The sequence below is a fragment of the Nitritalea halalkaliphila LW7 genome (genome assembly GCF_000265075.1).
Taxonomy (GTDB): Bacteria; Bacteroidota; Bacteroidia; order Cytophagales; family Cyclobacteriaceae; genus Nitritalea; species Nitritalea halalkaliphila.
In genome coordinates this window covers 1-56475 of sequence record NZ_AJYA01000018.1, presented here as the reverse complement: position 1 = coordinate 56475, position 56475 = coordinate 1, and the positions used below count along the sequence as shown (strand labels likewise).

The following is a 56475-nucleotide window of genomic DNA, read 5'->3' as shown; positions in this document are numbered from 1 at the left end:
CTCCGACGATGCTGGGGGTGAACGTAAAGGTAGAGAAATCCCCGGTGTTATTGCCATACATGTAAGAGCCCCCGATGCTGTAGGCCATGTGGTTACGGGTTTTCTGGGCCTGAAGCTGCTGGGTGCTTTGTACACCGATGAGTATCAAGGCGAAAAATAGTATTTTCTTCATGCTTTTGCTGATTACGCTTTAGGGGGTAAAAGTACGAAAAAAAATAAAAGTGGATGGCTTAAATGCTTTTTTCAATAAAAAAAACACGAGATCTGACAAGTGGCCAGCGGGCCATGGCGGGCGCCGAATGCGGAAATAGGCATTTAGGAGAGTCTGTGGGCATGGTGCTGGGAATTTTTCAAATATTTCCTTTCGTCCAGTACAAAAGACGGAAGATCCCTTACTTTGGAATAGGATCAATCAGCAACTCTCTATGCTAGCTAACGGGGGTTTACTGCCTATAAGTAGTCCGCGAGCTCAAAATTAGTTTTGAGCCTGCTTAAATAAAATTTACCATGAAGTTTAAAAATAGTAACGTAAAAGCATGGATTAATGTGAGTGTATTTCTGCTTGTCTTTTTGTTCCAATCCAGTCTTTCTGGTGCTTTGGGAAGTCAGGTGGTTCTCATTACTATTCCCTTAGCGTTTTCGATCGTCTTTTATCTTCTGAATTTGACCAATTCAGATTTTAAATTTAGTTCAAAGCTGATGTTTTTCTTTGTTTCATTTGGTCTCATTTATTATTTGTTCAATAGAAGTCAGCCTTCATTCGATCCGCTCTACTATTTAATCGCTTTACTCATAGCTTTGGTTTATGTGTACGTGCAAGAAAAGCTCGTTAGCACTTGATTCGAATTGGCAGTTGATTCGAAGCCCTTCACTTCTCTCTGCGTCGCATGTTTAAGGTTCCAAAACTAATGATTATCTAAAATCAGAGGAAAGAACAGTCTCCCATGGACGAGCGCTAAAGTAGAAGGCCAGCCGAGAAAAAGTAGTCCAAAACGCATAATTGCTGCTAAAATGAGTTGAAAAATACCGGAAACGCCTATATTTGAAATTGGCTTTTTTAGCGAACAACTCATCTTACCGTAAACCTATGTTACTTGAACCTATCGACCTGATCGTCTTTATCGGCTACTGCTGTTTGATCATCGGTCTGGGCATTTATGTCTCCCGCGAAAAAAAAGGACATGAAAAAAATTCCCAAGACTACTTCTTGCGTCAAAATCTCTGCCTTGGTGGGCCGTCGGGGCCTCTCTTATCGCTTCTAATATCTCGGCTGAACAGTTTATCGGCATGTCGGGCAGCGGTTTTGCCATGGGGCTGGCCATTGCGAGCTACGAGTGGATGGCCGCAGCGACCTTACTTGTGGTGGCAGTTTTTTTCTTACCTGTTTACATTAAAAAGGGCATCTACACCATGCCGGGCTTTTTGTTAGATCGCTACGATGCACGCGTGCGTACGACCATGGCCATCTTTTGGTTGTTGCTCTATGTTTTCGTAAATCTCACCTCCGTGCTCTATCTCGGAGCCTTGACCCTGAACACCATCTTAGATGTACCCTTACCCTATGGCATCCTTGGACTTGCCCTCTTTGCGATGCTCTACTCTATCTATGGAGGGCTGAAAGCAGTGGCCTGGACGGATGTAGTCCAAGTCTTCTTTCTGGTGGCGGGCGGTCTGGCCACCACCTATATTTCCCTCTCGCTCGTGGGTGAGGGGAGCGCGTGGGAAGGCCTGAGCCTTCTGCGTCAAGAGGTGCCTGGACACTTTTCCATGATCCTTTCCAAAGGAGAAATGCTCATTCCTGACGGCAAAGGGGGAATGAAAGACGCTACATGGACCTTCCTGGAATCTCCGTCCTAGTAGGCGGGATGTGGGTAGCTAATCTCAGCTACTGGGGATTTAACCAGTATATCACGCAGCGGGCCTTGGCGGCCAAAAGCCTCGATGAGGCCCAAAAAGGGATGGTCTTCGCCGGATTCCTTAAGCTACTGATGCCCCTCATCGTCGTGGTTCCTGGTATCGCAGCTTGGGTAATCGTTAAAAACGGAATCGATGCGCCCTTTATCGCTTCCATGCAAGACCCCATCACCGGGCTTACAAAAGCAGATCGTGCCTATCCTACACTGCTCCAGCTACTTCCCACGGGCTTAAAAGGCCTTTCCTTTGCGGCGCTCACCGCCGCGATCGTCTCTAGCCTCGCGTCTATGGCCAACAGTACCTCTACGATCTTCACCATGGACATCTACACGAAATATATCGATCAGAAAGCTTCTCAGACAAAGCAAGTGACCGTAGGACGTATCACCGCCGTCGTGGCTTTCCTTATTGCGGCCCTCATCGCCCCTCAGCTGGGGCAGCTGGACCAGGCTTTTCAGTTCATCCAAGAGTACACTGGATTCATTTCTCCAGGGATTTTTGCCATCTTCTTTTTAGGAGTCTTCTGGAAGAAAACCACTGCGAATGCGGCTCTCGTGGGTGCCGGGCTCAGCATCCCGCTTTCCGCACTGCTCCAATACCAGTTTAAAGCGCTCGCCTTCCTAGACCGCATGGGCGTCGTCTTCCTCGTAATCGTGACGCTGATGGTGCTCATCAGCCTCATAGAGGGCAAAGGCAAGGACCACCCCAAGTCCATCGAGGTGTCGCGCGACCTCTTTACCACAAGCTATGGATTTAAAATAGGTGCCTTCCTTATCACAGGCATCATCGCCGCCCTTTATTTGGTGTTCTGGTAAGCGTACACTAATTGAGGCCTTGCTCTAGGTCGCACCTCCTGTCGGATTCGTATGAATCGGATAGGAGGTTTTTTTGGCCCACGGGCCAAAGGAGGTTTCTCGTACCAGCAGTGTACTGCAAATTTACGAATGCTTCAAAAATATACCGCTTGCGTAAAAGTATCTGTAATAAAGTTGGGAATAGGTTGTTTTTATAACATATTTTAATCAGATTTACAGAAAAGAAACCAAAAGCAGTTTAAAAACAAACCACTATTCTCCTTTTTGATGCTTGAAAGCCTCAGTCAGGGTGGCCAGCAGCCAGAGAGGGGTAGCGGACAACCACAGCACAAAGATGAAAACACCATTAAGCAGAAGAGACTGGATGCGTTCTAGTCTATTAGCCGCAGGCGCGATGACCTTCGGGTTCAACCATTTCACCACGCAGCGGGCCACGGCCAAAACGCTGGTACGGGAGATTGTCCCGAATTTTAACATGGAGGAGCCACGGATTTTAGCCAAGTTAAACTCGAATGAAAATGCCTTCGGGCCAGCCCCAGAGGTGATTAAGGCGATCGTGGACTCGGCTTCCATGGGTAATCGCTACGGGCATGGAGATGCAGCTACCCTGATTAAAATGCTGGCTGAAAAGGAGGGAGTGGCACCTGAAAACATCCTTTTAGGGCCAGGTTCTACTGACCTGCTGGAAAAGACCGCTATCGTGCAGTTTATGGGTGGGGGCAATGTCGTTTCTGCGGATGTGTCCTATATGTCGCTAATGAATACGGCCCAGCGTATGGGAGGGGTTTGGAAACCGGTAGCGCTGACCTCGGACTATGCCCATGACCTGTCCGCCATGCAGGCGGCCATCGACTCGGAGACCAAGTTGGTTTACATCTGTAACCCCAATAATCCCACGGGTTCTATTACGGATGCGGCGGCACTGAAGACATTTTGTAAGCAGGCGGCTAAGAAAACCCCCGTTTTCGTGGATGAGGCTTATTTAGAATTTATGGTCGATCCTGAGGCACAGACGATGGCAGGGCTCGTGAAAGAGGGGCATGATGTGATGGTAGCCCGAACTTTTAGCAAGATCCACGGCATGGCGGGGCTGCGTATTGGGTACTTGGTGGCGACGCCTGAGCGTATCGAAAAAATCACCTCGATGGTGCGGGGTACGATGGGGCTTTGCTTGACTTCCCTGAAGGGAGCCATCGCCAGCGTGCAGCAAGAAAGCTTTTTAGCCAAATGTCGCGACTGGAACACAGAGTCTCGGGAGTTTACCACCGAGGCGGTGAAAGGGCTAGGCTATTCTTTTATTCCTTCGTACACTTCCTTCCTGATTTTTCCGATCGCGATGGAGAGTCAGCCATTTATGCGGGGCATGTACGGGAAAGGGGTGGCGGTGAAGACCTATAATTTATACGACAAGACCTGGTGCCGTGTAAGCATGGGCACTATGGACGAGATGAAGTTGTTTGTGGAATCCTTTAAGCAGGTTACGGCCTAAAAGGGGATGAGCATGGCTTTACAGAAAACCCTTTCGCTGCTCTTACTTATCGGCTTAGGCTTTTGCTGAAGCAAAAGTTTTTAAAGGAGGAGCAGAAAAACGGGTTGAAAATCATCATTTTGGACATCGCTTTACCGGCGATGATCTTTGTGGCCCTCTTAAAGATCGAGGTGCAGCCTGATTTATTGGTACTGCCGCTGGCGGCGCTGGTATTTAACGTTTTGCTGCTACTATTTACGCGCTTTGCCCTGCCCTTCTTCGGGGTGGCGGCGCGCTCAGCAGAGATGCGTACGCTGATGCTCTTGCTGCCTTCTCTGGCGCCCGGGCTCTCCTGTTTCCCCTTTTTAGCGGAGTATCTGGGGGATGAATACCTCGCTTGGGGGGCATTAGCGGATATTGGTAACAAGCTCTTCGTGCTGGTTATCGCCTATCTTTTGGCGATGAAATGGTACTATGGGACACATCAGTTGAAGGCCCAATCGAATGTAGAGAAGGTCAAGTCCCTGCTACTGGCGATGTTAAAGGAGCCGATTAATCTAGTGATTGTGACGGCGCTGATTTTACTGGGCTTTGGTTTGAACTTAGAGCGGCTGCCGTTGTATTTAGGCGATGCGGTGCTGATGATGAAGAACATGATGACGCCTTTGGTGCTGCTCTTTATCGGGGTGGCGGTTGTGTTCAAGTGGGCGCAGATCCGCATGATTGCGTCTTTGCTGACTCTTAGGGCGGGGGTGACGTTCATACTTAGTGGTTTGATTGTACTTTTTGTCCCCCTTCCCTCTGAGGCGGCGATCCTCTTTGTGGTGGTTTTTCCGCAGTCGGCCTGTAGTTTTTGGCCTTTTGCGCACATGTCTGCGGTTCGGGCCTTAGAGCGCGAGCAGCATCCGGACAGCAAGCGGCAGACCTTTGATTTAACCTTGGGGATTAATGTGCTGGCGGTTTCGCTTCCTTTCTCCACGCTGCTGATCATGGCGGTCTTCACTTCTGGAGGGCTTTTTATTCAGCCTTGGGTGCTGCTAGGAACAGGTGCGGCATTGCTGCTGTTGGCCTCCTTGCCGCTGCTGTTCAAGTGGCTGGGGCAGGTGGCTTGGTCTTCGGATGAGGTGGTAGCTGAAAAAGTCAAGTAAGAACGTTTTTCAAGAGATTGGAGGGGCTTCGGCCCTGCTATAAGTGTGTATAGGTGAAAAAAAGGTAGGCGGGTGCTTGCCTTTTTTTTGGTTCTCATACGGGGAGGTGGATGGTAGCAAAGGAAGGGGAGCGTTCGTGGGTTAGGGGTCTGTTTACAGTCTCGGTGTCTGTTTACAGGGATTGAGCATGCATTTTTTGCATTTTTTTAAAAAGAAAGGAAAAGAAAGCAAACGAACATGGTTTTTGATAAAAAAGAAAGAAAAAGAAAGCAAACGAACATGAATTTTGGTAAAAAAGAAAGGAAACGAAAGGAAACGAACATTGTGGGGGGAGACGTGCTATTTTTGAAAATAAGTAGCTCTATCTATTTTGGGCTTCGCCCAAAGGTGAACATCGTTGTAGAATCCCTTGGGTGGAGGCTTTCTGAAAAAAATGAGGTAAGCGCTATTGGAAATTTAAGGGGTTAGTTGTAAATTTCTAGTAGGTGATAAATAGTGCGGCTTATTAGGTAAATCAAATGAGGTTGTTACATTGAGTTTTCATATCAAAAAGGAAGTCTATATCTATTTTAGCGGAAACTACATTAACTTGATACTCCTGACTTAAAAATAGCACATGAATACTATTCAACTGAATGACATCTTACGCCTTGATAATCTATCCAATGTGAAGATTCGGTTCAATTTGATGTTTGCACAAAATTGGAATCCGATAGAGCTTTTCAAAAATGGTGATAAATCAAAAATGCTTGAGGGGCAATACTGGAATTACAGCAAAAAAAAAGTCCTTTAAGGAGGGTCAGATAACCATAGGGTTTGTTAAAATCAAACCGAAGGAGGACAAGTGGTTGCTTTTTCATATCGGACGCGTGACGAAAGACTTGAATAAACTAGACGGGATGGGATATGAATATCAAGAGTTAGAGGAGTTCGGAAAATATGTAGGACGTTTAATAATAAAATATCAAAATAGATCACAATCCATGATTCGTAACGCCGAATCAGTAATGGATGCATGTTATGTTTCTCAAATTTTACCCGACTTTTTTGATAATGACGTTTTCCCTGGGTATGAACATGTAAATATTTCTTGGGAAGAATTGAAACGAGTGATTGAGAAAGATAATTGGGTAACTGCATTACAAAATCAGAAGGGTGTTTATCTTTTGACCGATAGGTCAAATGGCAAAATGTATGTTGGTTCAGCGTATGGAGAAAACATGATACTGGGCCGATGGAGAGCATATATGGCCACAGCCACGGAGGAAATACGGGATTAAAAAAACTGTCTTTTGACCACATAAAGCAAAATTTCAGTTATGCTATTCTTGATATCTATAAATCAGCAACTGATGACCAAATCATCATCGAAAGGGAAAGTTGGTGGAAAAAAGTATTACACACCCGACAATTTGGATATAACGAAAATTAGCACGTAAGGCTATTCAAGTGGTGATAATTCGTGATTTTTAGAGGGCTGTACACGGTGCTTACTGGAAAGGCTGTAACTGCGGGCAAAAGGAAAGATTAAACTCAAAAGAATTTTTAGAAAACTTTTATCTATTTCTGCGATTAAATTCCCTCTCCAAAGCCCTTCTTTGCTCATACTCCCATCTCAGTTCCTGCATTATTCTTGCCTTTCTTCTGTTTTCGTCCCGACGGCGACGATAACCGGGAATCCAGAAAAATAGAATTAGTAAGCCTACATAGACAATAGTGGTAGCGTTAACAATTCTTTCATCATCTGCATATAGCGCGACGTTAGCAAAGAAATAAACGGGAATAAGTAATAAGAATCTCATAGTTAAAGTATTTATAGGTGGAAAATAGTGAATATATTTTAGTAATTCAACTTTTTACTGAATATTAAGCGTTTAAATGTTTTTTATTTTGCTGTTTGTTACTGCGGGGGCTTCCCTTACGGGCAGGCTATTCGCTGCAATCTTTTTCCCTTATTTTTAACGTGGTTTGGAAGGTGAAAAGGATTTCCGCTTATCCCTAAGTATATTAGTTCCCTAACTAACCGATAGTCCTTACGCGATGCGATTGACGCGAAGATGGCTGTTTCCTATGTTTTGGTTACGCACCGTTTGGAATAGATGTACCGTGATGGATTATTCCTGCGCGGTTGAATGATGAGGGATCGCCTGTTATCCGCGTATTGAAGCCATGTGGCTATCTGAGACTCCGCCGCCAAATGACTTGTGCTGCCTAAGTTTTGATGAGAAAAAAAGAGGCCGGGCTAAAAAATATCAAGGACTTCGATGAAAAATCACGCCAGCAGGCGTATCGGATGTAGCCACGGCCACTCTATTGCGAACGGTAACCTCCTCTGCTACCTATATCTGAGGCGATACGAGGGCATAAGCATCCAAAATCGCTAAGGTTTGACCCAAAAGATCTTGGTACTCCCTAAACTGATCGCGGAAAAACAAATACTCGTACTGATGCAAGGGAGCATAGAGCTGCAAGTAGGGGATGTCCCCATCATACCTACAGCAGCGGTCAAAGTCTAAGGTCAAAATTTCTTTGGCCCAGGCACGTAAAGCCTGTGGGGTAAAGCCAAAAACATAAATGCCATCGTGGATTTGGATGTTGCCACACACCTGACACTGGGTGCTGGTATAGCAGTAGGATTCTGCTAAAATTTTTTGTGCACAATTTTCCTCCATCTTTTCTTTCGTTAATTCCTAGCGCCTAGCGTTCAGCCCTTCTTTGAAAAGCATCACAAATAAACCCAATCGAGCATGTTTTTCTCTTTAGGGCCGAACCTAGGACTTTAGAATGCATAGCTGGAAAATAAATCTTCTCCTACTTCGTGAAAAATGGGGGGTAAAGCTTCCGCTCCTCCGATCTATTTCCTGTCCAACCATACCTGCATGAAAACAATCTGTTCTGGTTATTTAGATTAATTCTATACAGTACAAAGATGCAGCACGCGGATGAAATGCGCAACATTTATTTAGATTAATTCTAAATGAATTTTTCTATCATTTTCTGAAATTAAAAGCCTAACACCATAGGAGAATTTAAAAAGATTTAGACTCCGGTTGCAGGTTCCTATCCTTTCTCCTAACCTATGCTTTCACCTGAGATGTACGCTTTCGGCTTTTAGCGGAAAGGACATAAAAAAAGCCGACTGAAACAGCCGGCTTTTTCGGTTATGGTAAAGCGATTTAGAGTACTGTAGTAAGTGCTTCGTTCATGTTTCTCACCGCAGCAGCACTTTCGCGAAAAGGGCCTTCTCCTCTTCGTTTAGCTCTAAAGCCACAATCTCCTCAACGCCCGCTTTGCCGATGATACATGGAACGCCGATACAAATATCAGACTCTCCATACTCACCGTCTAAGTAAACAGAACAAGGGATAATGCGCTTCTGGTCGTTTAAAATGCTGTCTACCAAGTAAGCCACTGAAGCTCCCGGAGCATACCATGCAGAGGTTCCGAGTAATTTCGTGAGGGTAGCACCCCCCACCATCGTATCTGCCGCCACCTTCTCTAAAGCAGCCGCATCTAAAAAGTCAGACACGGGAAGACCGTTATACGTGGCCAAACGCGTCAAAGGAATCATCGTCGTATCACCATGACCACCGATCACCATACCGTGGATGTCGTTCTGAGGCTTGCCTAATGCTTGTGACAAATAGGTCTTGAAACGAGAGCTATCCAAAGCACCACCCATACCGATGATACGCTCCTTCGGAAGACCCGTAGACTTTAACGTCAAGTAAGTCATGGTGTCCATCGGATTCGATACGATCACGAAAATCGCATCAGGAGAATGCGCGATGATGTTCTCAGCAACCGTCTTTACAATGCCAGCGTTAATGCCGATAAGCTCCTCACGGGTCATCCCTGGCTTACGCGGAATACCTGAAGTGATTACCACCACATCGGATCCAGCCGTTACGCTGTAGTCATTCGTGCTCCCCACCACTTTCGTGTTGAACCCTAAGGTCGTCTGGGTCTGCATAATGTCCAGCGCCTTGCCTTCGGCAAAACCCTCTTTGATGTCCACTAATACAACTTCACTGGCAATTCTCTTGTAAGCGATCGCGTCCGCACAGGTGCTCCCACGTTACCGGCTCCGACAATTGTAACTTTAGTCATGATTATAGATTTATTGTTTTTCGATACTTTGTTTAAAAGTTCTGCTAATATAAGCCACAAAGCGTTTTAAATGAAACAATCTAAGGGCTTCTTTCTGCATCTTTCATGGTTAAATGCTATAGTCGGTTTTGCGCAGGAGCGCAAGGGTCCATGCGGAAATAAGTGAAAAGAATCTGTGTGCACGTTTACACCCTTGATTATCAGTTGAGTAGATTCAGTTTTTTGCCGATTCCCAAGTTCAAGCCGAAGTGCACGTCGGCATGATTGCGTCTGCCTAAGGCGCTGCTAAGCCCGGAGCTTGTGCCGATAAAGAAGCCTCCTAAGCGCAGACCCGCACCCGCTGCAAAGCCAAAAACCTCATAGACGCCTGTGGGAAAATACACCTCCAAGGGGCCTACAAACAAGCTTGGAGTTAGAATAAAGAGGTCTTGACCGACGATCTGGCCAGCGGGATTATTGGCCTGCAAGCGTTTTTGGAAATAGGCGCCCACCTGAAGGAAGGGCAGGGGCTGAAAATCTCCATACAAGGCTAGGGTCGTCGGTAAAGGAACGCGCAGGTCGGAGCGCTGATCCCGTAGGCTGACGAAGCCACTGGCCAAAAGCTGATTTTCGATTTCTTCGAAGGTGCCGGATAGGGCACTGAGGTTCAGTGCTTCGCCCGCTGGAACATTTAGGGCATAGGATGACTCTAGCGCATCGTCAAACAGCAGGGCCCCCATATTGCGCAGCGCCGCACCCACCTGAATATGCCCCAGTGGCGTGTTTTTCAATAAATAGGTTGCGCCGATGTCCAAACCTAAGGACACCCTACCCTGTACTTCAAAATTTTCTGCCCCATCCAGAGTAGCCCCTGTAGAATAGGCCAAGCGAACACTGCCGGTGGCATCCCGCATCAGCAGATCGCCATTCTCTTCGAAAAGGGTAGCATTTAGGTTCCGCACCTCTGCTTCAGCAAATGCGGTCGGGATATAAAAATGGATGCTAGCACCGATGCTTAGGCGGCTATTTGCATCCTCTATCAGCACCCCTCCCGCATGGGCAGAAAGCTGGGCATAGGAAAAGAAGTTAGCCCGCTGCGGTGGGCCACCCTGAATACGGGTACTCGTAAAATCGGGATCGGTAAACTGTGCCAGGGCAGTCCCTAAATTTGGGTTGATATTCGCAAAATCCCCACCAAAATGAACTTGAGAGCTCAAGCCTACGCCTATTTTTCCAGCGCGCACTGCGATGGAGGGGCCTAAGAAGTGGCCACCCAGGCGAAAATCCAAGGGATCCACCCGGGAGGTCAGGCTTTCCTCCAGGCCTCCACTGGGATTATCGATGTTAAAAATGAAATCCTCGATATTTCCGCCAGCGCCTACATTCATCTGGAGCAGATTTAGCTCTACCGTGCGGTGTAGGGAAGTAATTTCAGCTGGATTCATGAGGATGCTGGAAAAGCCTCTTCGGACACCCGTCGCCGGGCCCGGATAAAACTGTTGTGCCTGCAGGGGACCCACCAGGGCAAGAGCAGCAAGCGATAGAAGGGTACGAAAATGTTTCATGAGATGAAGATAAGGGAAATTCTCAGAAAAGCAGCAACCTCCTTCGAAAAGGGTATAGCGCCATTTCTGTAAACTATGCAGGCAATCCGGAAAATTAAGCGTAGGTTATCGCTGAAATAACAGTAAAAGATGAAGAAAAGTACACACTACACCTGGCTACTCATCGGATGGATACTCTTTGGGGTTTTGGCCGGAGGCCAAAAGTCTCTGGCTCAGCAGGCCTCCATCGATCAGGCCTATGTGGAGGCGATTAAGGCCTACACCACAGATGCACGCTTCCTGCCGGCCTCGCTGCTCCAGCTGCCTACCCATCCGACTGTGCCTTCTCCACTGGAGCATTTCGGGCATATCATCGGTACCCCAGGGGAGCTCCACCGCTTACAAGAAATCTACGGCTATTACGAGGCCCTAGCGGCGGCATCGCCACATGTGCAGCTGCAGGATATGGGGGAAACTGAGGAAGGACGCCGCTTCCTGCTCGTGGTAATCGGCGATGCCGCCACCCTGGAGCGCCTGCCCCACTATAAGGAGCAGCTGGCCAAGCTGGCCGACCCGCGCAGCTTCCCCTCCGAACAGCTGCCCAGCATGCTGGACGATAGCAAGTTGGTGTACTACGTAAACGGTGGCATGCATGCTACCGAAACGGGCTCCCCGGAGATGCTGATGGAGCTGGCCTACCGCCTGGCCATCGACGATGCCCCGGATATCAAGCAGATTCGGGAGGGTATCATTACGGTGATCAATCCCGTTTCTGAGCCGGACGGCTTGGAAAAGCAGGTGGAGTGGTACCACCGGTATACCAAGCAGCGGGAAGTGTATGACGATGGCTTTCCACGCTCGCCGCCGTACTGGGGCAAGTATGTGTTTCACGATAACAACCGCGATGGCTTGCAGATTTCGCAGCGCATCACGCAGTCGATTTTCAAAGGCTTTTTCGAGTTTCATCCGCCGGTGATGCTGGACCTGCACGAGTCTGTGCCACTCCTTTATGTGTCTACCGGCACAGGACCTTATAATGACTATGTGGATCCGATCACCATCGGCGAATGGCAGGTGATGGCCAACCATGATATCGCTACCGTGGCGGGTCAGGGCATGCCGGGCGCATGGCATTGGGGCTTTTACGATGGCTGGTATCCGGGGTATGGGATTTGGGTGGCGAATAACCATAACTCCACGGGCCGCTTCTACGAGACCTATGGAAATGCTGGGGCCACTACCTACTTGCGCGACCTGTCGAATAGTCGCTATGCCGGGGATCCTGCCACCTCTCGGGAGTGGTACCGCCCCGAGCCGCCGACGCAGGAAGTGTACTGGTCTTTCCGAAATAACATCAATTACACCATGGTGGGTGTTTTGGCATCCCTGCATTATGGGGCCACGAATGCCCGCCAGCTCTTGCATAATTTTTACAAGAAGGGGGTGAATAGCCTCGAAAAGGGCCGTTCGGAGGGGCCGCGAGCTTTTCGGATTCCGAAAGAGCAGCGGGATCCTGCCATGGCCGCCTACTTGGCAGCGCAGCTGCAAAAGCAGGGTATCGAAGTGCATGAAGATGCGAATGCCTATGTCTTGCTCAGCGAGCAGCCCTACCGTAACCTGCTTGTTTCCCTCCTCACGCCGCAGTCCTATCCGAAAGAGGCCAAGTTCCCGCCTTATGATGCGATCGCGTGGACGCTACCCCTGCTGTACGGAGTAGAGGTGGAGGCAGTAGAAGAATGGACGACAGGCACGCAGGGCCTGCAGCACTGTACTGAGCCCATCCGCTATGCCGCTAAGGTGTCCGGCTCGGGGCGTAGCTACCTGATCGCACATGCAGGCCAGCAAAACCTCCTTGGACTGCTTTATGATGCCCGTTCCCAGCATAAAAACGCCCGTTTCCATCAGTTGACTGCAGCCCAAGATATCGATGGGGAGACCTATCCCGCGGGCAGCTTGTGGATAGAAAATGTACCTGCTGCCAGCATGGAAAAGCTGGCGAGTCGCTGGGAGGTGGCCGTTCGGGGCGGGGATTTTGCGCCGGAGGCGGGACTACGCCAACAGCTTACCCTTCCGCGTGTGGCGATTTACCACACCTGGTTTAATACCCAGGACGAGGGCTGGTCGCGCTTCACCTTCGAGCAGCGCGGAATTCCTTACGTGAATATCGATAAAGACGACCTGCGCAAGGGGGGCTGAAGGAGCGCTTCGATGTGATTTTAATGCCGCGGGTGCGGGGGAGTGCCAGCAGCTTTATCCATGGGGTGGACAAGCGTTTCGGCCCGCTGCCCTATACCGCCACACAGGAATTTCCTTCTCATGGCTTTCCTGCGGCGACGCCCGATATGACGGGAGGTCCGGGCTTTCAGGGGATGGCTGCCCTCATGCAGTTTGTGGAACGCGGCGGGCTGCTGATCAGCTTGGATAACATGACAGGGATCCTGTTGGAGGCAGGCTTTTTTCCGGACCATCAGGCCGTGGATGCAGGGGGCTTATTCCACCCGGGCTCGCTCGTGCAAGCGATGGTACGTGCGGATGGGCATCCACTTTTCCATGGGTATGGCGAGTATCCGCATATTTTCCGAGGAAACGCGCCGCTTATGAAGCCGACGAAATACAAGCGGGAGCAGGTGCTGCTGCAGTACGGTACACAGCCGCTGAAGGAAGAGTTGCCTTACGAGGGAGAAATCTGGGGTGCTGCAGCCATGGAAACCTATGAAAAAGCGAATCCGAAAATAGGTGAAAAAATGCCCTATGTGCTTTCCGGAATGGTCCGGAATGAGGATAAAATCATCGGCCACAGTGCGGTGAGCTTAAGCCCGATGGGCAAAGGGCGGGTGCTGGGCTTTACCTTTGATCCGCTGCATCGCTTTCTGAATCATCATGATGCAGGGATGGTCTGGAACGCACTTTTGCACTGGGATTCTTTGTGAATCGGGCCTCGAGTGCATATATTAGGCAATTAAAAGGCCGGAAGCAATTGGTCTTTCGGCCTTTTTCCTTTCAAGAAAATGATGTGTGCAGTAGATAGGGGAGTAAAAGATGGGCGTGCAAGCAGAGGGGGAGGAGGTTGGCTGGCGAAAAGGCGGGGCAGGGTGCTGCTCCCTGAAGGTTGTTTTTGGGTTTTTCTTCTTGTTTTTTGGGGCTTTGGTTTTGGGCATGCGCTGCTCGCGCAGCAAAGCACTAGTTCTCGGCTGCAGGCTGTTGGTATGGACGGAAAAGACACCTACACCCTTTTTCAGCGGAGTGTTTCTCCTTTAGTTTTACCTGAAGCTATCCCCGAGCTGCTGCTGCTCCAGCGGCCTGAGAAACCAGAGGGACGCATCTTAGGAGCTGATGGGCGTCCCCTCAGCTTGGTATGGCCACCCTATGTGGAGGAAAAGTTTCGCGTGCTTTGGCAGTATGCCGCCCGACCCGAGAGAGAAGTGCCTCCCTGGCGCTGGGAAATTCAGCGCTTGCTGATAGACGAAGTGCCCGCCCAGGCAGGGCATGCCAAGGGGGAACTGCGTTTAGAGGCGATTTTTTACGCGCTCGATGCTTATGCACGGCCTGACACACTTTTCACCTTTACGAACTCGCTGAGCTATACCCGGCCGTTGTCCCGGATTTCCTATGTGGATGGCTTGCTCTACCGAGCCCTCGGCGGCATGCGCGACTATGCTGAGCGCTGGCTGACCGCTGAACAGGGAAGGCATCCAGCGCTGGCCCGTGGCATCCGCGTGCAGCCCTACCTCGAGGAGGGAGGCACGGCGCGTGATACGATTTTTTATGCCAGCGGGGAGACACTCAGTTGGTCGGATTTTAGAGGGCGCATGAGCTCGGGCTCACGTTTTAACGCCAGTATTTTCACCACTTTGGCCATGGACTACACCGCTAGCGTGGAAAATGGGCTCTTAACGGTTCCTGTGCGCATCCGGGCCTTTATGCTGCCGCGGGACAGCTGGGTACGGCCTGGAGGCCAAAGTGCCTATGCGCTCAACCATGAACAGCGGCATTTCGACATGGTGCAAGTGGTTAGCCTGCTGCTGAAGGGCTGGCTAGAGGGTTTTGTCTGGTCGAAAGCGGATTTCGAGGGACAGTTGAACCAGGCGTTTATGCATGCCTACCGCCTCATGAATCGCCTGCAAGAGGCCTACGATGCGGATACCTCCCATGGGCAGCGCAAAGAACGGCAGGTGCTTTGGGATGCGGCACTCGATCAAGCGCTAGAGGGGGATTTTCAAGCGCTGGCGGAGCTTTATGGTTTGCCTATGGAATACGAACTTTTACCACCCTGAGCGCATAAACAATCCAAGGGGATTTAGGGTTATTCGAGCAGATACTTTAACCCTAAAATTTTACTACCATGCCTTTTTTCACGCTGTATTTACACCAGGGCACCAAGCAGGTCATCGAAGCGGATGACCGGAATGACTTGATTTTAAAGTGCCAAGCAGAAGGGATTCGTTTTCAGCAGGAAGTCAAGGAAGTTCACTGGACAGACCGGACTTTGCACATGATGGAAGAGGTTAGCACGGGCGAAATTCGGCGCGATATTTCTACAGCAGATGTAAATCCGCATGGGTATCGACGCTGAGGGATGCTCTAATACAAGGTGACCGAGATCCTATAGGTCGCCTTAATAGTAGTCTCGATAAAAACGCAGGAGGACACCCACACGAAAGTCGGGCTGCCCGGAGAAGTCGCGCATTTGCCAGCCACTTAAATCGTTGGTGCTGAAATTAGAATTTACCGTTCCAAAACGAGACCGGTTCCTAGTTATTGCAAATGTGTTGAATGCAGCCAAAATACTTACGTAGTCATTAAAATGAACCGTGGTACCTATTTCCAAATGGCCTATGAAAAAGATTTCCCGTAGACTAACTTTTGGACCAATGGCCACGGTAGTCCCACTATCTGTATCTTCTGTGGAAATGCTACCAACTCCCTGCTCCAACGTGCCTATCAAACCAAAATACAAATCGAAATTTGGATCAAGCGGAATAAAATAAGACAAGTTAGGGCTAAGGCCTAAAAATGTGTTTCTATAACGTAATAATATGGTGTTATCTTCTTTTGTTTCACTGTAAAAGCGAACACTCGTTCCAAACCCAACGTAAAGATTCTCAAAGATTTTTCTATGAAATTTAATTCTCAACTCATGACTTTGTATTGAGGTGAAATCATTGAAAACGCGAGGAATGTAAACGGGACGGGTCTGTGAGTAATCCAATGTCATTAAAACCTTTCCTGTATCGAATTGGGCTGATAGAGGAGTTGAAAAACAGGAGATTAAGAGAAAGATAAATAAACAGGTATCAAAACACCCTTTAGCTGGGCCCCTAAACAATGTTAACATGCTTTAGATTCTGTCTCAAATTTACGAAAAGAATCCAGATCTGGTTTGTTTGTTAAATTTATTTTTCGAATAATCCTATGCTTCCCCCCACCCAGTCTTTGTCCTTATTAAATTTTACGCCGATCATTTCGCCACGGCTAAGGCGGACCAAGTTGGCTACGGGAGTGGCCTGACTTTGGCCCGCGGGCCATAGAAAGAGCATGCGCACCTCCGCTTTCACCTGACCTTCGAGTGCCTGAATCAGCGGTTTGTAGTGTACCTTCTTCTGCAAAATGTAATTCTCAGGGTCTTTCACCGCAGCGATGGCCTCCGGGGTGACATGGAAAACTACACCCGCGCCGCTAAAGGAAAAGAGTGGCTTTAGGACATAATTTTCCAAATCTTCGGGTAAGGTTTCCAGTGCACTCAGCCGATCCGTTTCGATAAAATAAGGACCCTTCAGGTCGGGCAGGAGGTACTTGCTCACGCGGAAAAACCAGTTGGGATGCCCCACCCAGTACACGTCCAGCTCCTCTTCGAAGGAGAAGGAGAGGCTCAGGTCAGTTCTTTGGCTGAGCTCATCGAAAATCACTCGGTTGTAAATCCGCTTGATACGCTGCAACGCACCCCCATCGGTTTTGTAGAAAAGTTGTTTCCCCACCTTGACCACCTCTGTCACACAGCAGATCCGGATGCCCAGATCGCGGGCGCAGTAGTAGAAATCGATTTTGGTATTTTGTTTTTCGGGCTCTATTTCCAGTAGCACCACCTCCTCGGGAGCAGCATCGCCCAAAATAGTTTTTCGAAGAAGGGCCTGATAGCTGTCCGGCTCCAAGCCACTGAGGAAGGGCGTGTAGGCAGAGAGGAAGGGGTAGTTTCCAGAAATTTTTGGTAAAGGTGGTACTGGAAATTAAAAATCGAAGGAAACCCCTGTGCTTCGATCAACTTAGGTACGAGCTGCCCGTTCTCCTCACAAAGCCCAAAGTCAATGGCTAAAAACTCCGGATGAGGATTTTCATTTGGGACCTTAGGCGCATGCGCAAGTGCCCCTTCACTTTTTTCTTTAAAATCAGGAGCCTGTATATAGGCAAGCAGTTGCTGACAGGCCTCCAGCAACATACTTTTCATGTTTGCATCGATGAAGATGGGTGTTTCCGCCACGCGGAAGGTCGGCGTATACTGAAAATCTGCATGGATGGCGGCTAAGAGTTGCTGATAGCGCTCCGGAGAAAAAGCGGCATTAAACTGCGCGCGACTGCTTTCGATCATATGAGGAAGACGTTTCGGCCAGCGGGCTAGGAGAACAGGCCGCCAGCGCTTGTGCTAAAAAGTTAGGAATCAGCGTTTCGTTTGTCTTGTAGATGGTTTTTTCATCTACGAGATGCTCGAGCATGCTACGGTATTTGGCTTTGCCTTCAGGGCAATGATTTTTTCACGCACTTCTGGTTTTTTCAGGTGGTGCAAGAAGCTTTCCGGGTCAGCCTCGGGATGAAATTGAGTGCCTACCAGCTCCGGGGAGAAGCGCACACCCATGATGGCACGCTCGTACTCCACGTGTGTACGGATTTTTTCTAGTGCGATGATGGCCGCTCCCATTTCGGTAAAGCGCTTTTTCTTAGGCTTCACCACTTGATAGTCGCGGGAATCCACGGCCCAAAATGGGTTTTCTAGGGCATGGAAAAGGGGATCTTCCATACCTTCTGCTGTTTTATGCACCGTCATTACCCCAAAAGAAGTGGCCTTTCGCTTGGTGATTTGGGCGAGCCCAAAGTGCTTGACTGCCATTTGGAAAGAGTGGCAGATAAACAGCACAAAGATTTTTTCTTCACGCTGCTTGTTGGCCTCGTAGATCGCTTGGATAAAATCTCCAAAGGCTTTATCCCAGACGCCATCGCCTTCCTCTGGGTTTCCGGGACCTCCTGTAGCGATATAGATACGGTGCTGGTCGATCTGCTGGGGCAGTGTAGCATTACCTCGCACGTCATACACCTGAAAGGCGAGTTCCTCCGGATAGCGCCCGATGATCTCTTGGATGCAGCGCATGCCCTGATTCGGTTCGCCAGCATACATATCTAATATTCCTACTACTTGCATAAGTTGATTTTTCTGAAAGGGCGCAAAGATACGGAAAATCCCTGATAATTACTCTTTTATGTCCTTTAAAAAGGAGTCGGTGATGAAGTCTACCACGCTGTTAAGACTTCCGGTTTCCTGGAAAACGGCCAGCTGTTTATCCGCTCCGGTGCCCTCGCGGAGGATGGTACGCACGTAGTCGATTTCTTTTCGGCTGCCTAACTCATCCACTACGTCATCGATAAAGTCGAGCAGTTCATGCATCAGCTCCTTATAAGGGACTTCTTTTTTTCTACCGAAGTCGATCATCTGTCCTTCCGTTCCGTAGCGTGCTGCGCGGAATTTATTTTCGCGGATAAGTGCGATGCGGTAGATGTTAAAGCTGGTGTTTTGGAGGTGGAGCTTGTAGAGCTTGGCCACCACAGCTTGGATCAGTGCCACGATACAGATGGTTTCATCCACGGTTAGGCACATATCACAGATGCGAAACTCGATCGTAGGGAAGAAGGGATGCATCCGTAGATCCCACCAGATTTTTTTTGGATTGTCGATACAGTTGGTTTTAACCAGTGTCTCGAGATAGTTGTCGTAGGCTTGCACAGAGTCAAAGTACTCAGGGAGCCCTGTACGGGGGAATTTGGCGAAGACTTTGGCCCTAAAGGCCTTAAATCCTGTATTTCGGCCTTCCCAGAACGGGGAATTCGTGCTCAGTGCATAAATATGCGGCAGAAAATAACAGGCTTGATTCATCAGCTGCATGGCTACTTCCCGGTTATCGATGCCCACATGGACGTGTAGGCCGAAAATCAAGTTGCCCCGCGCGGTATCCTGTAGTTCATTGATAATCGTATGGTAGCGTGGATCATCGGTGATGGCCTGATCGATCCAGCGACTGAAGGGGTGTGTCCCTGCGGCGCCTACGAGGAGGCCCTGCTCAGCGGCGAGGTGGTGGATACGATTCCGGAGGTAGGCGACCTCCTGGCGTGCATCCTGAACCGTCTTACAGATATTCGTTCCTACTTCCACGACAGACTGGTGCATTTCTGCTTTTACCTGCTCTTTCAGGAAGATTTTCGCTCCATCTACGATCTTGGACATATGAGACCGTAGATCCCGCGTTTCGGGATCTATGATCTGATATTCCTCTTCTACGCCTAGGGTGAAGTTAGGAAGTTTTCCCATAGTTAAAAACGTTTCGCGTCAGCTACGGCGTCCTTCATAAAGGTACCCCAGGTTAAGTTGATCTTTCCGGGCTTCTGGCTTTCGCATAGGCGATCGCCATTTTAGCAGCCTCTTCCACCACCCACTCGAAATTCTCTGCACCCACGGAGTTGATGTCCGCATCTGGGGCAGGATTTCCAAAATCGATCGCATAAGGCACCCCATCTTTTACTGCAAATTCCACGGTATTAAAGTCATAGCCGAGACCTTTACAGAGGGCGATGGTATATTCTTTCACTTTCGCCAAAAGTTTTTTACTGCTCGGTGGTCGGTCTACCACATAGCGTAGGTGATGCGGATTTCTCGGTTCGTAAGGCATGATTTTCACCGCTTTGCCGCCCAGGCAATACACCCTAAAATATTCCTCAAACACAATTTCTTCCTGTAGCAGCATGACCAGCTGCCCGGTTTCGCGATGTTTTTCGAAAATTCCTGTTGGTTCTCCAGTCGGTACACGTTCTTCCAACCGCCACCCGCATAGGGCTTCATGTATGCCGGGAATTTCACGTAGTCAAAGATGGCCTGCCAGTCCAGCGGCATGGCTAGGTTACGAAAAGACTTAGAGGTGGTGTCCGTCGGATGCTCCGCAGAGGGGAGGATGACGGTATTCGGAAGCGGAACGCCAAGTGTATCAGCGAGTGCATTGTTAAAGAATTTGTCGTCCGCAGACCACCAGAAGGGATTATTGATCACGGCAGTCCCTGTCAAGGCCGCATTTTTCAAGTAGGCACGGTAGAAGGGCACGTCTTGGCTGATTCGGTCGATGATGACGGCGTACTCCGTGAGTTGATTTTGGATGACCTTATCTATTTTCACCGCTTCAGCGATGATACCTTTTTCATTTTTGGCGTTTACGCGGTCGATAAAGCTTGGGGAAACGTGTCCTCCATGCCGAAAAGAATACCTATTTTTTTCATAAAAACTTAGTTGAATTTAATACGAGATAAATAATGGGGGAACATTTCTTTCCAGACAGGCCAGTCATGCTGCCGATCCTTACGCACATCGAGCCAGTGGCGGATGCCCTTCGCTTCGAGGGTGTCGCTCAGCTTGATATTCGCATCGAAGCAGATGTCCCAGTTCGAAGTGCCCAGCACCACGTCCATGTTCCAAAGCTCTCGGTCCTGCAGGCCGGGAAGATATTCAAGGGGGGAGTGGTAAAAGATCTGCTCATGCTGATAGCCGTCCATGAAGGAGCGGATGTCGAAGGCGCCTGACATGGAAAACATGTGCTCACATAGCCGGGATGTCGGAAGGCAAAATTCGCTGCATGGTATCCGCCGAAGCTACAGCCTGCCATCACCACTTTCCCCACAGCGGTCTGCAGGCGGATACGCTCGACGATGTCATGACAGATCATTTTATCGTAGGCATCATGCGACATGATCCGGTTATGGGGATGTGCCTGCTTGTCATAAAAGCTATACTTGTCTTGGCTATCGGGACAAAACACCTGGATCAGGCCCTGTTCGATGTACCAGGAGGCGGCGCTAATCAGCCCCATATCCCTATTTTCATGAAAAGACCCCATAGAAGTGGGGAAGAGGACTACTGGATAACCTGCATGGCCGAATACCAGCATCTCCACATCTCGCATCAGGTGATGGGAGTACCATTTAAAATATTCTTCTTTCATTCGGTTTCGATAGGGTTGAGAATTAAAAATAAGCGGCTTTTTTCGAAAAGCAAAAGTTTTTAAGTCTTCTTTTCTACAAAATTTTATGTGATCTGCACAAAAAGTCTTTAACCGCCCTCCACATCGCCTTCTTCCTGCATCCAGGAGGCATAAAGCGGATAGTTGGCCGCTGTCCGCTGAATCACTTCGCGCATTTCGGGTCCTGTGGTTTTTACTTTTTTAGCGGGGATGCCGGCGTAGATGCTGTTCGCTTCGACCACTGTGCCTGCTAGGACGATGGCACCTGCGGCGATAACAGCCCCACTGTGGACCACAGCATGATCCATGACGATAGCTCCCATCCCGATGAGCACATCATCATGGATGGTGCAGCCATGCAGAATCGCTTTATGTGCCACGGAGACCCTGCTGCCAATGTATGTACCCGCTTTTTGGTAGGTGCCGTGGATAACAGCGCCATCTTGGATATTCGTATCATCTCCGATGCGGATTTCATGGACATCACCCCGGATGACCGCTTGGTACCAGACGGTACAGTTTTTACCCATGATGATGTCGCCTACCAAAGTCGCGTTTTCAGCGAACCAGCAGCCGGAATCCCATTTTGGGGCGAAGCCCCGAACTGATTTTATTAATGCCATAGCCATTATTTAGTTAAGATGCATGCGTAAGCACTGACGAACCTAAAGATTTCGCGACGTAATTTCAAGTTTTCTGATAGAAAAGCAGGCAGAGAGAAAAGATTCTTCGCTAAATGCTCCTTTATGAGCCGCTAAGCAAATAATGCTCGCCTCAGACGAAAAAAAATCCCCTGGGTTCGAACTTTTTTAACCACTTTTGGTTTTCGTGTATGTACATTTAATACGAAATTAAACACAACTAAATAAACTATGAAACTATTACAGAAAACCGGACTCTTTTTATCAGCAGCGCTTTTAGCGTTCGCTTGTGGTGGGCCTAGTGACACAGTGGAAACGACAGATGCACAAGAAGTAGGTGAAGCTTCAGGTTCCTCTCTTGCATTAGATTTAGGAGCGAGTGTTGTTTCTTGGACTGGATACAAGCCTGCAGGCAAGCACTGGGGTAAAATTCCTGTAACAGGGGGAGAGCTTATGGTAGATGGCGATGCGATCACTGGCGGTAAGTTCGTTTTTGACATCACAGGATTAGTGATCGAAGATATCCCTGAGGATAACGAAAATTACGGTAAGTTGTGGGGTCACCTGCAGTCAGATGATTTCTTCGATGCCGCTAACCATCCGGAGGCGATGTTCGAGGTAACGAAAATCGAACCGTTTACATCTGCAGCGGATGTAGAGGACAAGGACGAGTTCGAAACAGAGTACACGCCTGAAAGCGCTTCTGACCTTTTAGCTGACAATCCTACGCACTGGATTTCTGGTAACCTAACCATGCGTGGAACGACGAAAAACATCAAATTCCCCGCTTCTGTACGTATGCAAGATGGCGCTGTGATGGCGAAAGCAGGTTTTAATATCGACAGAACGCAGTGGGGTCTTTCTTACGGTGACGAGTCGAACGCTGTGGACAAAGCCAAAGATCAGTTTATCTACAACACGGTAAGTGTAGGTTTCGACATCAAAGCGAACTAATTTTAATTACCCTAATCAAACAAACGTGGAGGGAGCAGAAATGCTCCCTTTTTTTTATTTTTGTCCTACTCTTATGAATGAAAATCCCGCGTCCCTCCATCGAATTCCCGTGCTGGAGCACGACCTCCCTTTATTTCTGCGCCTGCTCTCCGCACATTTTCCCTATGTGGCATTATTTGATCCACGGGGAAAGACCGATTTCCCTTTAGGGCCTTTTCGCTTTGGGCTATTTGCTGGAACACAGCCCCTGACGTTAGAGCAGGTAGCTCCAGAGGCGGATCGCATAGGTCTTCCGATTCCTTTCTGCGTGGCTTACGACTATAAAAATAGACTGGAGAAGCTTGTTTCGGAGAATCCGGCGCTGGTGGAAACCCCGGAGACCTTTGCTTTCCTCCCGGACTTGGCTCTTTTTCGGGAAGGGCAAGAATGGGTGCTGCGCGGTTCGGCGGCTGATCTTTGGCAGCAGCGCTTCGAGCAGGTGCGAAAGGGTAGGCGAGGAGAACGCATAGCCCTTGGGCAGGCGCTGTGCAGGTGGCAGCGCTGACCACGGAGGAGGAGTATCAGGAACGCGTGGCCGCCATTCATCAGCTCATTCGCGAGGGGATGGTGTACGAAATGAATTTTTGTATGGCCTACCAGGTGAGTGGGCGCTTGGATCCTGTAGATTTTTATTTGCGCCTCGCGGCGCAAAATCCCATGCCTTTCGGGGGGTTCCTTCAGGTAGGAGAGCGCTTCCTCGCCTGTGCCTCTCCCGAGCGATTTCTCAAGCAGGCCGACGGGGAGCTCTGGGCGCAACCTATAAAGGGGACTATCCGCAGGGGAGAAAATCCGGAGGAAGATGCGGAGCTTCGGCGCCAGCTTGCGGCCTCAGAAAAGGAGCGGGCGGAAAATTTGATGATCGTGGACTTGATGCGTAATGATTTGGCTAAGCTGGCAGTTTTAGGCTCCGTGGAGGTGGTGGAGCGCTTCGGGGTGTATCCATTTCCACGTGTAAATCAGATGATTTCTACCGTTAAGGCCAAGCTGGCAGGCGAAGTCGGGCTGGAGCAACTGCTAGCGGCGACTTTTCCGATGGGCAGCATGACGGGAGCGCCGAAAATTAGTACCATGGAGGCGATCGAGGAGTTGGAAAACTTTCAAAGAGGTTGGTTTTCAGGAACTTTTGGCTACTGGATGCCGGGTGGCGAAGTGGATATGAATGTACTTATTCGTAGTTTTATTTACGATCGGGCAGCTGAAAAAGGGTTTTTTGCAGTAGGTTCCGCTATTACCATCGATGCAGTGGCAGCGGCGGAGTATGCGGAGTGTCAGTTAAAAGCAAGCGGGATTAGAAGGGTACTAGCGGGTGAATAAGCAGGAGAAGGAGCGGGGTCAGGAGGCTGTGCGCTGGCGCAAAATCATTCATGTGGACATGGATGCTTTCTTTGCTTCTGTAGAGCAGCGCGATCATCCGGAACTACGTGGCAAGCCTGTGGCGGTAGGGGGTGATGGTGAACGTGGTGTGGTGGCGGCGGCATCTTATGAGGCGCGCGCCTATGGAGTACGCTCAGCGATGCCTGGGAAGCTGGCCATCCGAAAGTGTCCCCATTTGCTTTTTGTGCCGCCACGCTTTTCCGTCTATAAAGAGGTTTCCCAGCAGGTGCAAGAGATATTTTTTTCGTTTACAGATTTCGTGGAGCCACTTTCCTTAGACGAGGCGTTTTTAGATGTGACAGAAAATAAATTTGGCTATAAGTCAGCCATTTATATGGCCTACCTGATTCGCAAGCGGATTTTTCAGGAGACGGGGTTGACTGCCTCGGCGGGGGTGAGTTACAATAAGTTTTTAGCCAAGACGGCCTCCGATTTACGGAAGCCAAATGGGCAGGCGGTTATTTTACCAGAGGATGCGGCGGAATTTTTAGAACGACTTCCTGTGGAGAAGTTTTATGGGGTCGGCAAGGTGACTGCGGCTAAGTTAAACCGTTTTGGGATTTATTCCGGGGCGGACCTCAAGTCCTTTTCCCTGGCTTTTTTAACCAAACATTTTGGCAAGTCGGGGCAACATTACTACCAAATCGTTCGGGGCATTCATGATTCTCCCGTGCAGCCTGATCGTATGCGCAAATCCATCAGTGTGGAAAGCACTTTCGAGCAAGACATCAGCGCGAGAAATGAATTGGATTTTGCGCTTCAGCGCTTATTAGAAGACCTAAAGAAGCGACTCCGCAAGCAGGGGCTGAAGGGGCGCACGGCGGTGCTGAAACTAAAATACAGTGATTTTAGTCAGCAGACGCGTTCTCGAAGCCAGGAGCATTACATCCCGGAGGAGGCGCTGGAGGAATTTTATCGCGCTCTGTTAGAGCAGGAGCCGCTCAAGCAGCCCATTCGGCTGATGGGCGTAGGCTTGCAGAAGTTAAACACCCAGCCTGAACAGCATGGCGTGCAGCTGCACATCGTTTTTCCTTGATGCGCATGGGGTTAGGTGTTTCTTTGGTTTCCAGTAGCATGTTCGCTTCTTAATTCAGAAGAAAGGGACATTTAAGCGTTTATCTTCTGCACGGAGGTCCTTTTTATTTTTATTTGCCCCTAACGATTCTTACCTTTGAACGAATCGTTTCTATTTGTGAAAGTTTGTTTGGTTATCTTTTGCAAGATCTATTTAAAAAACTATAGTATTATGAAGGACTTCTTCCGCACATTACGTCTACTGCTTTTGCTTAGTGGCTTATTTTTATGGCATTTTAGTGCCCAATCGCAAACCTTTCAGGAAAAGGATGTGGTGCTTAACGCAGGTATTGGATTCGGTACTGTTTACTCTGCGGGAATGGGTGGAACGCTGCCTATTGGAGCCGGCGTAGAGTTTGGTGTAACACAACTCGAAAAAGGTGTTCTTGGAGTCGGTGGTGAGATAGGATACGCTGGATTTTCGGGGTTTTCAATTACCTATATTGGAGGGCGTGCCTCTTATCACTTTGCAGAACTAGTAGATTTAGAGGATGACTGGGATTTTTATGGAGGTCTTGGTATCTATTATAGAAGCTTTAGCACGGGCTTCGAAGGTATTCGCGTAGGAGGGATCTTTCCTGCATTCCATGCTGGAGCACGGTATTACTTTTCTGAGCGCTTAGGTGCATATGGAGAAATCGGTAACACTTATGGCTGGCTAAATTTAGGAGTAGTATTCAAGCTGTAGCCATGTTGAAAAGGGTAGTCGCTTCGCTGTTTTTTCGCATGGCAGCGACACCCTGTTCACGCTGTCTCGGGAATTACTTCGCCATGTTTGTAGCGCTTCCTTAAAAAAAGCGCTCTGTCTTGTCGTAGTGAAAATAGTTTCGGCCTAAGATGCCTTCTTCTAATTTTCCATTAATCGTTTTTTTATGCTCCCAGAGCACATCCCAAGGTTCGAGTGAGGGCTCATCGCTCAGGTCGAATGTCCCATAGTGCATGGGGATAAAGGTTTTAGCTCCCATTTCATTAAAGGCCTTGATGGCATCTAAAGGACTGATATGCGCTTGGGCCATAAACCACTCTGGCTTGTAGGCGCCCACACCCATGATGGCATAATCGGGTGCTCCGAGCGCGTCGGCGATCAATTTAAAATGAGCATCGTAGCCACTATCGCCCATAAAAAAGATGCTTTTCGTCTTGCTTTTTATGTAAAACCCACCCCAAAGCGTCTTATTTTCATCCAGTAGTCCGCGCCGTGACCAGTGACGAGCAGGCAGGTAGGTGATTTCAAGGCCCTTCTTCTGTAGGGGGTAGCGCTGAAACCAGCCCGCCTCGGTAATGGTCTGCTTGCTATGGCTGCGCCAGTCTCCGATAACTTCGCCGATGCCAGTCCGGTCAGGACGCGAACATTTGGATGCTGCTCGAAGAGAAAGCTAAGCGTAGCCTTATCGCAGTGGTCGCGGTGGGCATGTGAAAGCAAAATATAATCCAGCTGGGGGATTTCTAAAAGATCGTAGGGAAGCGCGTGGCGCAGTTTTAAAAAGGTATTATCGATCAGAACAGGATCTGTAAGTATCGTCACGCCATCTAATCGCATGAGAAAGCTCGCGTGCCCCATCCAAATGAGGAAATCGTCTTTGGTATTGAAATCTATTTTTTGGTTGGTGACAGGAGGTTCTCGATAATCATTTTCCTTCTCGTGTTTTTGAGGGTTTTTGCTAAGCTGCCATTTTAGCAAATCTTTAAAACTTGACTCGAAGGGCTGGTACAGGTTAACATAACGTCCCTTAGCATCTAAGGGCGTGCCTTGCCAATTTTCAATGCCGGATACTGATTCTAACTCCTCGTTAGAAACGAATGTACCCGCTTCCTGCACCTTCCCTGGGGTATAAACTGCGATCATGAGTAGGGGTGCGATAATAAGCGATAGAAAAAAACCTTTTTTCATGCTCTCTTACAACATGCAAGCGGGCATTTGGTTGTAATTTACGATAAATTTTGGTTTTCCGATTAAATGGCGCTTTTTGCAGTTGATTATTCGTATAAAAGATACTTTTCGCGCATCTTTTTGTAGGTGTTAAGTTCCTCTGCCCAACTCTCTTCCAGTTCTTCAGCGGACATGCCTGCTAAAATACCTTTGCGCAGCGCATCCGTACCGGCCAATTTATCGAAAAACGGTGTAAAAAAGGCTGCCCCTTTCCCGGATTTCTGGTAGGCGTCTAATACGAATTCTAGAGTAAAGCCAGCTGCGGCATGGTTTTCCGCCGCTCTGAGATCTTGGCCGAAACATTCTTTCCCCTTATGTGGCGGGTTTTTGGCACCTTCGGTGGGCTGTGGGGTAAAGGAAAAGGGACCAAAATCTTTTTTGGGATAGCCATAAACCTGGAAGGGAAAGGGAGTGCCGCGTCCTACGGAAACGTCCGTGCCTTCGAAGAAGCACAGGGAGGGGTAGAGACGGATCGACTGATAATTCGGGAGATTAGGGGAGGGGCGAACAGGTAGTTCATAGGGTGTCTGGTGGTTCCAGTTGGCGACGGGCACGACGTTGATTTCTGCTTGCAGGCCACCTTTTAGCCAGGCTTCTCCATTAATCATGTGTGCCAGTTCGCCCACAGTGAGACCGTGTACGACCGGTATAGGATGGATTCCGACGAAGCTTTCGAACCCTTTTTTTAGGAGAGGACCTGCGACGTAATCGCCATTCGGGTTGGGTCTATCCAAGATCAAAACAGGTTTTCCCGCTTCAGCGGCGGCCTCCATTACATAGTGAAGGGTAGAAATATACGTATAAAAGCGCACACCTACATCTTGTAGATCAAAAACGAGCAAGTCGACATCTGCCAGTGTTTGCTGTTGCGGTTTTTTCTGGTCTCCGTAAAGGGAAAGCAGGGGGAGGCCTGTGGCGGGGTCGGTTTCATTTCCGATGCGTTCGCCGGCGTCGGCATTTCCACGGAAGCCATGCTCGGGAACAAATATCTTTTGGATTTGCTGTCCTTCTGCCAGCAGAAAATCCACGAGGTGCGTACTTGTGCCGTCTTGCTGTAGCAGGGAGCTTTGGTTCACGATTAAGCCAAGACGCTTGCCTTCCATGAGCGGTAGGTAGCGTTCAGGCTGGTCGGCTCCCGCCAGGATATCCAAGGCTAAGGCACCAGCACTTTTTTCCGGCTTAGGGCCGAGATGCTTGGAGGAGCTGGTATGGTCTGCACGACACTGAAGGGAAATCAAGCTGAAAAAAAGGAACAAGAGCGTAATTTGTGGGGGCTTCATAGTATCTTTGGGTGAATTTTAGAACTAAATTAAATAAATTCTTTGAACCTCTCCTATTTCATAGCGAAAAGAATCAGTTTTAAGGGCAGTGGCGGTTTTACGGGCACCATACACCGCATTGCGGTCGGCAGTGTAGCGATCGGTATCGCCGTATCTATGCTGGCTTTTATGATACTAGGTGGTTTTCAGCGTGAGGTAGGGGAGAAGATTTACCGCTTTACAGGGCATCTGCAGGTTACCAAGTTTATGTCGGGCAATGCTTTCGAGGAGGTTCCTATGAGCACGGAAAGTTTTTTTTACCGCGACCACCGGGAGCACCCTCTGCTGCGGCATGTGCAGTCCTATGCCCACAAGCCGGGACTCATAAAGGGCGACGAAGAAGTGGAGGGTGTCCTCTTTAAGGGGGTGGCAGCCGATTTCGATACTGTAGACTTCCGCCCCTCATTGAAAGCAGGCCGATTTATCCGCCATGAGGCAGAGCAGGCGGTAAATGAAGTATTGATTTCCCAAAAAATCGCCAACAAGCTGTTACTTTCTCTCGGTGATAAATTTGTGCTCTACTTCGTTCAGGATCCCCCGCGCTTCCGCAATGTAGAAATCGTGGGTATCTACGAAACGTATATGGAGGCTTTTGATGAAAAAATCATCATCGGTGATATTCAGACGGTCCGAAATCTTAACGGCTGGAATGCTGATCAGGTGGGAGGCTGTCTCTCTTTTTAAAAGATCCTACTGCCTTAGATGCAGCCTATTTGGAGCTTGAAGATTTGATGGATTACGATTTGCGCCTACAGCGCGTGAAAGATCGCTTCGCTGACATTTTTGATTGGCTGGCACTTTTAAATAATAATGTGTACGTCTTTTTAGGCCTGATTTTATTTGTGGCAGCCTTTAATATGGTCTCTGTACTGTTTATCCTGATCATGGAACGCACCCCGATGATCGGGCTTTTAAAAGCATTAGGGGCTTCTTTTCAGTTGATTCGGCGCATATTTTTCTGGAACGGCCTACGCATCATAGGAAAGGGCATGCTAATCGGGAATTCGGTAGGTTTAGGCCTGGGCATGCTACAAGACCGCTATCGTTTCATCCGTTTGGATCCTGAAGCTTATTATATGGAGGCCGTTCCGATTGCTTGGAATTGGCCCCTGCTGATTGGGCTGAATGTGTTTGTTTTTGTGTTGACAGCTTTGGTTCTACTGATTCCTGCGCGGCTAATAGCGGGTGTACAGCCGATTAAAGCGATTCGCTTCGATTAAGTGTGGGGAATAGCTTAAGGGCCGGTCATCTGCTTTCGGTGTTTCGGGCGGCGAAAAAGGCTACGTAGTTTCATGTGAAAGACACCGAAGACGGCTTCTTTAAAGATGCCAATATTCATTTTTGACTGTCCGCGGGTGCGGTCGGTGAAGATGATGGGCACTTCTTTTATAGAAAAGCCCCGAATCCAGGCAGAGAATTTCATTTCGATCTGGAAGGCGTAACCCACAAACTTTATTTTATCTAAGGGAATCGTTTCGAGTACTTCGCGCTTGTAGCATTTAAACCCGGCGGTGGCGTCTTTTATGGGCATTCCAGTAATGAACTGTACGTATTTGGAAGCAAAAAAGGACATGAGGACGCGTGACATGGGCCAGTTGACCACGTTTACGCCTGTGATGTAGCGGGAGCCGATTGCCATATCGTGGCCTTGGTTTTGGCAGGCGTCGAGCAGTTTGGGCAGGTCTAGGGGGTTATGGGAAAAGTCGGCATCCATTTCGAAGATGTAGTGGTAGCCCTTTTGGAGGGCAAAAGCGAAGCCTTCGAGGTAGGCGGTTCCAAGGCCGAGCTTGCCGGCGCGCTTCAGTAGGTACAGCCTGTTCGGATAGGGGTTTTGGAGCTGCTGTACTGCTTCTGCGGTACCGTCTGGCGAGCCATCGTCTATGATGAGGAGGTCGAAAAGTTCGGGCAGGCTGAGGACGGCATGCACCATATCGTGGATGTTTTCGATTTCATTATAGGTGGGGATGATGACGAGCTTTTTATCGGGCATACGTGTTCGGGTGAAACCTAAAAAAGAAGCCACAAAGTTAGGTGGCTTTTTTAAATTTCAGGTGTAAAGGAGAAAAAAGGGGTGTGTAGTTCCCCTTCTATTTTTTAAGGACAGAGATGCCGGTTACGTGCGGCATATTGGCTGCCTTTAGCCATCGCCGCTTCGATGTCTGCACAGCCACTGCGTTTATTTTGGCGCACGCGCGCCACCCCCCGATGTGCGAGTGCTTCCACGTGATCGGGCTTATAGCGGAGTACATCATCGAAATCATCTTCGGCCCAGGGCAGGTAGCCTATAATGAGGAGGGTAAGGCCTCGGTTATAGCGGGCAGCGAGGTTATCGGGGTCATAGCGTAGGGCCATATTAAAGGAGGCTGCGGCGCCATTGATGTCACCGATTTGAGAGCGTGCCATACCCTGATAGTAGTAAATGTCGGCAGCCTCGGGGCGAATTTTCTTCGCTTGGTCCAGAAATTCGTCGGCAGATTTAAAGCGCCCATTTTTCAGCATGCTTCTACCGAGGAGCAGCAGGATGTCGGCATCGTCGGGAGCGTACTGAGCAGCCTTAAGCAGTTCCACTTCAGCTTCCTTATACTTTTTAAGTTTCCAGTAGATTTTGCCTTTTCCCGCGTAGGCGTGAGCATGATCAGGGCGCAGACTGAGGATGCGGTTATAATCTTCGAAGGCTTCTTTAAACTGTTCGAGCTCCTCAAAGGCGCGCGCGCGGAGGAAGAGGCTTTGGGTGTCGGTAACTTTTAGGAAGAGCACTTTATTAAACTCCTTTATAGCAGCGGCATATTCTTCTTGGAGGAAGTAGCGTTCGCCACGAGCAAACTCTCGATCGCAAGCGCTAAGTGTCAGTATAAGAAGTAAGAATAGTAATTTTTTCATGTTTTTAATGCGTTCCTAAAAATAAGAAATTCTGAATTCATAGAAAAGTTATTTTCAATTGTGGAACTTTTTAATCCAGTTGGTTCCACAGTCTCGTATTTACTGGCATCAAAGGACTTCCATTATGCTAAAAAAAATTATTCTAGGCGCGGTGGCCATCGTGTTTGTATTGGTGGCGACGCTGGCAGTGCACATTTATTTGGTGACCAAGCCCAAGCAAGATGTTCCCGGTAGGTTAAATCATCAAGCCATGATCCGGATAGAGTTTCCTGAAGCCTTAGACGAGGAGAAGGGTAAAGACATCCATGAATTTGTATCTCAAGTGGAGGGTGTTCGAACAGCGCGTATGAACGCTGAAGCGGGCCATGTGGTACTTATTTACGATCAGCGGAAGACGGCTCCGGCGGACATAGCGCAGCTGATAAATGCGGATTTTAATGCGGGGGCATCGGTTTTTAAACCTTCCGATGAAATGCTGGCGCAAAGCTGTCCGGCCATTAACAAGAACTCACTTACATATCGATTAGGAGCCTTTTTTCAGAAAGCTTTCGAGAATTAAACAATTAATTAAATTAAACTACTATGAGACGAATTAATTATTGGCTAGCCAGTTTCGTGGTGGGATCTCTATTGGTATTTTCATCCTGCAGTGATGATGATCCGATGGATCCACCGATGATGGAGGATGATTCCTTTTACGCCACTATGCTTGGAGGGACTACCTTAGTTCCTGATCCTGATAATCCGGGCCAGCAGATCCAGCAGGGTTTCCTTAACCTGAGAACTGTGGTAACCAACACCGTATTGACTATTGCGACGAATGAAGGGGGTGTTTATGATGATCTACTTCCTTATTTCAGCGTCCTTTTAAACGAGGTAGCAAGAGATGACTTCTCTGGGTTTGCGCAGTTAGTGGATGATTTCACCATTTTCTTGGCTGAGGCTACTGGGGGTCCTTTTACCTACACAGGATTAGATATGGAGGCAGCGCATGATCCGCAGCGTAATCCACGTATGGATGGTTTGATTAACAATGCAGATTATGATCTATTCATCCAAGCGGTGGTAGAAGGTGCTGCTCAGGCTGGAATTACTAGCTCTGATGTTATCGGACCAGTGGGTGAGTTATTAGAATCTGTACGTGAGCCTATCGTGCAGCGTGCTGATGATGAGATGCTGGATTTATACACACGTTTAGGAGGTTCAGGCCTTATCGATGATCCAGAGAATCCTGGTCAGTTAATCGAGGCTGGATTTGTTCCTTTGCGTGCAGTGGTTACTGAAACAGTATTGCTTATCGCTTCTAATCCTGAAGGTAAATATACAGATTTATTACCTTATTTCTCTGTTCTTTTAGCAGAGGTGGGTGCAGGTGACACGTCAGGTTTCGCTACGCTGGTGCAAGATTTCTCTGAATTCTTAGCAGAAGCTATCGGTTCTGTTAACATTCAGTACACAGGTTTAGACATGGTAGCTGCGCATGATCCTGAGCAGAACCCACGCATGACAGGTCTAGTGAATGCTGCGGATTATGATCTGTTCGTAGCGGCTATCGTAGAAGCTGCAAAAGGTTTAGAAGTTCCTGAGTCTGTTATCGGAGAGTTTGGTGGCTTGTTAAACAGCCCGGGCTTACGTGACGCTGTGATTCAGCGCTAAGCAGATATAGTGTATTATAAAGAGTAAAATTCTAGTTAAATTTATCCACAAGCCTAAATTCGCAGTGAGGTTCCTAAGTGAGGGAATTTAGGTTTTAAAAAGTCGCTTTCTTTGAAGGCGACTTTTTACATTTAGTCCAGATTTGTGCCCAAACATAAGGTGGTGTCGAAAATATTTTGGATTTTTGTTAGTCAAACCAAAACAGCTGAAATGAACAAATACATTGATTTAATCCAGCAAACTTTCGATTTTCCTACCAAGGAGTTCGAGGTATCGGATAATCAACTCACCTTTAATGGGGTGAATCTGATGGAAATCATCGAAACGTATGGAACGCCCTTAAAACTTACTTATCTGCCCAAGATTTCTGAGAGTATTCAGAATGCGAAGACCTACTTTGCAAATGCCATGCAGACGCACGATTATAAGGCTCGTATACGTACTGTTACTGCACGAAATCTTCTCATTTCAGCTTTGTTTTAAATGAGGCGCTCAAGAATGACATCCATATCGAAACATCTTCCACTTTCGACATTCCGCTGGTTCGCAAGTTATACGAAGAAGGAAAAATCAGTAAGGATACGTTTATCGTTTGTAACGGCTTCAAGCGGGAGCGGTATAAGGAGCTCATCACGGGCCTGTTAAATGATGGTTTTAAAAACTGTGTGCCTATTCTGGATAACCTCACAGAAATCGATTACTATCTCGAGCATGTAAAGGTGCCTTTCCAGGTAGGTATTCGTATCGCTGCTGACGAGGAGCCTAAATTTGGTTTTTACACCTCACGCTTAGGCGTACGCTATAATGATATTTTAAAGTTGTATGAGGAGAAGATTAAAGATAATCCACAGGTATCTCTTAAGATGCTTCATTTCTTTATCAACTCGGGCATACGCGATACCGCGTATTACTGGTCTGAGCTTACCCGCTTTATCCAGAAGTATGTGGATTTGAAAAAAATAGCTCCAAGTCTTGATACGATGGACATCGGGGGTGGCTGGCCGATTAAAACGAATGTCTTTTTTGATTATGATTACCAATATATGGCCGATCAAATCATTAAAAACATCAAGTGGATGTGTGCCAAGAACAATACGGTAGAGCCAGATATCTTTACGGAGTTTGGTTCCTACACGGTAGGAGAGAGTGGCGCAGTCTTGTACTCCGTCCTCGAAGAAAAACTGCAAAATGACAAGGAACTTTGGTACATGATCGATGGCTCGTTTATTACGCAGCTGCCAGACAGCTGGGGTCTTAATCAAAAGTACATCATGCTGGCCGTGAACAACTGGGACAAGGAGTATCACAATATCAACTTAGGAGGGCTGACCTGCGATAGTATGGACTATTATAACTCAGAGGCACACCAGTATAATATATATTTGCCTAAGCAGGAAGCAGGCAAGAAACAGTATTTGGGCTTTTTTCATACGGGTGCCTATCAGGAATCATTAGGGGGGTATGGTGGTATTCAGCACTGTCTGATTCCTGCTCCCAAGCATGTGCTGGTGGATCGTGCAGAAGATGGGACTATCACACACCATCTTTTTGCTCCTGAACAAACGAGTGAAAATATGTTGAAAACTTTAGGATACTAAGTGCGTTATTTAAGGGTAATCAGTTGATTACCCTTTACTTATATCCGTATGTTTACAAGCCCACTTCTTCTTCTACTCGGCATGGTCATGCCCTTGTTCTTTCCTGCGCATGCTTCTTCTCTTATTAGTGAACGCATCGAGGTGCGCTATTTACAGGAAGAGCCGGCAGACTTAGAGCGTTATGAAGAGATGGTATTAGTAGCAGATAATTTTTTAGATGCCACAGATTATTTGGTAAAAAGTTTCGAAAAGCAGTTGAAGCGCATCGCTAAAAAACAGGGCAAGGAAAGGATATTGTTTTACATTCAAGCCGAGCAGCAGGGGCGTTTTCCTTCCGAGAACGAGTTTGGGAGGAGAAGCCAGGTGCGTTTATTTTATGTGATGGAGTAGCTTTATACCCCCATCCTTGGTATTTTTTTCTACAAATTGTAGCTTTGGGCTTCTGAACATGATTTACAGCATCGTTTTTGTGAAATATGCTTAAATCCTAACAAGTAAACATGAAGTTTAAGTCTATAGCAGCACTCCTCTTTGGATGTCTTATTTCTTGGTCTAGCTGGGCACAGCAGCAGGAATTCGAAGGGGATTATGTGTTTAATGGCGTGAAGGGAACTGCCAAGTTTAATTTTTTAGAGGGAAAAGAGGGTGAAATCATTAAAGATGGCCCTTTTCGGTTTCGTCGGAATGTAGCTGACTCCCTAGATAAGACCCGCTTTTATAAAACCACGATCACGGGTGCCTACCGTGAAAATTTAAAGGCAGGGGATTGGTTCTATCGCGATCTTCGCCATCAGGTGACGATAAAGGACATAGAGGAGTTTACGGTGGATACAGAGTTATCTAGTGAAGAAATTCGCTTGCGTGCAGCCTATGAGAAGGGTTTGCCTAGCGGCAAATGGAATTTCGTCCGAAATACGTATAAGGATGGAAAGCTAAGCCCGAAAGCCTCAGTAGAGGAGCTCAATTTCACCAAAGGGATGATCGAGGGAAGCTTTCAGTATAAGGAGTTTGCCGGAAGGCGCACCTATTTTGTGCGCGGGGGCCTTCTTCCAGGAGGTATAATGAACGGTGAGTGGACCTTCGTATATGCGGTGGATGATGTTTTAATTAGCGAGGTACGAAATTATGATAAGGGGTTTCTCCTCGGCTTGGTGAAGCGAAATTTAGAAACTGACGAGGTCGTTTATGAGCAAGTATTTTTTTAAGACGATCGAAAAGTTAAGGGAAATAGAGGAAGGAAGGAACGAGGGATTCCGTATTGCAGATGATTTGTTTGGTTTAACATTTAACGATGGTTTTTTAGAGGAGTACGAGGAGTACAGAGAGCAGCAGGATGCAAACAGTTTAATTGAAGCTTTTTTACTTAATACGCTACGCTATGATGATCAATACATTAGCGCCAGTGAACAAATTAAAAAGTATCCATTAGCTACCCGAAAATTTGTGTACCAAATCGCGCGAGATGATGTACCGCGCTTGAATGAAATTCCTGAGAATTACGATCGATTAAAAAGCGTTATTCGCGAGTATGCAGGAAAAAATTCACTTAACTTAAATAAAAACAGGTCGGACTCCGTAGCTCGTGCCTATGAATTTTTTCAGTTTTACAATCGAGAGTTGGCGCGTTTTGACCCCTTGATAAACGTTATTCGTGATAAAAGTATCCAATACTTTGATCTTCGCTACATGAAAGAAAACGGGATTCCTTTTCTCCGCGAAGAAGTTACGATTCCCTACGTATATGATGAGGAGGAAAAAAACTTCCAACTATCTTATACAGTGAGCCCATTAGAAGAGGGTCTCTACCTTAGTTTACTGCGGTACATCGCAGCTGTGGAAGAAGAAGTGCAGCGCCAAGCTGCACTGGTGGATCGCGTACTTTTCTTCATTGAACAAAATCAGTCTCTACGTCAGCTGGAGGCAGAGATAGAAAGCCAGCAGCGTGTTATCGATCGCTTGTATGTGGAGGAGCGGGACCAGCAGGAGCCTAAAGTCCGCAGACTGGTTCAGGATGTCTACGAGACCGTTATCGAAGGAAGTTATGCCGCCTATAACGATGATTATGCACGTTCGGACAATCAAGAACGAAAGGTAGAACTCGCCAATATTAAGCTAGACCTACTAAATGAACTTGAAACGATTCATCCAAAGTTACTACGGGTATATGAAATCTTAGAAACGGTGGACGAGGGATATATGGTAGAGGTTTGGAATGCCTTCACTTTCTCGCGATACATGCAGCGTGAAAAAGAAAGACTATGGGATGCTGGAGAACTGCTCTATATGCATTATATCGATCAATTACGTTCCGAAGAAGTGTATGTAGAGTTAAGGGTTTGGATCCAGAAAATGGAGAACCTTGCGCAGCGCCTAAATGAGCTTCGTGAAGAAGACACCAGGAGGTTAGAGCGTAGAATTGGACGCACCAAAGATCCAAAAGAGATCGAAGAAATATTAGAATTAAAGTAAACGTAAACTATGCTTTCATTACAGCGCGCCCTTTTAGGCTGCCTCTTTTTTGTGGGACTCCTCTTGTTTGGATCGGAAGTGCGGGCACAAGGAGAAGTAACGATTCCCACGGAAAGAAGGGGCTTGGCGCCTACCACTGAAAACTGGAATGGCTTGTATCTTAAGCTGCGTCTATCCGATAGATGGTTCTGGTATCAGGAAAACCATTATCGAAGACGAAGCTCAGCAGATAACAGAACGGATTTCGTAGGACGCATGAGCCAGATTTATAATCGCTTTGGGATGACCTATCTCTTCAACGATTATTTTGAGGTGACCTTCGGCCCCACTTTGGTTTGGAATTACACACCCGAAAGAGGGAATCCTGAGTTCAACAACACCGTTCTGGAACCTCGCTTTTGGCATCAGTGGCTATTCACGCAGTCTGTGGGTCCAGTAAAAGTGTTACACCAGTTTCGATTCGAACATCGCTTCAGAAGAGATCCCGCGATCGGTTCGGAGTTTGAGTACACGGACAGGTACAGATATAAAATCACGGGATATATTCCTCTAAATAAGCCTAAAATGGAAAATAAGACGCTTTTCTTAGCTCCTTCCAATGAAGTCTTCTTCCAAACAGGTAAAAATATCATGAATATTCATGAAGAGAACCGTGTGTATACAGCGATTGGCTACACCTACAACTCCGTGATGTTCTTCGGGGGGCATATGTGGACCTATGGCCCAACAGCCGTGCCTGGTATCTACCGAAATCGGCATATCATCCGCTTGAATGTGATGTTCAACCTAGATTTCCGAAACTCTAGGAGACCTATTATCCGTGACCAAGACCTTAAATTTTAATATGCGTACCTCTAAATTTATTCTTGTAATGCTTGTTTTAGTGGGTGTGGCGTTTTTCCAACAGGAAACTCAGGCACAAAACGAGGGCAAGTGCGGCTTAAGTATATGCATGAATGGCGTGCAGATACCTGGTTTTTCGGCTTTGGTTTCGCTGGAGAATATTTCCCTATAGACGATGTCTCAATTAATGCGCAGACTACCTTTTTATTGCCCGCCACAGGTATCGCGAACAGTCTTGATATAGATGGACGGTATTATTTTACGCAAGATAAATTTCAGCTGTATGGCCTTCTCGGCTGGGGCTATTATTACCGTAATTTCGAATTTAATGAAATCGGACATCTACATAAACACGCGATCAACGTAGGCGCTGGATTTTTATATAAATTTATAGATGAAATAGGCCTCGAGGCAGAATATAAATTCCAAGCAGGCCAGATAAACACCTCAATATTCCGCTTAGGAGTCGTTTACTTCATTAATTAAAGCAAGGAAAAGGGCTTTTCCTTTAGTCCCATTTTGGAATATGTGAGGAAATTACTCCTCATACTGTGGCCTTTTGGGATGATTTTACTTGCACACTGCGACGAAAACAGTGCAATAAGCGCTTGTATGACACTTTTTTGTATTTGGCGCTTCTTTTGTCGTGCAGCCAGGGTACTCAAGTTCTATTCCCCATGCCGAAACACCCTTTTACTATTACGTTTCAAAAGCCGCAGGCGCTTGCGCTTAGTCAGTTTACAGGCGGACGTGTTATCACAGCTTTTTTCTTACTCGCTATAACGTGGTCTATCTATTACCTCTTTTGGATCGCTCCTGATCAGCTTGCCGAAAGCCCTTGGTTAAGTTTTCAGCAGGAAAGGGGCAAAGCGCTCTGGTTCAGCACCTTACTGACGGTGAAGGTAGGTCTTTTCCTCTTTTTCCTATCGCTTTTCCGTCGCTATCGACCACAAGAGGTAGCGATTCGGGAGGATCTTCCCATGCTTACCGTGATCGTGCCTGCCTATAATGAAGGCGCTCAAGTATTCGGCACACTGGAAAGCATCTTTGCAAGCGACTACCCACATAGCCGGCTGGACGTGGTGGCTGTAGATGATGGCAGTGTGGACGATACGCTACAGTGGATTCGCCAGGCAGCGAAAAAATATCCCCAACTTTCTGTTTTGGCGCAGCCAAAAAACAAAGGCAAGCGAGCCGCCCTTTACCGGGCGATACGTCAAGCCAAAGGAAGCATCATCGTAACCATCGACAGTGATTCGCTGGTACGTCCTGATACCCTCCGCAACTTGGTCGCCCCGCTCGTGCTGGATCCCAACTGCGGTGCTGTGGCAGGAAAGGTGGAGGTGCTAAACCGTGCCGCAGGGATACTACCCAAGATGCTTGCCGCCAGTTTCAGCTTTAGTTTTGGCTTTATTCGTGCTGCCCAAAGCGAGGTGGATACGGTCCTTTGCACCCCGGGTGCCCTTTCGGCTTACCGGAAAAAAGCTGTGGATGCCTGTCTGGAGGCTTGGTTTCACCAAACATTTTTAGGCCGTGTCACTACCATAGGGGAAGATCGGGCCATGACTAACCTGATCCTCAAGCAGGGCTATTCGGTAAAATTCCAAGCCAATGCCGTGGTAGAAACCATGGTGCCAACGGACCTGAAGGGCCTTTCTCGTATGTACACACGCTGGGAGCGGAGTAACGTACGCGAAAACATCCATTTGGCGGGCTTTGTTTTCGGCCCTTTCCGCGCCCAAACGACTGGGGCTCGTGTTCTCTGCCTGAACCAGTGGATGAAAATGCTTTTGGCACTGCCCATGTTTCTGCTTTTTATCGCTTTCTTCATGCTGGCGCCTGTGTATATGTTTGCGCTGATCTTGTTGAGTGCCACTCTGCTCACACTTGTTCCCGTGGCTTTCTGTGTCTGGTCTGAAAGAAACTGGAATGGGCTCTGGTTACTCCCGTACAGCCTCCTTTATGCGTTTACATTAGCCTGGATCAGTCCCTATGCACTCGTAACGGTGCGTAATGGGGGCTGGCTCACCCGTCAGTCAGTGGTGCCTGCATCTGCACATAAGGCCCGCCTTCCAGAGGAGTCTGTAGCTGCGTAAGGCCAGCTTTATCCTATCCCATAGCTGGCCATTTAACTAATAGCATATCCTTCTGCATGATCGATCGGGGCTAACGAACCCACCAGTCGGTAGCCCCGCATGCAGTCGGCGGTCATGCAGGAATGTACAGGAAGAATGCCTATGGGCTGCCCGACCTGTAAGCTGCGGCACCATTCCGGACTGCCTTGGATCAGTCCATGCTCCTGGCTGATGGACTTTACATAGGGGGCCTGGCCTTCGGCAAAGAGTGTCCAGTGACCATCTGCACTCAGTTGGACCACTTCTCCATACGAGCTCCCAGTGGGCGTGTTTAAAACATCTTTAGAGAGATGCACTCCTCCACCATGCACCAGAACCTCTCCCCGTTCTGTGCGGATATCTACGATGGGGCATACCAAAGCAATGGCAATGTCCTCTCGCTGACAGCTACCGATGGCTACCTGTGTCAAATCATAAAATTGATAGTTGCCCGGGCCGATACTATCCACTGTCCCGAAATCGCTCCGCATGGAAGCCCCGGGGGTATCCGCCACACGGGTTTTTAGTTGTGGATGGCTACCTTTAAAATGGTTTTTTAGCTCAGCCAGCGCGGAAAGTGTTTCCTCGTAAATGACATCCACGTCTCCTTTATACGTATGGCCAGGATGTATATAAAATCCTTCGAAGCGCAGGTATGGACAGGTGGCGCTGAGCGCCAAAACACGCTCGATGCGTTCTATATCATCGTGAAAAATACCCGCCCGCCCGTAGCCAGCATCTATTTCGATCCAAAAAGCCAAGGGTACCTGAAGTTGGGCTACACAGGCTTGGATAAAGGCCTCATTGACGACTTGCACACTTAGCGGGCACTCAGAAGCGAGTGCCTGAATCTCTGGAAGCAAGGCAGGGGAAAGGGGAAATGCAATGTGCAGCATGTCCCAGTTCTCCTTTGCTAGATAGCGCGCCAGGTGTAAAGAGGAGACGGTAATTTTTTTGCCGCCTGTGGCTTTAAACCACTGTGCCACCCTACGGGACTGAGCTGTTTTAAAGTGGGGAACCAGTTCCAGACCGAGATGAAGGGCTTTTTCTTGCATACGCCGAAGGTTACGCTGGCAGCGATCGGCATCGAGTAATAGAGTAGGGGAATGAAAAGGGAAGGAGGGTTTGTTTGGGGACATAAAAAGGGCTGTTCTCGTTTTGATTTTCTTTCGCTCCTGAAAGTACAAGACGCAGGGAAAAGAAACAAATCAAAAAGGAACAGCCCAGCAATTAGTTTGCGGTAAGGGGATTACTGAGGAAGATCATTCCCCATAAACTCATTTGGGTTCGCTAACGGAATAGTCGCTCCCCATTTTTGGTTGATAGCGCGAATAAACTCATTAGCTACGAAAGCATGTGCCCGCGCATTCGGATGCACACCGTCTAAGCTGAAGCCACCATTTGGAGGGGTGATAGAGGCCGTAAGCGGGATATTGCCGGCACTTACTTGACCGTTTAAGGTACGTGTAAGTAAGTTATTCACATCCACAAGCACGAGTCGGTCTGCCTGAGCCATCACTGCAGCTGCCAGAATGCCATTAAAGGTATTGATTTTTGTCTGCACCTCTTCTTGCTCGATACGCGTCAGTACGAAGCTGTCCTCCACTGGAAAACTAATCCCGCGGATAAGCTGCGGGTTGTTATTAACAGGCTGTCCCAGTGCAGTCGAGAGCTGTAGTACAGGCTTATCAGTCGCATTACTTTGGCGGATGGAAGGGAGGCCGAAGCTACTCAAGTCGGTCAAGAAGCGATCCTCCATAAGAAATCCATTTTGGCCTGCTACGAAGCGGATGGTACGAAGCTCTCTTTCGGCAGCGGTGATGACTCCTTGGGCCTGGAAGGCCAAAAGGGCATTGTTATAATCCGAAAACTGACTGGTTACGAAAGCGGCTGTGGGCCATCAAGAGGCAAAGCATTCCAAGGCACCAAGTTGAAGAAAGGCAGCACATCCAAGTTAGGGATATTGGCCACCGCACCTTTGGCAGCAGGATTGGCTTGTAAAAGTGCTCCTAAGGCTAGATTTAGGCGCATTTGGAAATCTGCATCTGAAGTTAGAATGGCCGGATTAGCCGCTCCACCGATCGCATAACCGAGGACGTCGTTATTTCCTAACCAAAAGGTAAAGAAAGTTCCTCCTGAGGCCAGCGCTGCAGCAGCATCTCCGATAACGGTACTTTGTCCAGGAGCACTGGCAAAGCGCGCATAAAGCGGATTGAAAGCTGGATTTTCTGGGGACGCGGGACCACCTAGGAGTGGCGTAAGTGCCGTTCCCAGCGTAATGCCTGGAACCCCGAAATTATCTAAATCTGCGCGATCACCAGTAAACGGTGCTGGAACGTCACCCGGTCCGATCGGAGCAGGACCTACTGCTCCTGTTTGTGGATTTACCTGTAACACCAGTCTGCCTAAAGGCTGACCCCCTGGCCCTAAACCAAAGAAGCCATTTTCAGAATTGATATCCGGCAGGCGAGTGGAACGCCCTCCCACAGCCGTGGACTGCTCTGCTAGAATAACGGCAAAGGAATTTTGCTGGCCACGTGTGTACAGTGCACCGTCCATAAATCCAGCGGTAAGTGAATTGCCCACATTGATGATACGAGAAAGGTCTACCTCTCCCGAATCGGGTGGGGCTACCGTGGTATCAGGAAATTCGTAGGTACACGATACGGCTGCTAAAAAACCCGCAGCGAGGAGTGTATAGTTTAGATTAAATTTCATAGTCGGAATTAGTTAAATAGCTCATCGAAAGTGATGGATACGTAATAAATCGCACCGATAGTAGGCCCTCCAAAATTCAGGATGTAGCGCTCATTAAAGATGTTCGAGCCGCCTAGCTTTAAGATAGACTTCATAGACGGTAAGCGATAGCTCATCTGAGCATCCACGGTATGCACTTCAGGCACATCTCCGATAGCAAAGCTAGACTCCCAGCGGAATGCAGACTGATAACGGTAGGCGACGTTAAAGCCAAAATTACGCGTCAATTTACGATTGCCGAAAATGATGTTAAACTTGTGCTCTGGCGTGTTAAACTCTGCCAAGAAATCTTCCCCTACATCGGTAATCAGCCTGTTAAAGTTGTAATTTCCGGAAAGGGTATAGTTTTTAGGTAGGTTATACTGCAAGCCGATCGCTGCTCCATGCGCTAAAATATTTCTTCCTGTAATGTTCGTATACGTTTGGAAGGTATTTTCCTGGCCCGGAGTCGTAATCGGTGTCAGTAGCGTAGGCGCATTTAGTGCATTAATCGCTAACTGTTCTGCGTTAGCAGGGGTAGGGAACACAGGTCCCGGAGCGCGACGTACAGAAGAAAGCGTAATAAAGTCATTGAAGATGTTATAGTAATAGGCCGCATCGATAAGCAGGCGATTGTTGGCCAAAAGACTTTTATACCCTACTTCGATAGAGCGCACCTGCTCGGGACGTAGCTCAGGAATCAACTCTTCCGTAGCCGGAACCAAAAGGCTAGTGGCCGCCGGGGATACAGGACTTGCGCCCGCTCCAACAGCCGCAATGTACTGGTTCACGGAAGCTTGAGTAAAGGAGTTGGTGAAGATGTCGTATTTTTCACGGTAGAAAGGCAGCCCTCCGATAAGACGGGCCGAAACTACGTTCAGGTCGATATGCTGTGCCTGCGTGGTCGGCATACGGAAACCTGTTTGGTAGGAAAGGCGGATGTTATGGTTGCCTTCTGTGAGCACCCCTGAAATCCGTGGGCTAAACTGACCAGCGAAGTTTTCATTTTTATCGTACCGAATCGAACCGGTCACTTTAAATTTGTCAGCAAAGAGACGCTTAGACGCTTGTGCAAAGCCTCCCCATTCTGAAATCGTAATATCATTTCCTTCTACATCCGCGAAGATGGTTCCATTCGAACGTAGATCGAAGACACGGTACTGTGCACCCACTTGTAGGTCAATCCAGCTGATTTCTTCACTGAAATCATACATTCCTTCGAGCATATTCATGCGAGACTGATCATTAAAGAGCGCTCCCTGTGGGATAACATCGCTACGCACTTGGGCTACTGCGGCATCGAACTCTGGTGTGCCCGGCAGCAGACGTCCAGTATCTGCTACGCCACGCGCAAACTGGTGGGCTGCAGCCTGCTGCTGCGGAGTCCCAAAGCTACCAGGAGCTACTCCCTGCTGCGCGAGCGCGGCCATATAACCGATGGTGTATTCACCGAACCAAGCACTGTTATCTTTCCAAAGCTGATTCACATTCACTCCTACCAGATCGGCGATAAAGGAATCTCCCGAATTTTCGATCGTCGTGTAGGCACGTACGAAGTAATTCGCTCCTTTGAGCTCTAATTTATGCTGCTGGATGTCGAAGTTCGCTAAAGAGTAGCGCTGCGCCCTGTATAAACGGTCGTTCCTGCACCGTAATTAAAGGTATAGGAGAGCTCATTACGGTCATTTAAGCGATAGTGTAAGGCCGTGTTGACCTTATAATTAGATGCCCCATAGTCCACTAAAAAGCGTTCATCGTACCCTGTACGTGAGACCACTTGATCTGGAATACTGCCGATAAAGCCTCCTAAGCCTAGCTGCTGGGCCTGCTGCTGAATAGCACCCACATTACGTAATAAACCGATATTATTCGCTACTTCATCGCCAAAAACGTGTACGCGATCCGCTCCTGGGTTAAACGGAAGGTCGCCCTGTGCGCGAAAGTTTAGATCTGTCTGATCAGTACCGTACCAGTCTTCAGCACGCATAAAAGAAGCGTTTACCTTAAAGGCAAATTTGTTGTTGAAGGCCTTCGCATAGCGAATAGAACCCTCGAACATCGGCTGTGGACTCGTCGGCTCTCCCGGACGTCCATTGAGATGGTTGACCCCTTGCTTGTAAAAAGCACTGAACCCCTGATATTCGAAAGGATTTTTAGAATTTACCAGTAAAATACCGTTGAAGGCGTTCGGTCCATACAGTGCAGAAGCTGCTCCAGGGATAAACTCTAAAGATTCCACATCCAGCTCAGAAGGTCCGTTCAAGTTGCCGATTGGGAAGTTAAGCGCAGGAGCCTGGGTGTCCATGCCATCGGTCAGCTGTACGAAACGTGTATTTCCGGTAGAGTTAAAGCCTCGCGCATTAATAATCTGAAAATTAATGGAAGAGGAAGTTACATCTACACCCTTAAGATTGGCGATAGCCTTATAATAGTTATCAGAAGGGGTATCGCGAATCGCTAGGATATCCATTTTTTCGATGGAAACAGGCGATTGTAAGATACTCTCCTCCACGCGGGAAGCAGAGACGACCACCTCTTGTCCCAGCAAGGTCTGCTCCGCCAGGTCGATTCTCAGACCACTCACCTCTGCTTGGGTAATTTCGATTTCTTTAGAGGTGTAGCCCACCATACTCACGACTAGTGTTAAAGGAGGTGCCTGATTCACCCTCAGGTTGAAATTCCCTCGAGCATCGGTCACGGTTCCGATTACTTTGCCCTTCACCAGGATGTTTACCCCTATTAAGGTCTCATTCGTGCCTGTTTCCAGAACCGTTCCGGAAATTGTGGTGGTTTGAGCGGTGGCTACTTGAAAACTCATCAGCATCAGGATGCTCATCAGCAAGCCCCATCGCCCCATGTAATTGGTAAATGTTTGCATAGGTATTTTGGGTTTAAAGTTGGTCGGGAGGCGGATTCTTCCTTATTTCCTTAGGAAAAAGCCCACTTATCCCATTACAATTTTGTTAAAATACCTGATATCTGCAATGGTCTTTTGTTAAATTCAGCGTAGAAAGAGTAATATTTTTTTATACTGCCTGATTATTCAGATTAAATCCTTGTTTTTCAACACATTATGCATGCATACTATTTTAGAAAGCATAAAAAAAGCCGAACTACAAGGGATATAGTTCGGCTTTTCGGAAGCGAAATCTTCGGTTTTATCGCTGACTGTTACGCTTATTTTCTTCGTTTACGTGTTTTACCAAACGATCGCAGAGGTCTTTCATCTCTTCCGACATGTACTCATCTCCCGTACTGTTCAGAATCGTTTGGGCCATGCCCCCGATCACATCGATGTAAAAACGCTTCATCTCCGCTACCGACATATCGTCTGTCCACAGGTCGATACGGAGGGTCGAGTGATTTAAATTGTCCCATACATTTAAGCTCACGCTGCGTGTGCTTTCCATACCGGCGCCCTCCTTATCAGAGGCATCCCAAAGGATCTGCTTGGGCATGTTTTTTTCATCTAATTCAACTTCGAAATTAATCGTAGACTTCTTCATCGGTAGTAAATAAAATCTTGGTCAACCGAAAAAACGGTGGGGGTATAAAATAAGTTCAGGCGCTGCGCTAAAATGTCATTTCAGGAATCTCGCCGTCCACTAAGAGTTTACCCTCTGTTTTCGACTGGATTTCCGCTACTGACACCCCTGGGGCTCGCTCCAGCAGACGGAAGCCACCCTCTGGCATCACTTCTAAAACGGCCAGGTCAGTTACGATTTTTTTCACACAGCGAATTCCGGTGATAGGTAAGGAGCACTGCTTAAGAAGCTTAGATTCGCCACTCCGGCTGCAGTGCTGCATGGCCACGATGATATTTTCAGCTGAGGCCACTAAATCCATAGCGCCACCCATGCCCTTTACCATTTTACCGGGGATTTTCCAGTTAGCGATATCCCCGTTTTCGGATACTTCCATGGCCCCTAAGATCGTCAGGTGTACATGGCCGCCACGGATCATGGCGAAGGACTCCGCAGAACTGAAAAGGGCCGATCCCTTCGTCATTGTAATCGTTTGTTTCCCTGCATTAATTAAATCGGGATCCACATTTTCTTCGGTGGGGAAGGGGCCGATGCCCAAAAGTCCATTTTCAGACTGGAGCACCACCTCCAGATCGTCCGGGATATAATTAGCAACTAGTGTCGGGATGCCGATGCCTAGATTGATATACTGACCGTTCTGTACCTCTCTGGCGATACGCTGCGCGATTTGATCTTTTGTTAACATGCTTGGTTCGGTTTAAGGTGGCGAAATTACTTGCGCGTGGTTCTCTGCTCGATGCGTTTCTCATAATTCACGCCTTCGAAGATCCGCTGTACATAAATGCCCGGCGTATGAATAGCGTTCGGATCCAGCGTACCTGCTGGCACTAATTCTTCTACCTCCGCGATAGTAATAGCACCAGCCGCTGCCATCATGGGATTAAAATTTCGTGCTGTACCTTTAAATATCAAATTACCGGCGTATCCCCTTCCCACGCTTTTACGAAGGAAAAATCTGCCTTTAACCAGCGTTCCATCAGGTAGAGCTTGCCATCGAATTCACGCACTTCTTTGCCCTCGGCCACCTCTGTACCTACACCTGCCGGAGTAAAAAAGGCCGGGATGCCCGCACCGCCTGCCCGCACGCGCTCGGCGAGGGTGCCCTGAGGAATTAACTCCACCTCGAGTTCTCCGCTTAGGAGCTGACGCTCAAATTCTGCGTTCTCCCCCACATAGCTGGAAATCATCTTGCGCACCATGCGCTTTTTTAACATCAGGCCGATGCCGAAGTCATCCACCCCCGCGTTATTCGAAATGCAGGTGAGGTTGTTAATGTCTTTCGCTAAAAGCGCCTGAATGCTGTTTTCCGGAATACCCGAAAGCCCGAAGCCTCCAAGCATCAGTACGGCACCACTGTGCACATCAGCCACGGCCTCCTCAGCATTTTTAACAGTTTTCGTTATCATAGTAGCGTGTATTAGGTTATTTGCGTTCAAGTAATTGTTTCGCGTGTTTCCTGTCCTTTTCGAGCTGTTCTTTTAGGGCTTCTAGGCCATCAAATTTGCGCTCCTCGCGCAAAAATGCCAGCAAGCGCACCCGTACGCGGCGGTCGTACAGGTCGCCTGTAAAGTTAAAAAGATTTACTTCTATACTGCGATTAATTCCATTAACGGTGGGCCTGCGGCCGATGTTCAGCATGCCGTCATATTCAGTACCCTCCACCTCGATGCGTACCGCATAAGCACCCTCTCCAGGAACTAATTTATAATCATGGGGCAAATGCACATTCGCTGTCGGAAATCCGATGGAGCGTCCTACTTGCTGCCCTTTTATTATAATGCCATTTAATTCGTAGGGAGCGCCCAGGTAATCATGCGCGGTCTGCACATCGCCACGGAGAAGTGCTTGCCGGATTTTCGTGCTGGAGATACCGATATCTTCGATGTCCTCCCGCGTGATTTCCTCTAGCGCAAAACCAAAGCGCGCCTCATTTTCGCGTAAATAAGCAAAAGAGCCGGCGCGATCCTTGCCGAAACGATGGTCGTAGCCGATAACAAGCTTGTGCGTGCCTATCGTGTCGATCAGAATGCGCTGCACATAGGCCTCCGGGCTCAGCTGCGCAAATTCCCGCGTAAAGGGTATGGTCAGCAGGTGATCGATCCCATTTTTAGCCAGCAGCGCGGCCTTCTCCTCGAAGGTGCTGAGTAAGCGCAGCTGGTGATCATCTGGATAAAGCACCAGGCGCGGATGAGGCCAGTAGGTGATCAATACCGTTTCGCCGCCCACTGCGTCCGCCTGCTCACGGATGCTACGTAAAATTTTTTGATGCCCCTTATGCACCCCATCGAAAGTCCCAGAGGTGACGATGGGCTTACGCAAGGGACGAAAACTACTTATTCCCTCATAAATCTGCATGTGCTCTGCGTTCTTTAAGTCGCGTAATAAGTGCTGGTAATTCTTCCGCGTCTGCCAGCGTGTAAGCTCCGATAGCCGTTCGGACGAGGGCGGACATATAGGCCCCCACCCCCAGCGCTTCGCCGATGTCCCGAGCCAAAGACCGAATGTAAGTGCCCTTCGAGCAGCGAATGCGCAGCTTAATCTCCGGTAAACTGAAAGCTAAAAGTTCGAGTTCAAAGATCTGTACCGGACGCGGCTGCAGTTCCACCTCTTCCCCTTTTCGCGCCGAAGCATATACCCGCTTGCCATCCACTTTTATGGCTGAATGCTGCGGGGGGACCTGCTCGATCGCACCGCGGAAACGCGCGAGGACCTCTTCCACCTGCGTGGCATCGATGCCACTGGGGTCAGCGACAGGAATCACCTCTTTTTCTAAGTCGAAACTTTCCGTGGTCGCGCCCAGCACGAAGGTCGCCTCATACGCTTTTTCTTGTGCCATGTACGACTCGATCTGCTTGGTCATTTTTCCGGCGCAGATAATCAGCAGGCCGGTGGCCAAAGGGTCCAGCGTGCCCGCATGCCCTACTTTTTTCACCTGCAAGGCATGGCGAATTTTCTTGACCACGTCAAAAGAGGTCCAGGTATACGGTTTATTAACGAAAAAAACCTCTCCGTAAGGAGCGGGAGTTGGATTGGTAGCTGACATAATTAGGCATTTAACCCGACCACTAGGGCGATGGTTCCGACGATGGCGCAGTAGATGGCAAAATAGGTAAGTTTACTTTTGCGCACCAGCGCGATCATCCATGTACAGGCAAAGTACCCGGAAATAAAGGCGAAGAGAAAGCCTACGGCTAAAGGAGGAAAGCCCTCAGCAGTGTAGGTGAGCGCCCCGTCCAATAGATCTTTGGCGATTTTTCCGAAGATAAGGGGAACGACCATCAAGAAAGAGAAGCGGGCCGCTCTGTTTTTATCGATACCCAAAAGCACGGAGGTAGAAATCGTCGCGCCGGAGCGTGAAATCCCCGGCAGCATCGCCACCGCTTGGGCTAGCCCCACGATCGCTGCCGCACCAAAGGAGACTTCCTTTTCGGTATGTTTGGCCCGGTCGGCTAAAAGGAGTAGGGTAGCAGTAACCAAAAGCATACCGCCTACAAAGGCGATTTTGCCTCCAAAAAACTGCTCCAGCTGCTCATCGAAAAATAAGCCGACGATCACGGCAGGGATCATGGATAGCACGATTTTCAGGGAGAACTTAAATTCATCGTTCCATTTAAACTGAAAGAGTCCCCTTGCCACTTCCGCCAGGTCTTTTCGAAACACGATTAGCGTAGCCAATGCCGTGGCGAAGTGTAAAACAATCGAAAAAAGCATGCTTTCCTCGGGTACGGCCTCATCACCTAAGAGGTAGGCGGCGATTTCCAGGTGCCCGCTAGAAGAAACAGGCAAAAACTCAGTCAACCCCTGGATGATTCCCAGGATGACAGCATCTAGAATGTCCATAAATGTAAGGGAGACGCCTTAGGCGTCGGTTTTCTTGGTATAAAAAATAGCGTAAAATTGAAATAAAAAACCTCCCAGCGTTAGGATAGGCCCTAATGTCAACCCTAAAAAGCCGAAGCCATGAGGTTCGCTGTCCAGTGCTGTTAAGGTAAAGCCTAAAATGATGATCGCTAAGCCGATGAGCATCAGGCGGTAGTTGTCACGCGTAAACGCAAAGTGTTTCTTATCCATCGTTTAATACAGTTCGTCTAAAGACATATTTAAATATTTATTCACAGCAGAGAGGGTGCTGAAAAAGGACAGCAAGGCGCCCGCTAGCACCAAGCCCCCAAAAAGGCCGAGAAGTAAGTTGAATTCACTCAGCAAGCTGAAGCCATCGATTTGTTGCTGCGTATAGAGAATCAGGCCGTACAAAATCAGAGAGGCGATGCCTCCTGCGACAGCACCATACACGAAGGAGCGCGCTAGGAAAGGCTGCCGGATAAATCCCCTTGTGGCGCCCACCAGCTGCATGCTGCGGATCAGGAAGCGCTGAGAAAATAGCGCTAGTTTAATCGTGTTATGGATCAGCATGATTACGGTAAGCACTAAAATCAAGACGAATCCCGCCATGACGAGCGACACCTTTACCATGTTTTGATTGATGGCCTCCAAGAGGTCATTCATGTAGCTGGTCTCGAAAACTTCCTCCATTTTTTCGAGGCTGGCGCTGATTTCAGCTAACTGCTCGGCAGTCTGAAATTCTTCTGCCACGCTAAACGAAATGCTGGCGCGGAGTGGGTTGTCGTCGAGAAACTGCATAAAATCTTCCCCTGTGTCGGCGAGAAATTTTTCGGCTGCTGCTTCTTCTGTCGTAAAGTTTATGAGGGCTTCCCCTTCACGTTTGAGCACATAAGGCTGACTAGCGATGCGCTGCTGCACCTGTGCGTACTGCTGCTCGGTCAGCCCTTTTTTCAGGAAAACCTGCACTTCTACATTTTCACGGATGAGGGAACTGAGCACCTTGGCCTGGATGATAATCAGGCCGAAAAGTCCCACGATAAAGAGGGATAAAGTCGTACTGAAAAGTACGGATAAAAATTTAAAGCGCCCTAAGCGGGTCTTTTTTCTGGCTTTTGTGCGCATGCGTTACCATTCCATTAGAATTCCAAAAGTACGTTTCTTTCCTGAATATTGCCAATTCCTTTTCGTTAAAGAACCTTAGCGGAGCGCCTTTCCCATAGGCCAGTGCAGCACAGTGGCACCAGAAACCAGGTAAACGCTGTCCGCTGGCGAGATTTCCGGCACATGCAGACCTGTAAAGCTCCCGAAAGCGGGCAAAATCAGCTGGCTCCCTTGGCGCAAAAAGCAGGCCATCCGGAGCTGCTGCCGTCCGCGACCCTGGACGCGAAAGCCAGGATGCACATGGCCGCAGAGAATGAGACGCTCGGTGTCAGGGGCTGTAGTGCGTGCTTCTTCTAGAGGAGTATGCCGCAGGAGCATTTGGCCCAGGGCCAAACCTTCCGCATGCACCTGCAAGGGGCTTCCCGCATACTGATGGGGCCGCAGGATATCGTGATTTCCTTTTATCAGATGCCAATTTACGGATGGATACGCGCTGATAAAGTCCAAAAAATCCTCCCAAGCGCTATTCCAGTCGCTATGGAACAGGTCGCCCAGAAAATACACGCGCTCCACGGGATAGGCCTCCACTAGGGCCGCCAGCCGCTGAAAGTCACCGGCATGCACCTGTTCAGGAACTGGTATGCCCGCCTTACGAAAATGAGTAGCCTTTCCGAAGTGGGTGTCGGCTAAAAATAGCGCGCGATGGGAGGCAGACCAGATGGCCTTTTCGGGTAATAGCGTGAGCGTTTCTCCGAAGAGCTGCAGGGTATAGGTAGCGGTAGATGGGGACACGTGAAACAAAAGCCTTTGAAATCGGGTAGTAGTTTTAAAGACAAGATTACAGTAAAAATGAAGCAAATAAAAATTTCCGTCCTATTTCTATGGACTTGTGGCTTGCATCTCGTCTTAGCACCGGGGGCCTTAGCCCAAAGTGCCAGCGATATCCTAGGGGTCTGGTGGACGCAGGATAAGGATGCCAAAGTGGAGCTTTTTCAAGAAAATGGGAAGTTTTACGGCAAGCTTGTCTGGATCAAGTCGGATCCAGAGGTGAAGGAGCCTGTCTTGGACACGAATAACCCCGAGAGAAGTCTGCGCAGTCGCCCGCTGCTGGGTATCCGCCTGCTGGAGGGCTTTACATTTAATGGGGAGCGCTATGAGGGAGGCACCATATACGACCCGACGAATGGCAAAAAATATTCGAGTCACATGACGGTAAAAAACGACAAGACGCTGGAGCTTCGTGGATATGTGGGCGTCTCTTTTGTGGGGCGCTCAGTCACCTGGACCCGCGCTGAAGCAGCAAAAAAATGAGCCGGGGGTCCACCTTCCCCGGCCCAAACCAGTACGCTAATCTAATCCTTTACGCTAATCTGGTACGCGATGCGCCAGGGCGCAAAAATCACTTGGGCGTATATTCCCAAATACCCGGAGGGACTACCTCCAACACATTCCCAAAGGGATCTTCAAAGTAAAAACTTTCCAGTCCGCTGTGCCAGTGCTGCTCATGCGTGAGCTGAATTCCTTTTTTCATAAAATCCATTTTCGTCTTCAGATAGTCTCTTTTGGGGACCTCGAAGGCGACATGCTGCTTGCCGAAGGCGAAGTGAGGGGGTAGTTCTTCCTCATTTTTCGTAGCTTCAGGTAAAAAACACAATAAAACAGAGCTTCCGCAGCGAAAGAAAGCGTGTCTATTCGGGCTAACGTGAATCAACGGGAAATCCAGAATCTCATGATAAAACTGAACCGCGAGCTCGATATCCGAAACATAAAGACAGGTTTCTTTTATTTGTGCGTATTTCATATTGTAAAGTACGTGAAATGCCTATTTTTTTTATGGGTAAAGTGATGTACAGCCAAAATATCATTTAAACAGCGGCATTAAATAGATAGATGGTATTTTTTCGTTGACAAACAGGCTGAAAACAGAAATGCCTCGAAAACTGTCCGTGGACCGCTTCGAGGCAATGGTTTTTGGCCGAAGGCCAAGATTAAACGGGTACTCCGCTGCTTAAATAAAAGGAGCGTAGCAGATAGCTAAGTTGTTCATATTCAATTAAGAAAGCATCATGTCCATAGTGTGAATGCAGCTCGCCATAGCTGCCATAGGGTACCCCTGAGGCGATTTCGCGGGACTCTTCGGCGCTAAATAAGAGGTCGCGGTCCACACCTACTGCCAGCACCTTTGCGCGAATTTCGGCGAGGGCCGCCTGCAATCCGCCTCGACCACGTCCCAGGTCATGACTGTCCATGGCTTTGGTTAAGGTCCAGTAACTGAGTGCGTCAAAACGCTCGCTGAGCTTCTGTCCCTGATAGCGGAGGTAAGCGCTTACCCGGAAATGGTCGAGCTTCTCTTGGGCATCGTTTTGTTTTAGGGCCAGATTATCCGGGTGGCGGTAAGAAATCATCGCCATGGCACGGGCGGCTTCCAAGCCCTTCTTGCCCGCCTCCGGGCTACGGCTTCCCCAGCTTTGATCAGCAGAAATGGCCATCCGCTGCGCCTCATTAAAGGCGATCAGCCAGGGGCGAGATTTCGCATTCGATGCCAAGATGATGGCATGCTCCAGTGCATCCCCCAAACTGTGCGCCCACTCCAGGCCCACCTGCCCCCCTAGAGAGCCTCCGATAAGGGTGTGAATGCGCCGGATGCCCAGATGCTCGCGTAGTAAATCTAATGCACGCGCCATATCCCGCGTGGTAAGCTGAGGAAAATCATAGTAGTAAGGCTCCCCGCTGTCGGGATTCACACTGAGCGGATGGCTGGAACCGTAACAAGAGCCCAGCAGGTTCGCACAGACGATGTAATGCCGGTCTGGATCGTAAAATTTATCTTCTCCGATCAGACCGTTCCACCATTCATGCGGTCGTGCATCCCCCGTCAGTGCGTGCACCACCCAGATGACATTGTCTTTTTCAGGCTTCAGGTGACCACTACAGGTGTATTTCAGGGTAAACCCCGCCAGCACCTCCCCGGAATCCAGTGGAAACGGGGCTGTGTGGTGAAAATATTCTTCAGTCATATCCACGATGAGATAAGGCGCGTGTAAATTCATAGGTCTTCTCTTAGGCTTGCTCGGGTACCGGGCGCTGTGCCACCACCTGAAAGGCCTGCTCGAAATCTGCTTTTATGTCTTCTATATGTTCGATGCCTAGCGACACACGGAGTAGGCTGTCACTCACTCCGGCAGCCGCGCGGGCCTCAGCACTGAGCTGCTGATGCGTCGTGGCTGCGGGCTGTATGATGAGCGTTTTGGCATCCCCGACATTCGCTACATGCGAGACTAATGTTAGTGCATCGATGCATGCCGAGGTAGCGGAGGCGTCCGCATCCAGTTCGAAGCTCAACACACCGCCAAACCCGTGCCGCAAATACTTCTTGGCATTTTCATGGTACGGTGAGCTGGCTAATCCCGGGTAGTTCACCTTTCGGACGAGAGGATGTGCTTCCAGCCACTGCGCCAGTTCCAGGGCATTGTCTACGGTGCGCTGTACGCGCAAAGATAAGGTCTCTAACCCTTGTAATAAAAGGAAGGAGTTAAATGGACTCAGGGCAGGACCCATGTCACGCAGGCCTTCCACCCGCGTTTTGATAGAAAAGGCGACATTCGGCAGCCCCAGCGGATTGCCCTCCCCGAAAGTATCCCAGAATTTTAGTCCATGATACCCTTCTGAGGCTCCGTAAACTGAGGGAACTTACCGTTCGCCCAATTAAAATTACCACCGTCCACGATGATGCCCCCGATGGAGGTGCCATGTCCTCCGATCCACTTAGTGGCGGAGGCGGTCACGATGTGTGCGCCTAGCTTCAGCGGCTGGGCGAGGTAGCCCCCCGCTCCGAAGGTGTTATCCACCACGATAGGCAGTCCATGACGGTCGGCCACTGCGCGAATCGCATCGAAATCCGGCACACTGAAGGAAGGATTTCCGATCGTTTCTAAGTAAATCGCCCGGGTATCCGCATCGATTAGCGCCTCGAAATCAGCAGCATCTAAGCTGGCAGCGAAGCGCGCTTCTATGCCGAGACGCTTGAAGGAGACTTTGAATTGATTGTATGTGCCGCCATAGAGGTGGGGGGCAGCCACGAAGTTTTGTCCACTTTCTAGAAGCGTGTGCAGCGCCAGGAACTGGGCCGCCTGTCCCGAAGCCGTGGCTACGGCGGCGACGCCTCCTTCCAGCGCCGCGACGCGCTCTTCGAAGACGGCTGTCGTGGGATTCATGATGCGTGTATAAATATTTCCAAACTCCTTCAGCGCAAATAAATTCGCGCCATGCGCGGCCGAATTAAAGGTGTACGAAGTGGTTTGATACAAGGGAACCGCACGGCTATTGGTGCTCGGATCTGGCTGCTGACCAGCATGAAGTTGGAGTGTTTCGAATCTGTACGTTGACATAATCAGTGGTTTATAGAATTAGTAATACATGTAGAAGGAAGCGGTCTCTCGACCGAGGATTCGGAGGTGCTTTAAACGAATTTGCCAAAAGGAAAAGACAAGAGGAAGCCCTAACCCGTGACAGGATCGCTTAAAGCATGCGCATACCGCAACAGAACTTACTGTCGCTATAAGGAACTAGTGATTGGAACGCCCTTAAGGGACCTCCTAGAGAACTTGCCGCCATCTTTCCTAAAGAACCTAATGTGTTCAAGAAGGAAGGGCACTTTGCGCTAAGCGCAAAAACAGATGCTAAGCGTAAGCCATGCAGCAATTGCAAATGCAAGGGAGCTCCTAAAGTATCAGGAGAAGGGGAGAAAGAAACGAAGGGCTTAGATATAAATCTCATGGTCGAAGAATTTATAGTTCCCTCGGCTGTATCAACCGATGGCAGGAATTGGCACCTTGGATTTTCCAGGTTGCCAGAGGGTCATAGAGCCTGTCTCTCGCCTCTTCTATATAAATCCCACCACATAAAAAATGCGTTAGGATACTTCAAAGGTCATGCATCGCGCCGATTTATCCAAGGTTTTTCCCTATTTTTTTTCAAATCCTCTATTTTGGCCTCAGGCCTGTAACAATCCCTAAAAATTTTAGTCTATAAAAAGGATGAAACAGCTCCTTGTTCTCTTTCTCGCCCTCTACAGCCAAGCTGTCCACACTCGCACCCATTACAGGCGCAGGTACGCACC

At 48.6% G+C, this 56475-nt stretch carries 55 protein-coding genes, 7 pseudogenes and 1 riboswitch (1 of these 63 only partly in view); of the genes and pseudogenes, 27 read left to right on the top strand and 35 right to left on the bottom strand.

Features of this window, described 5'->3' with window-relative positions; genetic code table 11:
* On the bottom strand, positions 1-172 hold the 5' end (the start) of the coding sequence (locus tag A3SI_RS07140) for a hypothetical protein (RefSeq protein ID WP_009054713.1). Its footprint begins 536 nt before the window's first position; only the first 172 of its 708 coding nucleotides appear in the window; the start codon lies at positions 170-172; its stop codon lies off the left edge, out of view.
* A 915-nt stretch (positions 173-1087) separates the two neighbouring features.
* On the opposite strand from A3SI_RS07140, the pseudogene A3SI_RS07130 reads away from it, so the two are divergent.
* The 5 genes and pseudogenes from A3SI_RS07130 to A3SI_RS07110 all read left to right on the top strand — a co-directional run bounded on the left by A3SI_RS07130 (position 1088) and on the right by A3SI_RS07110 (position 6625).
* Positions 1088-2729, top strand: a pseudogene (locus A3SI_RS07130) (sodium/sugar symporter).
* Positions 2730-3063: 334 nt separating this feature from the next.
* Entirely contained in the window at positions 3064-4218 is a 1155-nt protein-coding gene (locus tag A3SI_RS07125) for a pyridoxal phosphate-dependent aminotransferase (RefSeq protein ID WP_040670376.1), read from the top strand.
* Between the two features lie 104 nt (positions 4219-4322).
* Positions 4323-5345, top strand: coding sequence for an AEC family transporter (locus A3SI_RS07120; protein WP_238531647.1), 1023 nt, complete (start codon positions 4323-4325; stop codon positions 5343-5345).
* A gap of 237 nt (positions 5346-5582) precedes the next feature.
* Positions 5583-5813, top strand: a complete 231-nt coding sequence (locus A3SI_RS07115) for a hypothetical protein (RefSeq protein WP_009054706.1) — start codon at positions 5583-5585, stop codon at positions 5811-5813.
* Positions 5814-6073: 260 nt separating this feature from the next.
* Positions 6074-6625 carry a GIY-YIG nuclease family protein gene (locus tag A3SI_RS07110; RefSeq protein WP_009054704.1) on the top strand — a complete coding sequence of 184 codons (552 nt, stop codon included), beginning with the start codon at positions 6074-6076 and terminating at the stop codon, positions 6623-6625.
* Between the two features lie 1059 nt (positions 6626-7684).
* Here A3SI_RS07110 and A3SI_RS07100 read toward each other — a convergent pair.
* The 3 genes and pseudogenes from A3SI_RS07100 to A3SI_RS07090 form a co-directional block, all read right to left on the bottom strand.
* Complete coding sequence (locus A3SI_RS07100) at positions 7685-8017, bottom strand: hypothetical protein (RefSeq protein WP_009054700.1); 333 nt, start codon at positions 8015-8017, stop codon at positions 7685-7687.
* A gap of 504 nt (positions 8018-8521) precedes the next feature.
* A pseudogene (gene mdh / locus A3SI_RS07095) lies at positions 8522-9455 on the bottom strand (malate dehydrogenase).
* Positions 9456-9655: 200 nt separating this feature from the next.
* A complete protein-coding gene (locus tag A3SI_RS07090) occupies positions 9656-10999 on the bottom strand; it encodes a DUF5723 family protein (protein WP_009054696.1) in 1344 nt (447 codons plus the stop codon).
* Between the two features lie 129 nt (positions 11000-11128).
* Between A3SI_RS07090 and A3SI_RS07085 the strand changes: the two genes are divergently transcribed.
* The 4 genes from A3SI_RS07085 (at position 11129) to A3SI_RS07075 (ending at position 15551) form a co-directional block, all read left to right on the top strand.
* On the top strand, positions 11129-13174 hold the full coding sequence (locus A3SI_RS07085) for a M14 family zinc carboxypeptidase (RefSeq protein ID WP_238531646.1): 2046 nt from the start codon (positions 11129-11131) through the stop codon (positions 13172-13174).
* Between the two features lie 14 nt (positions 13175-13188).
* Entirely contained in the window at positions 13189-13908 is a 720-nt protein-coding gene (locus A3SI_RS20425) for a hypothetical protein (RefSeq protein ID WP_238531645.1), read from the top strand.
* 78 nt (positions 13909-13986) lie between these two features.
* A complete protein-coding gene (locus A3SI_RS07080; RefSeq protein ID WP_156810215.1) occupies positions 13987-15252 on the top strand; it encodes a hypothetical protein in 1266 nt (421 codons plus the stop codon).
* A 68-nt stretch (positions 15253-15320) separates the two neighbouring features.
* Positions 15321-15551 (top strand): hypothetical protein, encoded by a 231-nt coding sequence (locus A3SI_RS07075; protein WP_009054693.1) that lies wholly within the window; start codon positions 15321-15323, stop codon positions 15549-15551.
* A 42-nt stretch (positions 15552-15593) separates the two neighbouring features.
* Here the strand turns inward: A3SI_RS07075 and A3SI_RS07070 are convergent, their stop codons facing one another.
* The 8 genes and pseudogenes from A3SI_RS07070 to A3SI_RS22395 form a co-directional block, all read right to left on the bottom strand.
* Positions 15594-16313 (bottom strand): hypothetical protein, encoded by a 720-nt coding sequence (locus tag A3SI_RS07070; protein ID WP_040670362.1) that lies wholly within the window; start codon positions 16311-16313, stop codon positions 15594-15596.
* Positions 16314-16371: 58 nt separating this feature from the next.
* Complete coding sequence (locus A3SI_RS22405) at positions 16372-17085, bottom strand: hypothetical protein (protein WP_316929119.1); 714 nt, start codon at positions 17083-17085, stop codon at positions 16372-16374.
* Positions 17043-17561, bottom strand: coding sequence for a hypothetical protein (locus tag A3SI_RS22400; RefSeq protein WP_316929118.1), 519 nt, complete (start codon positions 17559-17561; stop codon positions 17043-17045). Before A3SI_RS22400 ends, A3SI_RS22405 begins: the two co-directional genes overlap by 43 nt.
* Positions 17533-17685 (bottom strand): hypothetical protein, encoded by a 153-nt coding sequence (locus A3SI_RS20420; RefSeq protein ID WP_238531644.1) that lies wholly within the window; start codon positions 17683-17685, stop codon positions 17533-17535. The genes A3SI_RS22400 and A3SI_RS20420 overlap by 29 nt, the downstream gene beginning before the upstream one ends.
* A complete protein-coding gene (locus A3SI_RS07060; protein ID WP_009054689.1) occupies positions 17667-18386 on the bottom strand; it encodes a type 1 glutamine amidotransferase in 720 nt (239 codons plus the stop codon). The genes A3SI_RS20420 and A3SI_RS07060 overlap by 19 nt, the downstream gene beginning before the upstream one ends.
* A 48-nt stretch (positions 18387-18434) precedes the next feature.
* Positions 18435-19547, bottom strand: a complete 1113-nt coding sequence (locus A3SI_RS07055; protein WP_009054687.1) for a carboxylate-amine ligase — start codon at positions 19545-19547, stop codon at positions 18435-18437.
* Between the two features lie 2 nt (positions 19548-19549).
* A pseudogene (locus A3SI_RS07050) lies at positions 19550-20503 on the bottom strand (ATP-grasp domain-containing protein).
* A 6-nt stretch (positions 20504-20509) separates the two neighbouring features.
* Entirely contained in the window at positions 20510-20806 is a 297-nt protein-coding gene (locus tag A3SI_RS22395; RefSeq protein WP_316929117.1) for a hypothetical protein, read from the bottom strand.
* Positions 20807-20832: 26 nt separating this feature from the next.
* Here A3SI_RS22395 and A3SI_RS22390 point away from each other — a divergent pair, with 26 nt between their 5' ends.
* Entirely contained in the window at positions 20833-21285 is a 453-nt protein-coding gene (locus tag A3SI_RS22390) for a hypothetical protein (protein WP_316929116.1), read from the top strand.
* 44 nt (positions 21286-21329) lie between these two features.
* Here A3SI_RS22390 and A3SI_RS07040 read toward each other — a convergent pair whose 3' ends face one another.
* The gene (locus A3SI_RS07040; protein WP_040670374.1) at positions 21330-21863 is read right to left on the bottom strand and encodes a gamma carbonic anhydrase family protein; all 534 of its coding nucleotides are present in this window, start codon (positions 21861-21863) and stop codon (positions 21330-21332) included.
* Positions 21864-22112: 249 nt separating this feature from the next.
* Here A3SI_RS07040 and A3SI_RS07035 point away from each other — a divergent pair, with 249 nt between their 5' ends.
* The 5 genes from A3SI_RS07035 to A3SI_RS07015 all read left to right on the top strand — a co-directional run bounded on the left by A3SI_RS07035 (position 22113) and on the right by A3SI_RS07015 (position 26010).
* Positions 22113-22835, top strand: coding sequence for a YceI family protein (locus A3SI_RS07035; RefSeq protein ID WP_009054683.1), 723 nt, complete (start codon positions 22113-22115; stop codon positions 22833-22835).
* 73 nt (positions 22836-22908) lie between these two features.
* The gene (locus A3SI_RS07030) at positions 22909-23379 is read left to right on the top strand and encodes a hypothetical protein (RefSeq protein ID WP_162098429.1); all 471 of its coding nucleotides are present in this window, start codon (positions 22909-22911) and stop codon (positions 23377-23379) included.
* Positions 23361-24188, top strand: a complete 828-nt coding sequence (locus A3SI_RS07025) for an anthranilate synthase component I family protein (RefSeq protein ID WP_009054679.1) — start codon at positions 23361-23363, stop codon at positions 24186-24188. The genes A3SI_RS07030 and A3SI_RS07025 overlap by 19 nt, the downstream gene beginning before the upstream one ends.
* Positions 24181-25284 (top strand): DNA polymerase IV, encoded by a 1104-nt coding sequence (dinB, locus tag A3SI_RS07020; RefSeq protein ID WP_009054676.1) that lies wholly within the window; start codon positions 24181-24183, stop codon positions 25282-25284. The genes A3SI_RS07025 and dinB overlap by 8 nt, the downstream gene beginning before the upstream one ends.
* A gap of 135 nt (positions 25285-25419) precedes the next feature.
* Positions 25420-26010, top strand: a complete 591-nt coding sequence (locus tag A3SI_RS07015) for a hypothetical protein (protein WP_156810213.1) — start codon at positions 25420-25422, stop codon at positions 26008-26010.
* A 100-nt stretch (positions 26011-26110) separates the two neighbouring features.
* Here A3SI_RS07015 and A3SI_RS20415 read toward each other — a convergent pair whose 3' ends face one another.
* The 3 genes and pseudogenes from A3SI_RS20415 to A3SI_RS07005 form a co-directional block, all read right to left on the bottom strand.
* Positions 26111-26605, bottom strand: a complete 495-nt coding sequence (locus A3SI_RS20415; RefSeq protein ID WP_238531649.1) for an MBL fold metallo-hydrolase — start codon at positions 26603-26605, stop codon at positions 26111-26113.
* Positions 26606-26694: 89 nt separating this feature from the next.
* Positions 26695-26862: pseudogene (locus A3SI_RS20410) on the bottom strand (MBL fold metallo-hydrolase); the annotation flags it as partial.
* 437 nt (positions 26863-27299) lie between these two features.
* Positions 27300-28532, bottom strand: coding sequence for an exo-beta-N-acetylmuramidase NamZ family protein (locus tag A3SI_RS07005; protein ID WP_009054673.1), 1233 nt, complete (start codon positions 28530-28532; stop codon positions 27300-27302).
* 42 nt (positions 28533-28574) lie between these two features.
* On the opposite strand from A3SI_RS07005, the gene A3SI_RS22385 reads away from it, so the two are divergent.
* Positions 28575-29255 carry an ABC transporter permease gene (locus A3SI_RS22385; RefSeq protein WP_316929115.1) on the top strand — a complete coding sequence of 227 codons (681 nt, stop codon included), beginning with the start codon at positions 28575-28577 and terminating at the stop codon, positions 29253-29255.
* A 29-nt stretch (positions 29256-29284) separates the two neighbouring features.
* Positions 29285-29791: an ABC transporter permease gene (locus tag A3SI_RS22380; RefSeq protein WP_316929114.1), complete on the top strand. Its 507-nt coding sequence runs from the start codon at positions 29285-29287 to the stop codon at positions 29789-29791.
* Positions 29792-29805: 14 nt separating this feature from the next.
* Here A3SI_RS22380 and A3SI_RS06995 read toward each other — a convergent pair whose 3' ends face one another.
* Both A3SI_RS06995 and A3SI_RS06990 read right to left on the bottom strand, forming a co-directional pair.
* Complete coding sequence (locus A3SI_RS06995) at positions 29806-30561, bottom strand: polyprenol monophosphomannose synthase (RefSeq protein ID WP_040670361.1); 756 nt, start codon at positions 30559-30561, stop codon at positions 29806-29808.
* 104 nt (positions 30562-30665) lie between these two features.
* Entirely contained in the window at positions 30666-31451 is a 786-nt protein-coding gene (locus A3SI_RS06990) for a tetratricopeptide repeat protein (RefSeq protein WP_009054669.1), read from the bottom strand.
* A gap of 124 nt (positions 31452-31575) precedes the next feature.
* Between A3SI_RS06990 and A3SI_RS06985 the strand changes: the two genes are divergently transcribed.
* The 9 genes and pseudogenes from A3SI_RS06985 to A3SI_RS06950 all read left to right on the top strand — a co-directional run bounded on the left by A3SI_RS06985 (position 31576) and on the right by A3SI_RS06950 (position 40113).
* The gene (locus tag A3SI_RS06985; protein WP_009054668.1) at positions 31576-32010 is read left to right on the top strand and encodes a hypothetical protein; all 435 of its coding nucleotides are present in this window, start codon (positions 31576-31578) and stop codon (positions 32008-32010) included.
* Positions 32011-32033: 23 nt separating this feature from the next.
* Positions 32034-33107, top strand: a complete 1074-nt coding sequence (locus A3SI_RS06980; protein ID WP_009054667.1) for a globin family protein — start codon at positions 32034-32036, stop codon at positions 33105-33107.
* Between the two features lie 210 nt (positions 33108-33317).
* Positions 33318-34705 (top strand): annotated as a pseudogene (locus A3SI_RS06975) (arginine decarboxylase).
* A gap of 48 nt (positions 34706-34753) precedes the next feature.
* Positions 34754-35095, top strand: a complete 342-nt coding sequence (locus A3SI_RS06970; RefSeq protein ID WP_156810212.1) for a hypothetical protein — start codon at positions 34754-34756, stop codon at positions 35093-35095.
* Positions 35096-35205: 110 nt separating this feature from the next.
* Complete coding sequence (locus A3SI_RS17270; RefSeq protein WP_009054665.1) at positions 35206-35910, top strand: hypothetical protein; 705 nt, start codon at positions 35206-35208, stop codon at positions 35908-35910.
* Positions 35891-37174 carry a hypothetical protein gene (locus tag A3SI_RS06965; protein ID WP_009054664.1) on the top strand — a complete coding sequence of 428 codons (1284 nt, stop codon included), beginning with the start codon at positions 35891-35893 and terminating at the stop codon, positions 37172-37174. The genes A3SI_RS17270 and A3SI_RS06965 overlap by 20 nt, the downstream gene beginning before the upstream one ends.
* 9 nt (positions 37175-37183) lie before the next feature.
* On the top strand, positions 37184-38017 hold the full coding sequence (locus A3SI_RS06960; RefSeq protein WP_009054663.1) for a DUF2490 domain-containing protein: 834 nt from the start codon (positions 37184-37186) through the stop codon (positions 38015-38017).
* Between the two features lie 105 nt (positions 38018-38122).
* Entirely contained in the window at positions 38123-38503 is a 381-nt protein-coding gene (locus tag A3SI_RS06955) for a porin family protein (protein ID WP_162098427.1), read from the top strand.
* A gap of 191 nt (positions 38504-38694) precedes the next feature.
* A complete protein-coding gene (locus A3SI_RS06950; RefSeq protein ID WP_009054661.1) occupies positions 38695-40113 on the top strand; it encodes a glycosyltransferase in 1419 nt (472 codons plus the stop codon).
* Between the two features lie 32 nt (positions 40114-40145).
* On the opposite strand, the gene A3SI_RS06945 is transcribed toward A3SI_RS06950, so the two are convergent.
* The 14 genes and pseudogenes from A3SI_RS06945 to pdeM all read right to left on the bottom strand — a co-directional run bounded on the left by A3SI_RS06945 (position 40146) and on the right by pdeM (position 52148).
* On the bottom strand, positions 40146-41270 hold the full coding sequence (locus A3SI_RS06945; protein WP_009054659.1) for an alanine racemase: 1125 nt from the start codon (positions 41268-41270) through the stop codon (positions 40146-40148).
* 110 nt (positions 41271-41380) lie between these two features.
* Positions 41381-41977, bottom strand: coding sequence for an SGNH/GDSL hydrolase family protein (locus A3SI_RS20405; RefSeq protein WP_009054658.1), 597 nt, complete (start codon positions 41975-41977; stop codon positions 41381-41383).
* A 32-nt stretch (positions 41978-42009) separates the two neighbouring features.
* A complete protein-coding gene (locus A3SI_RS20400; protein WP_009054656.1) occupies positions 42010-42849 on the bottom strand; it encodes a hypothetical protein in 840 nt (279 codons plus the stop codon).
* Positions 42850-42857: 8 nt separating this feature from the next.
* Positions 42858-44354, bottom strand: a complete 1497-nt coding sequence (locus tag A3SI_RS22375) for a TonB-dependent receptor plug domain-containing protein (RefSeq protein ID WP_316929113.1) — start codon at positions 44352-44354, stop codon at positions 42858-42860.
* Positions 44355-44473: 119 nt separating this feature from the next.
* Positions 44474-45745 carry a TonB-dependent receptor gene (locus A3SI_RS22370; RefSeq protein ID WP_316929112.1) on the bottom strand — a complete coding sequence of 424 codons (1272 nt, stop codon included), beginning with the start codon at positions 45743-45745 and terminating at the stop codon, positions 44474-44476.
* Positions 45746-46025: 280 nt separating this feature from the next.
* Positions 46026-46373, bottom strand: coding sequence for a gliding motility protein GldC (gldC, locus tag A3SI_RS06930; RefSeq protein WP_009054653.1), 348 nt, complete (start codon positions 46371-46373; stop codon positions 46026-46028).
* Positions 46374-46440: 67 nt separating this feature from the next.
* Positions 46441-47097, bottom strand: a complete 657-nt coding sequence (locus A3SI_RS06925; protein ID WP_009054651.1) for a 3-oxoacid CoA-transferase subunit B — start codon at positions 47095-47097, stop codon at positions 46441-46443.
* A 26-nt stretch (positions 47098-47123) separates the two neighbouring features.
* Positions 47124-47818: pseudogene (locus A3SI_RS06920) on the bottom strand (CoA transferase subunit A).
* 16 nt (positions 47819-47834) lie between these two features.
* Positions 47835-48767: a bifunctional riboflavin kinase/FAD synthetase gene (locus A3SI_RS06915; RefSeq protein WP_009054646.1), complete on the bottom strand. Its 933-nt coding sequence runs from the start codon at positions 48765-48767 to the stop codon at positions 47835-47837.
* On the bottom strand, positions 48754-49455 hold the full coding sequence (truB, locus tag A3SI_RS06910) for a tRNA pseudouridine(55) synthase TruB (protein ID WP_009054645.1): 702 nt from the start codon (positions 49453-49455) through the stop codon (positions 48754-48756). The genes A3SI_RS06915 and truB overlap by 14 nt, the downstream gene beginning before the upstream one ends.
* A 2-nt stretch (positions 49456-49457) precedes the next feature.
* A complete protein-coding gene (locus A3SI_RS06905; protein ID WP_009054644.1) occupies positions 49458-50252 on the bottom strand; it encodes an undecaprenyl-diphosphate phosphatase in 795 nt (264 codons plus the stop codon).
* A gap of 18 nt (positions 50253-50270) precedes the next feature.
* Positions 50271-50483, bottom strand: a complete 213-nt coding sequence (locus A3SI_RS06900; protein WP_009054643.1) for a DUF3098 domain-containing protein — start codon at positions 50481-50483, stop codon at positions 50271-50273.
* A 3-nt stretch (positions 50484-50486) separates the two neighbouring features.
* A complete protein-coding gene (locus A3SI_RS06895; RefSeq protein WP_009054642.1) occupies positions 50487-51377 on the bottom strand; it encodes a cell division protein FtsX in 891 nt (296 codons plus the stop codon).
* Between the two features lie 75 nt (positions 51378-51452).
* On the bottom strand, positions 51453-52148 hold the full coding sequence (pdeM, locus tag A3SI_RS06890; protein ID WP_009054641.1) for a ligase-associated DNA damage response endonuclease PdeM: 696 nt from the start codon (positions 52146-52148) through the stop codon (positions 51453-51455).
* Positions 52149-52205: 57 nt separating this feature from the next.
* Between pdeM and A3SI_RS06885 the strand changes: the two genes are divergently transcribed.
* Positions 52206-52667 (top strand): DUF2147 domain-containing protein, encoded by a 462-nt coding sequence (locus A3SI_RS06885; RefSeq protein ID WP_040670358.1) that lies wholly within the window; start codon positions 52206-52208, stop codon positions 52665-52667.
* Between the two features lie 88 nt (positions 52668-52755).
* On the opposite strand, the gene A3SI_RS06880 is transcribed toward A3SI_RS06885, so the two are convergent.
* The 3 genes and pseudogenes from A3SI_RS06880 to A3SI_RS06870 form a co-directional block, all read right to left on the bottom strand.
* Positions 52756-53157: a VOC family protein gene (locus tag A3SI_RS06880; RefSeq protein ID WP_009054639.1), complete on the bottom strand. Its 402-nt coding sequence runs from the start codon at positions 53155-53157 to the stop codon at positions 52756-52758.
* Positions 53158-53344: 187 nt separating this feature from the next.
* The gene (locus tag A3SI_RS06875; protein ID WP_009054638.1) at positions 53345-54406 is read right to left on the bottom strand and encodes a homoserine O-acetyltransferase family protein; all 1062 of its coding nucleotides are present in this window, start codon (positions 54404-54406) and stop codon (positions 53345-53347) included.
* Positions 54407-54416: 10 nt separating this feature from the next.
* A pseudogene (locus tag A3SI_RS06870) lies at positions 54417-55744 on the bottom strand (O-acetylhomoserine aminocarboxypropyltransferase/cysteine synthase family protein).
* Positions 55745-56140: 396 nt separating this feature from the next.
* Positions 56141-56249, bottom strand: a riboswitch (SAM riboswitch).
* Between the last annotated feature and the right edge of the window lie 226 nt (positions 56250-56475).

Excerpts from the sequence above, each read along its gene's own strand:
- A3SI_RS07035 (WP_009054683.1), top strand. The coding sequence starts at position 22,113 with ATGAAACTATTACAGAAAACCGGACTCTTTTTATCAGCAGCGCTTTTA.
- A3SI_RS20420 (WP_238531644.1), bottom strand. The coding sequence starts at position 17,685 with ATGCTCGAGCATCTCGTAGATGAAAAAACCATCTACAAGACAAACGAA.
- A3SI_RS07100 (WP_009054700.1), bottom strand. The coding sequence starts at position 8,017 with ATGGAGGAAAATTGTGCACAAAAAATTTTAGCAGAATCCTACTGCTAT.
- A3SI_RS06885 (WP_040670358.1), top strand. The coding sequence starts at position 52,206 with ATGAAGCAAATAAAAATTTCCGTCCTATTTCTATGGACTTGTGGCTTG.
- truB (WP_009054645.1), bottom strand. The coding sequence starts at position 49,455 with ATGTCAGCTACCAATCCAACTCCCGCTCCTTACGGAGAGGTTTTTTTC.
- A3SI_RS06875 (WP_009054638.1), bottom strand. The coding sequence starts at position 54,406 with ATGAATTTACACGCGCCTTATCTCATCGTGGATATGACTGAAGAATAT.
- A3SI_RS06880 (WP_009054639.1), bottom strand. The coding sequence starts at position 53,157 with ATGAAATACGCACAAATAAAAGAAACCTGTCTTTATGTTTCGGATATC.
- A3SI_RS06990 (WP_009054669.1), bottom strand. The coding sequence starts at position 31,451 with ATGAAAAAATTACTATTCTTACTTCTTATACTGACACTTAGCGCTTGC.
- A3SI_RS07080 (WP_156810215.1), top strand. The coding sequence starts at position 13,987 with ATGATGTGTGCAGTAGATAGGGGAGTAAAAGATGGGCGTGCAAGCAGA.
- A3SI_RS06895 (WP_009054642.1), bottom strand. The coding sequence starts at position 51,377 with ATGCGCACAAAAGCCAGAAAAAAGACCCGCTTAGGGCGCTTTAAATTT.
- A3SI_RS06965 (WP_009054664.1), top strand. The coding sequence starts at position 35,891 with ATGAGCAAGTATTTTTTTAAGACGATCGAAAAGTTAAGGGAAATAGAG.
- A3SI_RS22370 (WP_316929112.1), bottom strand. The coding sequence starts at position 45,745 with ATGCAAACATTTACCAATTACATGGGGCGATGGGGCTTGCTGATGAGC.
- A3SI_RS06995 (WP_040670361.1), bottom strand. The coding sequence starts at position 30,561 with ATGCCCGATAAAAAGCTCGTCATCATCCCCACCTATAATGAAATCGAA.
- A3SI_RS06970 (WP_156810212.1), top strand. The coding sequence starts at position 34,754 with ATGTTTACAAGCCCACTTCTTCTTCTACTCGGCATGGTCATGCCCTTG.
- A3SI_RS06925 (WP_009054651.1), bottom strand. The coding sequence starts at position 47,097 with ATGTTAACAAAAGATCAAATCGCGCAGCGTATCGCCAGAGAGGTACAG.
- A3SI_RS22390 (WP_316929116.1), top strand. The coding sequence starts at position 20,833 with ATGTCGGAAGGCAAAATTCGCTGCATGGTATCCGCCGAAGCTACAGCC.
- A3SI_RS07090 (WP_009054696.1), bottom strand. The coding sequence starts at position 10,999 with ATGAAACATTTTCGTACCCTTCTATCGCTTGCTGCTCTTGCCCTGGTG.
- gldC (WP_009054653.1), bottom strand. The coding sequence starts at position 46,373 with ATGAAGAAGTCTACGATTAATTTCGAAGTTGAATTAGATGAAAAAAAC.
- A3SI_RS07030 (WP_162098429.1), top strand. The coding sequence starts at position 22,909 with ATGAATGAAAATCCCGCGTCCCTCCATCGAATTCCCGTGCTGGAGCAC.
- A3SI_RS07085 (WP_238531646.1), top strand. The coding sequence starts at position 11,129 with ATGAAGAAAAGTACACACTACACCTGGCTACTCATCGGATGGATACTC.
- A3SI_RS07055 (WP_009054687.1), bottom strand. The coding sequence starts at position 19,547 with ATGGGAAAACTTCCTAACTTCACCCTAGGCGTAGAAGAGGAATATCAG.
- A3SI_RS20400 (WP_009054656.1), bottom strand. The coding sequence starts at position 42,849 with ATGAAATTTAATCTAAACTATACACTCCTCGCTGCGGGTTTTTTAGCA.
- A3SI_RS06915 (WP_009054646.1), bottom strand. The coding sequence starts at position 48,767 with ATGCAGATTTATGAGGGAATAAGTAGTTTTCGTCCCTTGCGTAAGCCC.
- A3SI_RS07125 (WP_040670376.1), top strand. The coding sequence starts at position 3,064 with ATGAAAACACCATTAAGCAGAAGAGACTGGATGCGTTCTAGTCTATTA.
- A3SI_RS06945 (WP_009054659.1), bottom strand. The coding sequence starts at position 41,270 with ATGTCCCCAAACAAACCCTCCTTCCCTTTTCATTCCCCTACTCTATTA.
- A3SI_RS22400 (WP_316929118.1), bottom strand. The coding sequence starts at position 17,561 with ATGATCGAAAGCAGTCGCGCGCAGTTTAATGCCGCTTTTTCTCCGGAG.
- A3SI_RS07115 (WP_009054706.1), top strand. The coding sequence starts at position 5,583 with ATGGTTTTTGATAAAAAAGAAAGAAAAAGAAAGCAAACGAACATGAAT.
- A3SI_RS06900 (WP_009054643.1), bottom strand. The coding sequence starts at position 50,483 with ATGGATAAGAAACACTTTGCGTTTACGCGTGACAACTACCGCCTGATG.
- A3SI_RS07110 (WP_009054704.1), top strand. The coding sequence starts at position 6,074 with ATGGTGATAAATCAAAAATGCTTGAGGGGCAATACTGGAATTACAGCA.
- A3SI_RS07060 (WP_009054689.1), bottom strand. The coding sequence starts at position 18,386 with ATGCAAGTAGTAGGAATATTAGATATGTATGCTGGCGAACCGAATCAG.
- A3SI_RS22395 (WP_316929117.1), bottom strand. The coding sequence starts at position 20,806 with ATGTCAGGCGCCTTCGACATCCGCTCCTTCATGGACGGCTATCAGCAT.
- A3SI_RS06955 (WP_162098427.1), top strand. The coding sequence starts at position 38,123 with ATGCATGAATGGCGTGCAGATACCTGGTTTTTCGGCTTTGGTTTCGCT.
- A3SI_RS07070 (WP_040670362.1), bottom strand. The coding sequence starts at position 16,313 with ATGTTAACATTGTTTAGGGGCCCAGCTAAAGGGTGTTTTGATACCTGT.
- A3SI_RS06980 (WP_009054667.1), top strand. The coding sequence starts at position 32,034 with ATGAGACGAATTAATTATTGGCTAGCCAGTTTCGTGGTGGGATCTCTA.
- A3SI_RS07075 (WP_009054693.1), top strand. The coding sequence starts at position 15,321 with ATGCCTTTTTTCACGCTGTATTTACACCAGGGCACCAAGCAGGTCATC.
- A3SI_RS17270 (WP_009054665.1), top strand. The coding sequence starts at position 35,206 with ATGAAGTTTAAGTCTATAGCAGCACTCCTCTTTGGATGTCTTATTTCT.
- A3SI_RS06960 (WP_009054663.1), top strand. The coding sequence starts at position 37,184 with ATGCTTTCATTACAGCGCGCCCTTTTAGGCTGCCTCTTTTTTGTGGGA.
- A3SI_RS07005 (WP_009054673.1), bottom strand. The coding sequence starts at position 28,532 with ATGAAGCCCCCACAAATTACGCTCTTGTTCCTTTTTTTCAGCTTGATT.
- A3SI_RS06985 (WP_009054668.1), top strand. The coding sequence starts at position 31,576 with ATGCTAAAAAAAATTATTCTAGGCGCGGTGGCCATCGTGTTTGTATTG.
- A3SI_RS06950 (WP_009054661.1), top strand. The coding sequence starts at position 38,695 with ATGCCGAAACACCCTTTTACTATTACGTTTCAAAAGCCGCAGGCGCTT.
- A3SI_RS07040 (WP_040670374.1), bottom strand. The coding sequence starts at position 21,863 with ATGGCATTAATAAAATCAGTTCGGGGCTTCGCCCCAAAATGGGATTCC.
- A3SI_RS06905 (WP_009054644.1), bottom strand. The coding sequence starts at position 50,252 with ATGGACATTCTAGATGCTGTCATCCTGGGAATCATCCAGGGGTTGACT.